We start from the raw sequence: 56,816 nt of genomic DNA on the forward strand, positions 1-56,816 counted from the left end.
GTTTCAGTTTCTTTTGCAATAGGTTGTTGTGTAGCTGGTTTTTGAGCTTTAGCCGCTTCTTGAGCCTTAGCCGCTTCACGAGCTTCAGCTGCTTCTTGAGCCTTAGCCGCTGCTTGAGCTTCAGCATCTGCTTGAGCTTTAGCTGCTTCACGAGCTTTAGCTGCCTCTTGAGCTTTAACTTCTGCTTGAGCTTCAGCATCTGCCTGAGCTTTAGCTGCTTCTTGAGCCTTAGCTGCTTCACGAGCTTTAGCCGCTTCTTGAGCTTTAACTTCTGCTTGAGCTTCAGCTGCTTCGCGAGCTTTAGTTGCTTCCACTGCTTTAGCTTTTGCTTGAGTTTCAGCTACTTCCTGAGCTTTAGCTGCTTCACGAACTTTAGCTGTATCTTGAACTGTAGTCGTTTTTTCAACTTTAGCTACTGGTTGAACTTTAACTGGTGCTTTACCTGTTAAGTAAGGAACATGAACATAAGCTGTTTTTCCGTTATATTCAAATTGAATCCAATCATTTTGTACTTGGTGTGTTGTTTCAATTACATCATCTTTTTTCAACTTACCAAGAATCTCTGAGTCTGTGTTTGCCCCAGCACGTACGTTTAATACGTTTGCTGTTACGTAGTAAGTGTCTTTTGTATAGTCAGCGCTTATGAAAGCTTCTTTACCGCTATTCAATTGAACTTTTGACCAACCATTTTCTGTATGTAAAACATTTACTTTATATCCATCTAATAATTTTCCTACAACTTTTGATTCAGTAGTTGGGTTTTCTCGTACGTTTAGTACGTCAGTCGTTACGATTGTTTCTGCTTTAGCAGATGTTGTGAAAATCCCAAGACCAAAAACCGCTGCTGTTGCTATACCCATAAATTTTTTCATAATAGCCTCCATTGCATTTGTTTTCGTTGACCTCATTATAGCAACCATTATTTTCTTATTTGCGAAAAACATAAAATTACAAAGCTTTCGTAACGGGGCATTAATATTCTGTAACAATTCCATAAATATCCTGATAGCGCTTCCTTGTTGTTTTTTGGCGTATTAGGGCATATGAAACACAAAATGAGTAGTATTTCAATTACTGTAACGTTAATAATGTTACGGTAATATTTCTTGATGATATCTATAGCGTTACAAAAATAGCTTATTTTACTGTTTGAATGGAAATTTAGTTATGAAACGATAATCTTTTTAGGCGTGAAAATATATAAATGAGGTGAAATTTAATAAAATATCGATATAATTGTTACAAAATCAGTCGAAGTATGGAAAAAATTACGCCTTGATTTTCGTCTGTTACATAGTGTTTTTGCAATAATAGAATTAGATAATAGCCTTAGTACCTATAAATAATGAAGAGTATTAGAATGGTAGTTGTAACGTGAAACATATATAATAGAAGAAACTCAATTTAGTAGATAAATAAAAAACGCAGGAGTGTAAACTCCTACGTTTTTGTTTATTCATATCGTAAACATTCAATTGGATCCAGTTTGGCAGCTTTGTTAGCTGGCAGTAAACCGAATAGTATACCGATTAACATAGATAGGGCAACGGAGATAAGTCCTAGTTTTAGTGAAACGACAAGTGGCCATCCTGCAAACATTGCGACAATCCATGCGAAGAAGATTCCAAGCATAAATCCGACAAAACCACCAAGTGCTGTTAAAATACAAGCTTCGATTAAGAATTGCATTAATACTTTACCACGTGTTGCACCTAATGCTTTACGGATACCAATTTCACGTGTACGCTCTGTTACAGATACTAGCATAATGTTCATTACACCAATACCACCTACAAGTAAGGAAATAGCAGCAATACCACCGAATACACTTTTTAATATACCTGTGAAGCTATCAATTTCTTTTAAGAATTCTTGTGGATCTGGTACTTCAAATTTACCTGAATGCTCTGGTTTTTTTGCTTCATTTAATGATTTTACAACTGCTTCTTGAACAGTTTCCTTATCTTGACCAGGAGCAATTTTTACCGTTACAGAATCGTAGTTGTTTTTCCCGAATAGTACAGGCCAGTTTTCTGCTGAAATGACACCTTCTTTAAATGTCATGCCACCCATCATTGCTTTTATTGAATATACGCCAACTACTTTGTATGGTGTACCTTTTATATCTACATATAAGTTTGGTTCCCATGAAGAATATAATTTATCAAAAGCATCTGTATTTAATACAATTGTGTGTTCAGGTCTGTCTAAATCAGCTGCTGTTAAAAATCTGCCGTGCTCAAGTTTGAATTTAGATGTATCTTCAAAATAATCACCTTTTGCACCGGTAATATCAAGATCTAATTCTTTTTTTCCTGCATATACTTTTTCTTTTCCTTTTACATCTGGATAAACTTCTTGCACACCAGAAATTTTGGATATACTTTCATACATGCTTGAGGAAATTTTGCCGTCCATATCTGAGTAATCTTCTGTCTTATAATTTACAGAAAACTGATCTTTTTTTTCATTCCCGATTTGTTCGCGGAACTTTGCGTTTGTTCCATCCCCAATCGAGATAATAGTAATGATGGCACTAACCCCAATAATAATACCTAGCATCGTTAATATAGAACGCATCTTATGAGCAAAGATAGAGGAAAGGGCCATGCGTATATTTTCACTCGTATTCAAAATTAACCTCTCCAATCTTGGACGATATTTCCGTCACGAATTACAATTTGACGTGCTGCAGCTTCCCCGATTTCACGGTCATGGGTAATCATAATGATTGTTGAGCCTTGTTTATTTAATTCGTAAAAGAGGTCCATAATTTGTGTACTTGTTTTCGTATCAAGTGCTCCCGTCGGTTCATCGGCTAAAATGAATTTCGGGTTATTTACGATTGCGCGGGCAACGGCGACACGTTGCTTTTGACCACCGGATAATTCGTTCGGTAAGTGAGTAGCGCGATCAGCTAAACCGACTTTTGTTAAAGCGGCTAATGAGCGCTCGCGTCTTTCTTTTTTATCGACTCCAGCGTAAATAAGAGGTAGTTCTACATTTTGAAGCGCTGTAAGTCTCGGTAATAACATGAAGTTTTGGAATACGAATCCGATCTCTTTATTACGTACGTGTGCAAGTTCTGTTTCAGTCATGTTTGAAATATTTTGACCGGCTAGTTCGTACGTACCTGTCGTCGGTTTATCTAAGCAACCGATAATGTTCATTAGTGTTGATTTACCAGAACCAGAAGGTCCCATAATTGAAGTGAATTCTCCTTGGTTCAGTGTTACGTCAATTCCGTGTAATATTTGAACGGACTCTGCACCATTTTGGAAGGATTTCGTGATGCCTTTTAAGTTAATCACTGGGCGACAACCTCCATACCATCTTTTAAGTCTTTTTCAGGTTTAGAGATAATTTCCTCTCCTTTTTTCACTCCAGAAACTTTTGCTTCGCTATCAGTCTCGAATTCAACAGTAACTGCTTGTTCTTTCGCCTTACCGTCTTTTACAACGAAGACAACATTTTTGTCACCTTTTTTCACGATACTGCTTTTCGGAACAATTGTACCAGTTGCTTCGCCAGATTTACTTGTTACGTAAACGTGGAAGCCGTTTTGTAATTCGTCACTATTATCTAATGTGATAGTGAATTGATAGTTAGAAACAGTTTTATTTTCATCCATGCTCTTTAATGGTGTAGAACCGATTTCTGTTACTTTTCCTGTCCAAGTCTTACCAGCGACAGTTTTTGATGAAACAGTTACTTCTTGCCCAACTTTCATACTAGCAAGCTCATATTCAGAAATTTGACCTTTTACTTTAAATTGACCAGCGTGACGAAGAGTAATTCCGCTCATACCTGTTTTTTCGTCAGCAGTTTTTACGATATCATCAATTACGCCATCAGCAGGACTTGTTACAGAAAGATTGTTTACTTTCTCTTTTGCTGCTTTAATCATTTCATCAGCTTTTTCAACTTCAAACTTTTTCATTTCAATTTGTGATTCTAATTGCCCAACTTCGGCTTCTGATGCTTTTAATGCTTCAGCAGGAAGGCCTGCATTTTTATCTTTTTGTAATTTTTGTTTCGCTACATCAATTTGTTTTTGGAGCAACGTTACTTCTTTTTGTGCGATTTTCTTTTGCATTTCTGCTTCTGTTACACCTTGTTTCGCAGTCGGATCATTGTATTTAAATAGAAGCTGACCTTTTTTCACTTCATCGCCTTTTTTCACAGCTAATTCATATGTTCCTTTTGTTGGATCGAATGAAATAGTTTCAATTCCATTTGGAATAACTTCGCCACCAAATTTTTGCGCGTTTTGGATTTGTTTTTCGGTTACTTTATATCCGCTATATGCCATTGCTACATCTGAACCGCCACCAGCAAATGCAAAGTATGATCCAGCTGCAATTCCGATTGCTACTACACTAGTAATTAACACTTTATTTTTCTTCTTCATCTATTTATCACCTTTTCGTTCGTTTTAGTATCTACATTAAGTATAGAAGAGGTAAAGAATCTGACAAATCGTTTTAGCTTACAATAACCTTACAGTTTTGTAAGGTATGAATATGTAAATGTAAGGTAGAGGTTGTCCTAGTGTAAGCAAATGAATTGACTCGTCGTTTCTTTCTTACAATAATATTGTATGGAGGAAAGGAGGAAGGAAGATGGAAGCTTATTTTAGCGCACACCCATTAAAACCATTTATTCCATACTCAAGGCAACATGCCCTTATATTATTTATTATGTTGGTGGGGATATTTTTTCTGTATCAATACCAAGATGTATTACGTCAAAGTGAGTGGAATATAACGGTTCGATATGCAATTGCATTTTTATTTATAGGTAGTGAAATTGGGCTTCATATGTGGGAGTGGAAAGCGGGGATTTTTGAGCTAGCTACTTCATTACCGTTTGAATTATGTACGATTAGTTTATTATTAGCGTCGATTATGATCGTAACGAAAAGTTACCGCATATATGAGATTGTATTTTTCACGGGAATTATTGGTGCATCACAAGCTATTTTAACGCCAAACTTGCAGTATGCTTTTCCGCATTTTCGTTTCATTGAATATTTTATCGCGCATATATTGCTCATTTGGGCACCACTATTTATGACTTGGGTGGAAGGCTATAGACCGACCTTGCAATCTATTAAGCGTACGATGATATTTTTAAACATATTGATTCCGCTTGTTTCGTTTGTGAATTATAAAACAGGCGGTAATTATATGTTTTTAGCTCATAAGCCAGAAACAGCTTCATTACTCGATATGTTAGGACCGCATCCTTACTATATTATTTCATTAGAACTCGCAGCGCTTATTGGGTGTTTTATTTTGTATATGCCGTTTGCAAAAAGAGAAAGGCATGCGCATAAAGAATCACTAGGATCATAACCTAGTGATTTTTTATGTTTGAATATTTACAATTCAGAAAATTAAGAATAAAATTAGAGAGTAAAATATAAAGAGAGAGAAGGGAAAACGTGGTCAAAAAAGTTTTTCTGAATGGGATGGAAGTGACAATTCAATTTATTATTTCGATTTTGGGGATTATTATGTTAGGGGCTCTGCCGAAATTGTTTTATGGATTTAAGCTGGATGTATCAAAGTACATACAGAGTTTAAAAGAAGTGTTTGTGAACTTAATGGATATTTCCAATTTGCAATATGTGAAAGGTAAATTTTTATTTCCGCAGCTGTTCGTCCATTATAAAGAAACGATTATTATTTTTTTAGCTGCTTTTTTTATTTCATTATTTGTAGCATTTTGTATTGTTTATGTAATTATGAGTAGTTCACCGCGTATACAACATCGAATTAAATCATTTCTTATCTTCCTAGAATCTATTCCAGATATCCTTCTTATTTTAGTATCACAAATTTTAGTTATATGGTTTTTTAAACAAACAGGTTTTTTACCTTTTCAAATTGCTTCAATTGGAGGCGAGTCAATTAGAGGATTGCCGATACTTTGTTTGAGCATCCCGACTACGATTATGTTTGTAAAAATGGTCGTGCTTCGTTTTGAAAATGAACTAGAAAAAGATTATGTACTATTTGCTAAGGCGAAAGGGCTGGGGCGCTTTCATATTTTAAATCGTCATATTTTACGAAATGTGTTGCTTAGTACATTATTCTTTGCGAAAACGAATATCTTTTTTATGTTATCTAATTTATATATTATAGAATGGATTTTTAATACGGGTGGTATTTTTATGTTTTTGAAATCTTATTTTGGTATTAGAGTTGAGGTTTTCATCGTTAGTGTGCTTCTTATATATATTCCGATTTTTATTTTATTTAAATTGTTTCATTATCTCATTCCGGCTGCGATGAAGGAGAGATTATAATATGTGGACGTATATAAAACGTGATAAAAGATTTTGGATAAGCATTGGGTTTCTTCTCCTATTAGTTCTTTTGAGCATCGGAAATACGTTATGGAATGATGGGCATATTAGACAAGTTACATTGCAATATGATGCGGATGAAAATCCACAAGTGCCACCGTTTCCACCTTCATTCCAATTTTTACTCGGGACAGACCGGAAAGGGTATGACCTGTTACATTTAGTCATTGAGGGCGCGAAGTGGACGATTGGTGTATCTATTTTAATTGCGGCACTTAGAATGGTAATAGGTGTGTTCTTTGGTGTTGTACTTGGAACATATGTAAAAAGAGGTTTTTCAAAAATTGAGGCTTTTTTTGATAGTTTTACAGTTATTCCGACAGTTATGATTGCGTACTTTTTTCTTCAATTTGCAAGTACATTTGGAAGTGGGGAGGAAACAACAACCTTTTTTGAAAGGGCTTCGTTTCAAGTTGTCTTACTTGTAATGCTTGTAATGCCAGTTATTGCACTGTATGTTGCGAAGGAAGTTCGTAAATTGCGAACGGAGGAATTTGTTGATGCCGCACGCATATTAGGTGGATCAAGAAGACATATTGTTATAAAGCATCTTTTCCCGCACCTTTATATGACGTTTATACTTGTATTTTTTCAGCAGTTTACGCAGACTCTTACTATTTTACTGCACTTAGGGTTACTAGAAATATTCTTTGGCGGAACGGTTAAGTTTTTAGGACCGATAGAAGAAATAGAATCTTACACACATGAATGGTCAGGGCTAATTGGAGTCTATTTTAGATCTTTAACAGTGCATCCATGGATTCCTCTCGTCCCAATTACATTTTTCGGGCTTACCATTTTTTCAGGAAATATGATTGTAAAAAGTCTAGAAGAGGCGATGTTGAAAGTTCGATTAGGGGGAGAGATAAAGAAGGAAGTTGTAGAAGAGGAACAATCTGCTGTACAGTCAAAGGAAGAGTTGTTTACGTTTAAACATACGATGTGAAGAGAAAAAGAAGCAAGCATGGATTTCATGCTTGCTTCTTTTCTTTATTTTGTAGAAACTTCGCCTTCAGCTTCTGTTTGCGGAATAAAGTATCCGATTATACCACCAATTATTGCTGGAACGATCCAGCCGATTCCTAAGTTATAAAAAGGAATCGTGTGTACGATATTAGCGATAAAACTTGGTATCATTCCCACATTATCAAGTGCATGAATACAGCTAATAATGAATGCTGCGATCATTGCTCCGATGTAGACAGAAGGTTTACGTTTCGTATATTTATCGATAAATGATACGAAAATTAAAATGATTGTAATTGGGTACAAAATAATTAATACAGGTAGTGTGATTTTAATTAATAAGCTTAATCCTAAGTTTGAAATAACGAAACTAAAGATACAAACGTATAGTACGAGCTTTTTGTAAGAAACATTTGTTAATACTGTTGCGAAATAGTTGGCGAATGCACTTACAACACCAATTGCTGTTGTTAAACAAGCGAAGATAATGGCGATACTTAATAAAACATTACCGCTTGTCCCAAAGAATTGGTACATAACAGTTGCTAATAGTTGACCACCGTTCTCGAATTGTCCCAAGTTTCCGTTTGAAGCTCCGATATAACCGAGTAAGAAGTAAACAATTGTTAAGAATAGAGCAGCGATACTTCCGCAAATGATTGTATATTTCGCGATAGATTTCTTCTCTTGTATACCGTTTTGACGAATTGCATTTACAACAATTGTTGATAGTACGAGAGCGCCAATTGCATCTAACGTTAAAAATCCTTCAAGAAATCCTTTGAAAAACGGGATGTCTTTATAGTCACCGATAGGCTCTGCAAACGTTCCTGGTGAAAGAATCGCTTTTGTTGCCATAATTGCAATAATTACAAGTAAAATTGGCGTTAATATTTTACCAATATGATCTACTAGCTTGGATGGATTTAATGATAAGAAGTAAACGACTGTAAAGAAAATCGCACTAAAAACTAACATAGAATACCATTGATCTGGGAAAAGTGGTGCAATCCCAATTTCATAAGATACAGATCCAGTTCGTGGAATAACAAATAGTGGGCCGATTGAAAGATAAATAATGATAGCGAATACTGCTGCAAATTTTGGATGAACACGGCTCGCTAAAGTGTTAAAACTACCACCAGCAAGGGCAACAGCAACGATAGCAAGTAAAGATAAACCGACGTCTGTAATAATAAACCCTGTAATGGAAACCCACATATTTTCTCCGGAAGAAAGGCCAAGAAGGGGCGGGAAAATCATATTACCAGCACCGAAGAAAACTGCGAAGAGTAATAAACTAATCGAAAGTATTTGCGCTGGTTTCAAAGTTGTACGCATATAAAGAAAATCCTCCTAATGAGTATTTTTGTCGAAAATTCAAATAATTTGTCGAGTAACTGTTATTATTTTAAAGGTCTGATGACTAGAAAGCAATAGGGAATTTTGAAAAAATTAAAAAATAATGCATTAAATCGAATAAATATACTATTTGTATGTTTAATAGGAAGGATTTAACTTTTAACGTAAAAAAAACACATATCGCTAGGATACGTGTATTAAAAATATATTTTTCTATCGCGTTCTTCTTTTAAAATTTCAACCGCTTCTCGGAAACGTTGTGAATGGACAATTTCTCGTTCGCGTAAAAAGCGTAAACTGTCATTTATGTCGGGATCGTCAGATTGGTTGATAAGCCATTGATATGTGGCACGCGCTTTTTCTTCAGCCGCAATATCTTCGTATAGGTCGGCAATTGGATCACCTTTAGCTTGTATATAGGTTGCAGTAAATGGAACACCAGCTGCGTTATGGTAATGAAGTGCGCTGTCATGATCGACGTAATGAGGGTCGAGACCAGCTGCCTTCATCTGTTCAGGAGTCGCATCTTTCGTCAGCTTATAAACCATTGTAGCAATCATTTCAAGATGCGCAAATTCTTCTGTACCAATATCGGTAAGGAGGCCAATGACTTTATCCGGGATTGTATAACGCTGATTTAAGTAACGTAGTGCAGCAGCTAATTCTCCATCTGCACCACCGTATTGCTCAATTAATAATTTTGCAAGTGCTGGATTACAAGTGCCTACTTTAACAGGGTATTGTAATTTTTTTTCATAAATCCACATAGTTTCTCTCCTTTATATTTGCCATGGCCAAGGACCTTTGCTCCATTCCCAAGGGGCATTAGAATAGCTATTTCCATACTGTTGAAGCGGTCCATATTTTTCTTCCATCTGTTGTTTTAATACTCTTCGTTTATAGGAAAAATCATTAAATTGGTTAATAGCTGCTGTATCGTCTGGGTGGGTGTCTAAGTAAAGGGTTAGTTCAACTAATACAAAGTCTAATTCTTGGAGATTCTCTAAAAGTCGATAATACTCTTCTGGTAGTGGCTGGTTCACGTCAGTAGTCACCGCCCTTTTTTATAAGGATTTTCGTAATAATCATAAAAGATAGGCCATAAGGTTCCTTTTTGTAGTGCTTCTTTCGGTGAGAATTGTGGTAAATTTGGCGGTTGAAAACCTAAATATAAATTAGGAGGGGTAGAGTAATATTTTTTACCAATAGGAGGACAAGGATCTTGAGGACTATGATATGGCACATATGATTTCATATATTTATCCATTAATAAACCTCCCTATATTCTTCATCACTACGTATTGTATTCAGACATAATAGGCCTTTATGACACATATAAAAAAGTAATAGGTACGGGGGGAATGAATGTGGAGAATGTGAAACAATTCATTGTATTGGAAGTGAAAAACTTAAAGGAAACTTTGTATTTTTATGAAGGGATTTTAGGAATCAAGCCTAGTTTAGAAAGACCCCAATTAGATGTAACAGGGGTTTGGTATGATGCTGATTCAATGAGAGTTAGTTTTGTAATGAATCGTAGTTTGGGTGGGCGTGAGAAGAGTGTTACGGATTCGGTTGATGTACTAATGTTTTCAATTTCTAACATAGAGAACTTAAAGAAGAGGTTAGTGTTTTATAAAATTGCATATACAGAAAACAAAAGTGAGAAGAGTATTGTAGTACAAGACCCAGATGGATATAAAATTCAAGTGATAGAGAAGGACGAATAAACGGAGGGGATTTAGTGGAGAGGAATTATGAAGAAAGTGCATTGTTTGAGCATCAATTTTGGCTAAAGGTGCTTACTGATCATTCGCAATTTTTACTTGATGCATTAGCTCCGAAGGAAAAAGAGGATATAAAAAAGGCCACTTATTTTGTTGAAACATTTACGAATCTGTTAAATAAAGTTCGTAATGTGAATCTCATTGCGTTTTCAAAAGAGGCAGAACGAGCCGCAAAGGAAATACGAACGTTTAAATTAAGTATTATACAGAAACAACTCGAGGGAAAAATCACTATTCATTTTACGCCAACTTTCATCAATCATATGGTAAACGAAGTAGAAGAGTATATAACAGTGTTAGAATTTTTAAATAAAGGAGAAGTTCCGCCTGTTTTTCATGAATTACATTATCATCTCGTTTGGTTAACGGATGCGGCTGGCCATGCAGGGTCTATTTCTGGTGGATTAGATCTTGTTGAAAAAAGATTAAAAGAGAAAAGCGAAGAATTTACGAAGCACTTTGAACAATTTTATTTAAAGGCAGTTGAAATGACGGGGTATTTACGGACAGAGCTTCATCATTTTCCTGCATTAAAGAAGTTTACAAAAGATGTTTCACTTGAGTTAAAATTATTTTCGCATTTTCTCCATGAGGTCGAAGAGCTGGAGTTATCGAATGAAATATTAAGTGCATTATCTGCTAGAATGGCGGATCATATGGCAAGAGAAGAATGTTATTACTTATTAAAATTAGCACAATCGTCTGGACTTGAGATGCCAAAATGTAATCCGCTTTAAAGAAAAAAGAGGTCAATTTTATTTGGCCTCTTTTTCTGCTTTATTTTCTCTTTTTATTTTTGCTTGTTCAATACTTGCCTGTAATGTCTCCATAATATTGATGATGTTTGGAGTTGGAGAGATTGTTTCGGTTTTTTCCTGTTGTTCAATTTTGTTTTCGATTAGTTCGGTAAGGGCTTCTTTATACTCATCTGTATACATCTCTTGTTCAAAAGGATTTGTAAGATGGTGGATTAAATTGATTGCTGCTGTGAGTTCTTGTTTTTGAATCGGATAATTTTCGTTACTTGGTAAGTTAGGTGTATTTGTTATATCGCGAATTTCATTAGGGTAGTGAATAGTTTGTAATATAAGCCCATCTTCAAAGTTACGGATAATAGCTAAATGTTGTTTTTTTCTAATGGAAATATGGATAAGACCAAGTTTATTCGTACGTTCAAGTGCTTCTTTTAATAATAAATATGATTTTTCATGTCCTGAGGTAGGGCCTATAAAATAAGAACGATCGTAGAGAACAGAATCAATTTCGTTATTTTGGATAAAAGATATAATACGAATAGATCTTGGTTCGTGAGCTTTTTGCAACTCAGCTAATTCTTTTTCATCCATAATAATGTACTTATGAGGTGCGTATTCATAGGCTTTTACAATATCTTTATCATCAATTTCTTCATCCGTACAATCAGGAGCAAATTTTTTATATTTAATAGGTGTTAAGCATTCTTTATGAAGACTTAAAAACTTTATATCGTTTTCTTCTACGGCACTGTATAGTTTGATTCCTATATTTAATAGTCCAAGTGAAAGGGCACCTTTCCATACGGTATGCAAATGAAGCCTCTCCTTTCATTCAAAAATGATTATGTATATTATGAGATAGTAAGAAATTTCCTATACGTTTTTTGTTTTTACGGAATGTTAAGCAGGAGGATGTGGGATATAAAATATATTGACAAGCCCTCCAAAATATTTTAATGTGATTGTATAAAATTGTGTATATAAAGGGGAGTAACTTATTACAGTAAAGTCGTCATTACAGGGAGAAACCCTCGGCTTTATTGGCAACGTTTCGTTGTTAGTGAGACCTTTACCAGCAATGGTAAAGGCCCCTTATTGTCTTTTTTAGGACCCTTACCATGTTTGGTAGGGGCCTTTTTGTATACAAAGAGAGGAGATATAAAAATGAAAAAACTTATTAGTAGATTAAGAGTTGTATTTCATGTTCGCCGATTTGTTCCATTCCTATTTGACTTTTTCACTTCAAAAGAGGTTTCAATAAAGAAGAAAATTTTATCTATTGCGTTTTTAGTTGGTTATGTTGCGATGCCGCTCGATTTAATTCCAGACTTCTTACCGTTTATCGGTATTTTAGATGATATTGGAATTGTATTATTTATTTTGAACCGAATTGTAAAAATGGCGCCAGTTCAATTACAAGAAAAGCATAACGTAAACGTAGGATAGGAGTTGGGGTAGAAAATATGGAGCAAATTATTTTAGATATAATCGAGTTTTTAAAGCAATTTTCTTATTTTGGAGTTGTGTTAGCATTAACGTTTGAATTTATTCCAGCAGAAGTAGTTTTGCCCATGGTTGGTTATTGGGTGTACGAGGGAGATATGAATTTTTGGCTTGCTGTATTAGCCGGAACCCTCGGCGGAACGACAGGACCTTTAACGTTATATGCACTCGGTTATTACGGTGGTCGTCCTCTATTAATAAAATACGGGAAATACTTCTTCATTAAAGAAGAACAAATTCAAAAAGCAGATGATTTCTTTGAGAAATATGGACCGGTTGTAGCATTTGTTGGACGCTTTGTGCCAGGAGTTCGAACGCTTATTTCTGTTCCATGTGGTATGGCGAAAATGAACATATGGAAATTTAGCATATATACATTTGTAGCAATGTTCCCGTTAACGACTTTGTATGTTTATTTTGGAATGAAATTAGGTCCACATTGGGAAAAAGCAGCGGATGTTGTTGGGCAATATATGTTACCGATATTAGGAGGCGTTATTCTTATCGTTGCTAGTATCTTTGTCTATAAATATATGAAAAAAAGAAACAAAACAGAATCTATCTAGTCACATGAATATTTTTTGAAAATAGATGAATAGTACAGGCAAAAGACTCTGGGGGACATACACATATAGGGAATATAAAAGAGAGAGGGGAAACAACTATGTCTTGTGAGTGCTCAGGGTCAGCATTAACTTGTTGTCCAGATAAAAATTATGTGCAAGATAAAGTGTGTAGTCCGTGGTCTGCTACTGTAGTTGCAACAGCAATTGATAATGTTCTCTATACAAATAATATTAACCAAAACGTAATTGGTACTGGTTTTGTTAAATATGATGTTGGACCAGGCCCAATTACTGTAGAGGTACTTGATTCTGCTGGGGGTACAATTGATACACAAACATTAAACCCAGGAACGAGTATTGCTTTTACGTATCGCCGCTTTGATAGTATACAAGTTGTGTTACCTGCAACACCTGCTGGAACGTATCAGGGAGAATTTTGTATTACAACACGTTATCCACTTTCATAGCAGAATAGGAGAGGATCGAAATGGGAATGAGAAGTTCCAGTTTGTCTTGTTGTTCTAATAAAACACTTGTGCAAGACCAAGTATGTACAGACTGGTCTATTACAGGTGCTGGTACTCAAATTGTATATACAAATAATATCACGCAAGAAGTATATGGTTCAGGTTACGTGAAGTATGATGTAGGTGCCAACCCGATTACAGTTGATTTTTTAGTAGGTGCAACAGTGGTTGATACAATTACTGTACAACCACAAAGTAGTGGTACTTTCACTGTCCGATATTTTACTACTGTCCGAATTACTACGACAGGAACGACTGTTAATCAAGGAGAGTTTTGTATTACAGTACGTTATCCAATCTCATAAAAAGCATACCGTGAACGGTATGCTTTTTATATTAAGGAAATAATGAAATTGGTATTCTATAAGCAACATGTAAATTCGCAACAGTACTTGCCTTCTAAATATAGTGAAGGATTACTTGTTATATTGATAATATTGATCGACTGTAGGTCTTTTCCTGTGTACGATATTGTATTACCAGGAAACACAGTGAAAATATTGGTTACTGTTCCAACGATTTGAATTGTAATTGCTTCGTTGCTGCTAGTACTATTGTAAACCGAGACAGTACCTGATATAAGTAGTATCCCATCACTTTGCCATAGTATCATTAATTGTGATGCATCTTTGGCAGAGGAGATGGTGTTATTAGTTATGAGGAAATTCCCTGCAAATTCATTTGTTACTCGCTCGCAATTTGGATTTGGAGGAGGGGGCGGTGGACAAGGGTCTGGACAAATAATAGATAAAGGAGCGAAACAGCCGATATTTTTTTTATTCTTCAATACAACCCCTCCTTTTAAGTTGTCTTTTATTACTATTAAATGTAAAAGCATGGCCGATGTGTTAAAAAAAGAAGGAAATATTAAAAATTAAGATTGTCTAATAGGCTTAAACCTTAACTTATCATTAGTGTTATAGAAAAGATTATATGTGAATAGTCATAGGAAAAGAATGATCAGACTCTTTTAGACAAAAGGTGGTTGTATACAATAGTACGAGTAATGTTGGACTTAATTTCTAATTAACTGTATATTTACAAAAATCTAATAAAGTTCATTTGTTATTTAAACGACATTAACATGTATTAGATAAAATAGCCCTTGTAATGAATCAATTATTATGAGGAGGATTCACGTGGACAGAAATGCTTTAAGAAAAGTAAAAGGCCTTATTGGATTATTAATGTTTTTTGTATTAGCATTCGTATCATTTCCATGGAGTACATCAGTCAAGGCGGAAGAGAAAAAGCAAGAAAAGGCATCAAGTGAGAAGAAGATAGTTTTTCCAGTTGTAAGTGATGTGCATATTAAAAACAGTGGAACAGATGATACGTTTCGCTGGAAAAGAGCGATTGAACAGTTTAATACACTAGCACCAAAGCAAGATGCATTTGTTATTGTAGGTGATTTCACAGATACAGGATCAGTGCAGCAATATGATCGTTTCATGCAAGTGTATAATGAAAATGCAAATAAAGATGCCGTGAGAATGAATTCTCTTGGTAACCATGATTATTGGAACGGTTTATCTGTAGAGGGCGCACAGAAGCGTTTCTTAGAAAAAACAGGTATGGAATCAATTTATTATCATAAAGTGGTAAAAGGTTATCACTTCCTTGTTATGTCTCCAGAGAATGGAACAACTCATGGCTATTATTCGGACAAGCAAATTAATTGGTTAAAAGAAGAAATGGCAAAAGCGCAAAAAGATGATCCAGAAAAACCGATTTTTGTATTTTTACATCAACACATTAAAGAGACAGTATACGGTAGTCATGAATGGGGAACACAAGATAGCGCAAAAATTAATGCAGTATTAAAAGAATACCCACAAGTTATTACGTTTTCAGGTCATTCACATTATCCATTAGATGATCCGAGATCGATACATCAAAAAGACTTTACATCAGTTGGTACATCTTCAGTAAGTTATATGGAAGTTGAAGGTGGTAAAGTACAAGGGAATATCCCGCCAGGAGCTAGTACGTTAAGCCAAGGTTTATTAGTAGAAGTAGATGATAAAGAAGTAACGATTAATCGTCGTGATTTCCATACGAATTCTTGGACAGGCGAGCCTTGGAAAATTAAATTACCAGCAAAGAAAGAAACATTTACACATGTAGAAGATCGTGATAAAGAAAAGCCATACTTTGCTAAGGATGTAAAGCTTGCTGTATCAAATGTAACAGAAAATGCGGCAACAGTAACATTCCCACAAGCGTTGGACAACCTCCTTGTTCACTCTTACCGTGTGCAGGCTAGAGATAAGCAAACGGGTGAAATGAAAAATAAATTGTTAGCATTCTCAGAGTTTTATCGTGATCCAGTGCCGAAAGATTTTACGTTTACACTGGCAGGGTTAGATGGCGGGAAAACATATACACTTGAAGTTGTTGCAATTGATTCGTTTGGTAATGAAAGTGCGCAGCCTTTAACGGCAGAAATTACTACGAAAAAAGATGATATTGATCCGAATGTAAAAGTGCCAAAGGCTGATGTTTTCGATGTGAATTTTGCAGATGGTACATTTAAAGACAATTCACCATTTGGTACAAAAGGTGATGTGAAGGGCAATGTGACTATTGAATATGATAAAGCATTGAAAAAGAATGTTATGAAGTTAAACGGACAATCTAATACATTTGGATACCTTCCATTTTCAGCAGCACAAAAAGAGAAAGTAGCAAATACATTTACGTTAGAAACGGTATTTTCAATGAATCAAATCCGTGGCCAAGGTATTTTGCAAAATACAGAGAGCGGCGGAATTGGATTTGAGTCTACAGGAAGTGGATATGTTGAATTATGGGCTCACATTGGTGGCAGCTATAAACGTGTTGGAGTTCAATTAGAAGCAAACAAAACATATCACTTAACAGGAACGTATAACGGAAGTGAAGTAGCTATTTATGTCGATGGTAAAAAAGTAAATAGCCAACCAGCTACAGGAAAAGTGTATCATCCAAATGTACCATTTGCACTTGGAGCGGATCCTGATAGCAATGGAAATGGTGGCATTCCGTTAAATGGACAAATCGCGCTTGCGAAATTATATAGTAAAGCGTTAAGTTCTTCAGAAGTATTAGCAGCGTACAATGAGTTTTCTAACCGTACGAAATTAGAGCAAGTGAACGCGTTATATGAAGAGCTTGGAAAAGGGAAAGAAGTGTTAGCTGGTACGTATGAGTTTGGTGATAAGCCAGGTCAATATTCAAAGGAAGCATTTCAAGAACTAGAGAAAAGCTATAATAATGCAAAACAAGTGTTTGAAAATATAGGGAGTACGGGAGAGCAAATCGTTCAAACATATAACGAATTAAAAACAGCTAATGTAACATTTGTACAATCTAAAGTAGTAGAACAACCGAAAACACCGAAAGAAAAATTACAAATCAATATTGAATCTGCAAAAGTAGTAGTGAAAAAAGCGCAAGATGCAAATGTAACGGACGGTTCAGTGAAAGCACTGAGTCAAAAAATTACAGTGGCCGAAGCTGTAGTGAAAGATGTAAAAGTAAAAGATGCACAGGTAGAAACGATGAATCGTACATTAGAGTATACGATTTCACTCGTTGAAAAAAGCATAAACAAGTAAGAGAGAAGAAAAGAAGCTTATCATGATAGGCTTCTTTTTTGTTATACTAAAAATAGCATAGAATGAAGGAGCGAATAATTTGGAACAGAAAAAGCTAAAAAGAATTCTTGAATATGTATGGATCGCGGTTGTGCTCCTTGTAGGATATTATTTCTTAAAAGAAAAAAGTATATGGGTTTTATTTTTAATGACGTTTTTATTAGCGGGTTTAGGCACGTTATTTATTAATTTCTTCTTTGATAGTTTAAATGCCTGGAAGAATAAAAAGAAGAGAACGAAGTAAAGGAGGGAATATATGCAAAAGTGGAAGCTCATATATCAGGTGATTATTTTCCTATTGCTTGTAGGTATTGGAATTGTGAAATACGCAACGCCAATAGGAAATTGGGCATGGTTTACAGCTTGCATCGGCATATTTTTCATTTTACAATCGTTGACGAAAAAATATAATAGTACAGAAAGATAGCTCGCCGCTAAAACGGCGAGCTATTTTGTTATGCTTTTTTCTTTTCATCATTTGTTTTTTCAATAGCTAAATGACTATGTTTCCTAGAGTAGAAGAAATAGAAGCATAAGCCGACTATAAGCCAAACTGCAAAGCTAATCCATGTTGTTTTAGACAAATTGATCATTAAATATAAGCAGCAAAGAATCGCGACAACTGGTAATACAGGTACGAAAGGTGTACGGAATCCACGTTTTAAATCAGGGTGTGTTTTTCGTAAAATAAGTACTGCGCAGCAAACGAATGTAAAGGCTGTTAACGTACCGATGTTTACTAAATTCGCTAGCAAATGTAAGTCTAAAAGGCCTGCTAATAAAGCAGCAACAACGCCAGTAATCCACGTATTTAATAAAGGGATTTTTACTTTTTTATTTACACGTGCTAACGCTTTTGGAAGTAAACCGTCACGGCTCATCGCATACGAAACGCGAACTTGTCCATACATAACGACTAAGAGAACGGTTGTCATTCCAGTCATCGCTCCAACAGCGAGTAGTCCTGCAATTGTATCCTCACCAACGAAATGCAATGCAAATGCAACTGGATCAGAAACGTCTAATTGCGTATAAGGAACCATACCTGTTAAAACGAAAGATACGATCATATATAAAACAGTACAAATAAGAAGAGAACCGATAATACCAATTGGTAAGTCACGCTGCGGTTTTTTCGTTTCTTCTGCAGCTGTTGCGATTGCATCAAATCCTAAGAAGGCGAAGAACACAGTGGCAGCCCCAGTAATAATACCGTCGTATCCGAATGGGATGAACGGTGTCCAGTTTTCAGGTTTTACATATTTTGCACCTGCTACGATAAAGGCGATAATAACGGCTAACTTGATAAGAACCATAATATTATTAATGCGTGCGCTTTCGCGTATACCAAAACTTAAAAGGCCCGTAATAAGAAGTAAAATACAGACAGCAGGTAAATCGATGAGGCCACCTTTTCCTACGCCGGGGGCCGAGGCGATTATGGCGGGCAGGTGTATATTGAACCCTTGTAGTAATGATTGCAAATAACCAGACCAACCGACAGCTACTGCTGCAACGGCAAGTAAATATTCGAGCATTAAACACCATCCGACGATGAAGGCGACGACTTCTCCGACTGTCATGTATGCGTAAGTATACACACTTCCTGAGACAGGAATAGAAGAAGCAAATTCAGCGTAACAAAAGGCTACACAAGCACAAGTAAATGCAGCAATAAGGAATGATAGCATAATACCAGGACCAGAATGTTTTGCTGCAACAATACCTGTTAATACAAAGATCCCTGTCCCAATTACGGCGCCGATTCCTAAAAATGTTAAATCGAGTGCAGTTAATGTTCTAGCTAGCTGCTTTGGTGATTCAGTACTAAGCGCTTTTTTTCGTAATAATGACTTCACTTTGGACTCTCCCCCCGTTTTTTCATTTCCATAACTGCGACTATAGTATGAGTCCATTAAAAAAGAGTAAGTAAGGAAGTGGAGGTGCAGTTATGGTATGTAGTTTTTTAAAATTGCTGGATTAATCTTAATATAATTCAGAATATTTTGTCAAATAAAAATATGACAAATAAAATGCGGATCAATAGGGGAAACTACTTGCAGAAATGGACGGGGGTTAACGACCCACTGATTAAAGTTAAAGTAGGAGCAGATGCTATGTTATTTTATTTTGAACTTGTCGTCATTTTACTTTGTACGAAATTAGCTGGTGACATTAGTGTAAGACTTGGTCAGCCTTCTGTACTTGGTAAGTTAATTGTCGGTATTATTATCGGTCCGGCTGTACTTGGTATTATTAATAGTTCTGAACTGATTGATGAATTGAGTGAGATTGGTGTTTTGTTACTTATGTTTATGGCGGGACTTGAAACAGATTTAGAAGAGTTAAATCGGAATTTGAAATCGTCGTTTGCAGTAGCGGCCGGTGGAATTATTTTTCCTTTCATCGGTGGTTATGTAACAGGATTGCTGTTTGGATTAATACAATCCCATGCCATTTTTTTAGGGTTATTACTTTGCGCAACATCGGTTAGTATTACGGTGCAGACGCTACGTGATCTAGGAAAAATGAATACGAGAGAAAGTACAACAATTTTAGGTGCTGCCGTATTTGATGATGTCATTGTCGTTATTTTATTAGCATTTGTAATGAGTTTTTTAGGAACACAAGATGTGAATATAACACTTGTCATTGTAAAGAAAATTATTTTCTTTGTAAGTATTGTTTTTATTGCTTGGAAAGTCGTTCCTTGGATTATGAAAATGCTTGTCCCGCTTCGTGTAACAGAAGCGTTAATTAGCGCGGCTCTTATTATTTGTTTCTCTTTTTCTTATTACAGTGAAATGATGGGAATTGCAGGCATTATTGGAGCATTTGCAGCAGGAATTGCTATTTCTCAAACAGAGTATAAACATGAAGTGGAACATAAAATTGAACCGATTGCTTATGCAATATTTGTTCCAGTATTCTTCGTAAGTATCGGAATGGAAATTACATTTCAAGGCATTGGAAGTCAGCTTTGGTTCATTATTATTATGACTCTCGTTGCGATTTTCACAAAGTTAATCGGATCCGGCTTAGGCGCAAGACTGACAGGATTTAATCGCGAATCTTCTATCAGTATTGGTGCGGGGATGGTATCACGTGGTGAAGTAGCGCTTATCATCGCAGCAAATGGACTTACGGCGAATTTATTAGCGAAAGAAAATTTCACAGCGATTGTTATTGTTGTTATATTGACGACGATTATTACACCGCCACTTTTGAAGAAATATTTTGTATAGACAGGAAGGGCTTATCTGATGTAGGTAAGCTCTTTTTTTATTCCCAAAAGCAATGATCATATAGCATGAAGGGTTTGTAATTATGGTAAAATCTATGTATGTGATATGACAAGGAGAGGGAAGTGTGAAGATTACGAAGGAGAAGGTTATCGGTGTAATCGTACTTATTGCAGTATGTATACCATTTACTGCATGGAAAGAATCAAAAGTGAAAGATTTTCCGGTTTCTATTTTTTCGGAAGAAGCAGATGGTGAGTACGGTCAGAAGCTGAAATATACTGCTTTTTTACCTGATGTTGCGATTTGGATGAACGGTTGGGAAAAGAAGTGGACAGAGGGGGAAAGAACTGTTTATCAAAAAGGGAATCGCATTGTAAATGTGTTTCATCCTCCTGGCGATGATGGTTATTACCTTCTTGAAGCAAGAGAAAATAAGTGAACGCAACCGTAAGAAGTGGAGGTTAAATAGTGAAAGCTTCAACATTACTATTTAAAATTGAAAGTAATATGGATCAATTTTCACCAGCTGAGAAGAAGGTTGCCATGTACATAATGGAGAATGCAGAGATTGTACCGAATTTAACGACGAAAGAAGTGTCAACGAATGCAGGAGCAAGTGAAGCGAGTGTCGTTCGCTTTTGTAAATCGATTGGAATCGGAAGTTTTAAAGCATTTAAGATAGCACTCGTTCGTGAATTAACGATTGCTGATTATAATATTAACGATTTTTCAGTGATGAATACAGAAGATGGACCGTATGATTTATTTAATAAAGTTACTTATGTGAATAAAGCTGCAATTGAGGCGAGTGTTACTGCAATAGATAAGAGGGAACTTGAGAAAGCAGCGGATCGTATTGTCAATGCGGGCAAAATTATATTTTACGGAGTAGGTGGATCAGCTACGCCAGCAATGGACGGGGCTTATAAATTTACGCGGCTTGGATTTACAGCGATGATGCTATCTGATTTTCATATGATGTTGCCACTTGTGACGAATTTAAAAGAAGGTGATATATTTGTTGCGATTTCAACATCTGGTCGAACGAAAGATGTGCTTGAAATGGCGCAGTATGCAAAGAGACAAGGTGCAACTGTTATTGGAATTACGAAATTAGATCAATCATCACCCCTATATAAAGAAGCGGATATTCGCCTTTGTATGCCAGATGTAGAACAAGATCATCGTATTGCGAGTATTGCTTCGAGAATGACACAATTGAATATGATCGATGCTTTATATGTTATTACTTTCAATCGAATTGGTAATAAAGTATTGGATCAATTTATGGAGACGCGAGAAGAAGCGTTGCGGTTACGGAAGTTAAAGTAGAAGAAAAGATGAGGAGACTCATCTTTTTTATTATCTTTGACACAAATATGTCATGTTGTGAAATTTTATTTCATAAAATAAGAAAGGGTTATTGATTTTTAGTTTCTTAAAGTTATAATAAAAGTGTGAAATATAATTTCAAAGAGGGTGGAAATATGTTAGAAAATTTATCGACAGAACATCGTAATGAGAAAACAATGAATCTGGATGAAATGAGCATAAAAGAAGTATTGCAAAGTATGAATGAAGAAGATCGAACTGTTGCGTTAGCAGTTGAAAAAGAGATAGAACAAATTGAAAAGGTTGTACAGACTGTTATTAAATCTTTTGAAGAAGAGGGACGCTTAATTTACATTGGTGCTGGTACGAGTGGTCGTTTAGGTATCCTAGATGCAGTGGAATGTCCGCCGACATTTGGCACGGATGATAAAATGGTGCAAGGATTTATAGCAGGTGGATTGAAAGCGTTTACTAAGGCGGTGGAAGGTGCCGAAGATCGCGAAGAGTTAGCAGAAGAAGATTTAAAAAGTATTGGATTAAATGAGAAAGATACAGTGATTGGAATTGCTGCCAGTGGCAGAACTCCTTACGTAATTGGCGGCTTGAAATACGCACAGAGCGTAGGAGCGAGTACAGCGAGTATTTCTTGTAATAAAAATGCTGAAATAAGTAAATATGCAAATTTAAATGTGGAAGTAGAAACAGGTGCAGAAATATTAACAGGATCAACGCGTTTAAAAGCTGGTACAGCACAAAAATTAGTGCTGAATATGATTTCAACAGCTTCGATGATTGGTGTAGGAAAAGTATATAAAAACTTAATGGTAGATGTTCAATCCACAAATGAAAAGTTAGTAGAACGGTCAAAACGAATTATTGTGGAAGCAACAGGCGCTAGTTATGAAGTAGCGGCAGAGTATTATGAAAAGGCAGAACGTAACGTAAAAGCTGCCATTGTTATGGTGTTGTTGCAGTGTGAGTATGGGGAAGCACTGGAGAAACTAAAATACGCAAAAGGGTTTGTGAAGAAAGCACTATAAAGTAATAGGGAGGGGGATTCTATTATGAAGAAAGAAGAGAGAATGGCCAAGGAAATTTCGGAGCAACTTGGTGGAATAAAAAATATTCGTAGTATTGCTCATTGTATGACGAGACTACGTTTAACGCTTCATGATGAAAGTAAAGTAAATATGGACCTTTTGAAAAAAGTTGAAGGCGTTATGGGTGTTATAGAAGATGAGACGCTTCAAGTTGTCGTTGGTCCAGGAACAGTAAATAAAGTAGCAGCTGAAATGGAAGGTTTGACAGGACTACGAATTGGTGAGGTAGCAGATCATCACCTTGAAGATATTGGGCAAGAGATGAAATCAGAGATTAAGAAGAAAAATAATACACCGGTGAAAAACTTTTTACGAAAAATAGGAAGTATTTTCATCCCATTAATTCCGGGGCTTGTTGCGTCAGGAATTATAAACGGGGTTGCTAACTTTGCGAAAAATGCTGGTGCTGATCCAAATGCAACGTGGTTACAAATGTTACTACTCATTGGCGGCGGTATCTTTACATTCTTAGGAATTTTAGTCGGCTGGAATACAGCGAAAGAATTTGGCGGGACACCGGTTCTTGGGGCAATTGCTGGTATTTTAATTTTCAACCCGGCGATGGCAAACGTAAAATTGTTTGGTGAAGCATTAGTGCCCGGACGGGGCGGATTGTTTGCAGTTATTTTTGCAGCATGGCTTATGGTTGTAGTGGAAAGACAAGTTCGAAAAGCAGTGCCAAACGCAGTTGATATTATCGTGACACCACTCATTACTGTATTAGTTGTAAGTATCGTAACGATGTTAGCCATTCAGCCATTAGCAGGTTTCTTATCAGATGGTATTACGAGCGGAATTAATGCTATTTTAAATATTGGCGGAGCATTTGCTGGCGCAGTACTTGCGGGAACATTTTTACCTCTCGTTATGGTCGGATTGCATCACGGTTTAACACCAATTCATATGGAATTTATTAATCAAACACACGTAACACCTTTATTACCAGTGCTCGCAATGGCTGGTGCTGGCCAAGTGGGCGCAGCAATTGCGATTTATGTGAAAACAAAAAACAAACGACTTCGAAATGTAATTAAAGGTGGATTGCCAGTTGGCTTTTTAGGAATTGGTGAGCCGTTATTATACGGGGTGACATTACCACTTGGGAAACCGTTTATTACTGCTTGTTTAGGAGCGGCTGTCGGTGGTGCATTCCAAGCAGTTATGCAAACAGCTTCTCTTGGAATTGGCGTATCAGGGCTATCTTTAATTCCGTTAATTGCTGACAATAAATATTTACTCTATTTCTTAGGTTTAGTAATTGCATATGCTTTCGGATTTATCTTTACGTATTTCTTCGGATTTAAAGAAGAAATGGCAGAAAACATATAGAGAAAGGGATTCTTTTCTCTTTTTCTATTAATAGAAAGGGAGATTTATATGATCGGAGTTTCCATTTATCTTTCAAAAGAACGAGTAGAGAAACAAGAAGAGTGGCTAAAAGTAGCGAAGGAAAATGGGTTTACATCTATTTTTACATCACTGCACATTCCAGAAGATGATCCAAATACGTATAAAGAGTTAATTCAAATATTAGGGAAACAAGCTCTTGCACATGAAATGGAGTTAATGGTTGATGTTTCTCCAAAATCGTTACATCATTTAGGGCTAACATATGAAAATGTGGAAGAACTATTGGACTGGGGCATTACCGGTTTAAGAATGGATTACGGCATTGCGCCAAAAGAAATTGCAAGCGTATCTCATAAGATGAAAGTAGCTTTAAATGCGAGTACGATTACAAAGCCATTTTGGAAAGAATTACTTGCAGAACATATAAGAGTAGAGAATGTAGAAGCGTGGCATAATTTTTATCCACGTCCAGAGACGGGACTAGCAAAGTCCTTCTTACAAAAACAAAATCAATATTTACAGGAGTGCGGAATAAAAACGATGGCATTTATTCCAGGAGATGCGGAAAAACGTGGTCCGTTATATGAAGGGTTACCAACGTTAGAAAAACATCGCAATATGCGCCCGCTTGAAGCGTACTTAGAACTTGTTCAAGATTGTGGTGTTGATAAAGTATTGATTGGAGATATAAGCGCAAGTTTGGAAAGTATGCAAGAAGTAGCTAGTGCGAGTAGAGGGATTATTCCATTGCGTTACAAATCATTTATAACTGATAAAGAAGTATTAAAAGTGGTGGAGCAAGTGCATAAAAATAGACTAGATCCGGCTCGTGATGTTATTCGATCTGTAGAATCAAGGGAAGGAAATAGAGTGGTTTTACAGCCGATGCATACAATTGTAAGAAAGAAAGGCAGCATTACAATTGATAATGAATTGTACGGTAGATATGCAGGGGAGATGCAAGTTGCTACACATGATTTACCTGTAGATGAGAAAGTGAATGTTGTTGGAATAGTTGTGGAAGAGGACGTTTCTTTACTGCCTTATATTGGCGCTGGAAAAATGTTTCAACTTTTTCTATGCGATAGAATAAAAGCTTGAATTAGCGCTATTTTGTAAGAAAACATTATCCGTAAAAGGGATAATGTTTTTTACTTTCTTTAAAAAAGTATTTGACGAATGAAATAAAATACCGTATTGTTTTGACTTGTAAATAAAAGTTCACCATAACAAAACAAAAAGGAGAGTTCAAAATGAATCAATATATTGGGAATTTAATTATTCGTATCGTGTTAGGAGTTACGTTCTTTGCACACGGTTTAGCAAAGTTTCAATCAGGTATCGATAATGTAGCAGGATGGTTTACAAGCATCGGTTTACCAGGTGGCCTTGCATACGGCGTAGCAACTGTAGAATTAGTTGGTGGTATATTATTAATTATCGGTTTAGGTGTACGATATGTAGGATTGTTATTCGCTCTTATTTTAGCTGGAGCTATCGTAAAGGTAAATGGAGCAGCAGGTTTATTAGGAGATGGAAAGAATCCAGGATATGAATTAGATCTTGCATTATTATCAATGGGTGCGTATTTATTCGTAGTAAAAGCAGAAGGATATGTAGATCGTTTCTTAAAAGAGAAAGTAATGAAAACGAAGTAAATTTTATTTATAAATTGTTGACTTGAAGAATTATTGTAACTATAATGATTACAACTAATGAATTACGAATGAAACAATTTAAATATTTTTTTACACAAGATGTAACTATATTGGTTACGTCTTGTGTAAAAATAAATAAACGGGAGGAAGTAATATGCCTAAATCAAATTTAGAAATTATTCAAAGCACGTATGAAGGATCAGCTTCTTCGAATGCAAAGCATTTAGCAGAAGCCCTCTCTGAAAAAGTGGAATGGACAGAGGCAGAAGGTTTCCCGTATGGCGGAACATATACAGGCGTAGAAGCTATAATGGAAAATGTATTTAGCCGTTTAGGATCAGAATGGGATGATTATAAAGCAAGGGTAAATACATATCATGAAGTAAACGGAAAAGATGTAATTATTGCTGAAGGTATGTATTCTGGAGTTTATAAAGAAACAGGAAAATCATTTGAAGCAGAATTTGTTCATGTATGGCAACTTGAGAACGGAAAAATCGTGAATTTTAAGCAATATGTAGATAGTCATATTGTTAGGGAAGCGATGAAGAGATAATGCTTTTTAAATGGATCTTAGGTATATGCATTACAATTATAGTAATTTTCTCGTCTATAGTTGGCGGAAAGAAATTGCTTGCATATGTGGAAAAAGAAAATACAAATATTCAAAACGAGCGAGCGGCAAACGAAAAAGAGAAAAAAGCTGCAGAAGAAGCTCCGCAAATTAGTGAAGGTGAAATTATTTCTACTATGCATAAAATGGTGCACCAAAAGGTAAAATCCTCTGAAAAATGGGGATTTGTAGAGATGACAAAAAAGGAAATTTCTAATGTGAAAAGGGATATTGAAAATAGTACAGGTTTTCAATATAAAATGAAGTTATTTTCTATTATAAATAGATGGGAAAAAGGAGATTTTTCTCAAACTGTTGAGGAGCATAACTTTTTATGGAGCCTTCAAGGTGGAGATACTGGTAAGGCGACGGAACGTTTATCGCCAGAAGAGGAAAAACAGTATATAAAAGAAATGAAGAGTAAATAAAAACATCGCCAACCCAGATGACGATGTTTTTTCATTAAGAATGTTTTCGCATTAAAGGTCTAACAGGCTGAACGGCAACAGTTTTAAAATGAGAAAATAAATAACACCCTGTTACAACGACAATTGTCCCTAAAATTTGTATCCACGTTAATTCTTCTCCGAGGAATATGAATGCTAAAATGGCTGTGAAAATTGGATTGAAGTTTAGAAAAATACCTGATGTAGTTGCGCCTAATTTTTGTACACCAATATTCCAAAATACCATACAAAGAACTGTCGAAATAAGCCCAGTATATAAAAGTGATGTGATGAAAGAAGTATTTATATTTGAAACAGTGAAGCTACCTATGTTAAACGGTAGTAATAAAATAACGCCGAAAATACCAGAGTACAACGTTGCCATAAGTGGTGTAGTTGTTTTTGTTGCCCATTTACTACAAACAGAATAGATTCCCCAAATACAAACTGCTGCAATCATCCATAAATCGCCGCTATTAAAATGTAGTGAAAATAAAAGCGAGAAATCACCTTTTAATAGGACGAGGATAACCCCGAAGAATGAAAGAATCATGGATAGGATTTGAAGTGTATTTACTTTTTCTTTTAGAAATAATACTGAAAATAATGCGATTGAAATTGCATTCAATGTAGAGATAAGACCTACATTCGTAGCGGATGTTTTTTCTAATGCTAAAAATTGAAAGATGTTAAAAAGAGCGACCCCTGAAATTCCCATCAATATTAAAGGAAGTATTGCGGTACGTGGTGGAAGGATTTTCTTTTCTTTAAACCATACCATCGGTAATAAACAAACAATCGCAATCATCCATCTTAAATTTGTCAATGTCATCGGCGATGCATGATCGACGAGTGATTTTCCAACGACAAAATTTCCTCCCCATAATAAGCTCGTTAGTAATAGTAAAAAGACGTAAAAATAAGGCATGCTAAAATCCCCTTTTTTGTAATCAATACGAATTGTAAATAATTTTAGCATTTTTCTTTATTATGTAATATATTCTTTTGTATAATGGTGAAAACTCGATAAAATATTTAGTTGCGAATGATATTTACGGAATGATATTCAGTTTTTTGTAAGATATAAGGTGTTTTTTCGAATAATCATCGGTAAGAAAAAAGGGAGAATTGTAATGGAGTCGTCTGTTATTAAAGTGTTGGATGATTTGGATGTACAAATTTTAGATATATTGCAGAAGGAGTCACAAGTAAGTAATGCAGAGCTGGCACGTCGCGTTAATTTATCACCGGCTGCGATGCATGCAAGAATAAAAAGATTGGATGGGGAAGGTTTCATCGATAAGCAAGTTGCGATTTTAAATCAAGAAAAGCTTGGGTTTGATTTATTATGTTTTATTTTTATGAGTACGAATATTCATCAATTTGACAAGTTGGAAGTGTTGGAGAAAGAATTAGAATCGATGCCGGAAGTGTTAGAATGTCACTGTTTAACAGGAGAGTACGATTATTTATTAAAGGTTGCAAATCGTGATCGTAAAGAACTAGAGCAGTTTATTAGAAAGTTGAATAAGCTTGGTATTACAAGGATACAGACAAGTTTAGCACTTCGTGAAATTAAATATTCGACGGTATTGCCGATACGAAATGAGGAACCGAGCATCGATTAGATTGCTTGGTTTTTGTTTGTATAAATTGATTGACGAGGAGAAAAGAGAGATGTATTATTATATAAAATTATGAATTAAAATTCATTTTAAGTTATAAATATTAATATTGAGGGGCAAGGGGATGTAATATGAAAATCTGTAATGCAGTGACGAGTGATGTGAAAGAAATTTATAGTCTTATTGAGGTTTATGCAAAAGAGGGAGTTGTTTTACCACGTTCTCTTTTGTCTCTTTATCAATATTTGCAATGTTTATATGTTATGAAAGAAGATGAGAGAATTGTTGGAGTTGCTGGATTGCATGTATTAGGAGAAGATCTTGCAGAAATACGATCGTTAGTAGTTTCGCATACATATGCAGGGAAAGGGATAGGGCGTATGCTTGTAAATCATGTAATGGAGGAAGCTACGAAAATAAATGTAAGAAGAGTAATTTCCTTAACATATGAAACAGTATTTTTTCAAAAGTGTGGATTTGATTTTATAAATAAAGAAGCGTTGCCAGAGAAAGTATGGATTGATTGTAGACATTGTCCAAAGGTGGATTATTGTGATGAAGTGGCGATGGTGCGGTATGTTGGATGAAAATTTTATAGAGAAAAAGTTCCCACTATTATTTACATATATAGTGGGAACATATATTTCCATAAGAAATGGACAGGTTATTAAGAATTTGAATTCTTTTGTCTCACGGCAAAATTATAAAGTGGATCTTTAAGTTCATAGTTATACGTTAAACCGTCGACAATTCCTACAACTTTATCATTATCATAAAGGTCGAGCATAAATTGTGCCATTTGTTTTGCAGTGTGGAATTTTGGTACAACATTATCATATTGGAATTCATCAATATCAAATGAACGCTTCGCAAATTCTGTTTCAGTTGCAGCAGGAGCTAAAACTTTTGCTTGCAGTTTTGCGCCTTGTTCTTTCAGTTCGTGAGACAGCCCTTCTGTAAATGCACTTACATAGAATTTCGTAGCGCAATACGTAACAGCATCAGCAACAATTGTGTATCCGCCGCCCGATGAAACGTTAATAAGCTGTGTTCCATCAATCATTGAATAATCTCGAACGAAAAGAGAAGAGAGTATTGTTAGTGCTTCTATATTGACATGCAACATCGTCTCTATTTTATTTAAATTTTGTTCAGCAATTGAGGCGAAATTACCAAAACCTGCGTTGTTAATCCACGTTTCAATTTGAAAAGCTTGTAGGCTTTCATAAAGTTTATAAACATCTTCAGTCACAGATAAATCAGTTTTTCGAATGACAACATCCAACTCAGGATGCATTTCGTTAATTTTCAATTTTAATCCGTTTAATTCTTCTTGTCTTCGAGCTACAAGTACTAAATTTTTTCCGCGAGATGCAAATGCTAAAGCTGCTGCATAACCAATTCCGGAACTTGCGCCAGTAATAACCGTGTATTTCATATAAAATCCCCCTAAATTCAAATTCATTTATGGTTAGATTGTATTTGTTAGAGTATACTCTAAGTCAAACGTTTTTTATAAATTTGATACGGTTATAAAATATATGAGGGTAAGCATGTGAAGGGAGTTTTAGTATGTACACAATTAGCGAGGTAGCAAAATTATTAGGCGTGAGCACACATACACTACGTTATTATGAAAAGGAAAATATATTAATTGCAAATCGTGATACAAATGGAAATCGACTTTACGAAGAGTCACATATAAAGTGGTTGCAGTTTGTAATGAAATTAAAACAAACGTAAATGCCAATAGCGAAAATAAGAGAATACGCTAGATTATATACAGAAGGGGAGCATACAACAGAAGCTCGTTTACAGCTCCTAGAAGATCATAGGAAATCTATTCAGATTCAAAGAGAAAACTTAGAGGTTACAGAGAAGATGCTTGAGAATAAAATTAGTGCATACAAAAACTTATTGGAAAATAAATAGATGGTTGTTATGTGATGAAAAATGGATTTGATCTATGAGGATTTCATCATAAGTGTGCGGACAAATAAAAAAGAGCAGCTAGCAAAAGCTAACTGCTCCATTCAAGGGATCTCTCCAAGGGGGAGTGGAGAAAATATTATGTTACTAGCAGTATTGACAGATTATTAAGAAATATACAAATCAGATGAAAGAAATTTTAAATAAACTTTCGGCATTGACAGTTTTTAAAATGTTCATGTACAATATATATATGAATGACATTCAGTCATTTTTATGTGACAGGATGCAGTTAGCTTAGAAATGGAACAAATACAATGGTAAATGAGGATGATAGTTGTTTTTATATAGTATTGATGAAAGAGTATATTTTTTTAAAATAAAAATGACTGATAGTCAGTCATAAGAGGTGAGAGGTATGAAAAATAGAGCATGGTTATATGTCATATTAACATGTATCTTTGAAATTTTTTGGGTGTTTGGTTTTAATACGGCTAATACTTGGTGGCATTGGATTATTATTTTAGGAGTTATCGCTGTTGATTTTCACTTCCTTTCTAAAGCGTGTGAACATCTTGCAACAGGGACTGTATATGCTGTTTTCGCCGGAGCTGGTACGGTAGGTACTTTCTTAATGGATGTATTTCTTTTCGGCGGAAGTTTCAGTGTAGGGAAGTTATTTTTTATCGTGATGGTTGTAGCTGGCGTTATCGGTTTAAAGCTAGCTGATAATAAAGAAGAAACTGTGGAAGGAGCTGCTTAAAAATGGGTTGGTTTTTCGTATTTTGTGCTGCAATTAGTGAAATAGTCGGTGTGATAGGACTTAAAATGTATAGTAAAGATAAGACATTAGCCAATGGTGCGATTTATATCGGTGGGTTTGCTACATCCTTCGCATTTTTGTATACTTCCTTCTTATTTTTACAAGTAAGTGTCGCATATGCGGTTTGGATTGGTATCGGAACAGCAGGTGCAGTTTTGTTAAACATGTTCTTGTTTGGTGAGTCGAAAAGTAAAGCGCGTATCATTAGTGTGTTTCTTATTGTATGTGGAGTGACAGGATTAAAGGCACTTTCTTAAAGATATATTGCATTTTTATCTCCTAATTGTTTATTAGGAGATTTTATTATAAAAAAATGAGTTCCTCTTAGAGTTCACTATCATTGACAGTACAATCGATTATCTTATAAAATGAGTGACAGTCATTCAATATGCGTGTGAAAGGGTTTAGATGATGAATAAAAAAGAGAAAATTGTCTATGCAGCTATTGAAGTGTTTCAGGAAAAGGGCGTCGAAAAAACGAAGATTTCTGATATCGTGAAATTAGCTGGCATTGCGCAAGGAACTTTCTATTTATATTTTCCTTCTAAGCTATCTGTTATGCCTGCAATAGCAGAAGTGATGGTTGAAAAGATGATACTTGCAGTGAAAGAAAAAGTACAAAAAGATGTACCTTTTTCAAATAAAGTGGCACAAGTAATCGATGCGGTGTTTCACTTTATAGAGGAATACCGTGAAATACAAGCTTTAATGTATGCGGGTCTTGCATCTACAGAACATATAAAAGAGTGGGAAGCTGTGTATGAGCCTCTTTATATGTGGTTAAGCGAATTTTTAAGTGAGGCGAAAGAAGCTGGTGAAATTCGTGATTCGGTTCACGCAGAGCGAACAGCGAAGTTATTTATCGCTCTTGTTGAATCAGCAGCGGAACAAGTTTATTTATATGATCATAAAGATGATGAGCAAGTGGATTTGCAAAAGGCAGAAGTACTAGATTTTTTAACACATGCACTACATATAAAGAAGTAGTAAGATGAACCTGTCTGAAAAGGTAGGTTCATTTTTGAGGAAAACTGAATGATAGTCATTCACCTAATGCTTATGTATGTGTGGAAGGATAGAGTGAAATTCTAATGAGTGGAGGCATCTTCACTTATTACTAGCCCGCAAAGAGCAGGATAAAGAAAAAGCTTCTTGGGCATTATTTTTTGAGAGGAACTTACGGGAAGAGGTGTTAAAAAGTGAAGAAACCGATAAAAGAACAAAAGATGGTATTGGTCATTCTTTTGAGTAATATATTTATCGCTTTTCTAGGGATTGGATTAATCATTCCGGTTATGCCGTCCTTTATGAATGATATGCATTTAACAGGGAAGACGATGGGATATCTCGTTGCAGTATTTGCAATGGCACAGCTCATTACTTCACCTATTACAGGCCGATGGGTTGATCTTTACGGTAGGAAGAAAATGATAATCATTGGATTATTTATTTTTGGTGTTTCAGAGCTTCTTTTTGGATTGGGAAAAGATGTATGGATGCTTTATGTAGCAAGGGTATTAGGCGGAATTAGTGCTGCTTTTATTATGCCTGGTGTTACGGCATATGTTGCGGATATTACATCTATTCAGGAACGTCCAAAGGCGATGGGATACTTATCTGCGGCTATTAGTACTGGATTCATTATAGGGCCTGGAATCGGCGGATTTATTGCAGAATACGGTATACGTGTGCCGTTTTTCGTTGCAGCAGCAATTGCTTTTATAGCATGTGTGATTTCAATCTTTATTTTAAAAGAACCGTTAACGAAAGAAGAACTTGCAGAGATTTCTTCTAATACGAAGGAATCAAGTTTTATTGGTGATTTAAAGAAATCATTACATCCAATGTATGCAATTGCATTTATTATCGTATTTGTACTCGCATTCGGATTATCAGCGTATGAAACAGTGTTTAGCTTATTCTCGGATCATAAATTTGGTTTCTCGCCGAAAGATATTGCAGCAATTATTACAATTAGTTCAATCTTTGGGGTAGTTGTGCAAGTATTTATGTTTGGCAAATTGGTAGACATGTTCGGTGAGAAAGTATTAATCCAAATATGTTTAATTGTAGGGGCAGTATTAGCATTCGTCTCAACTGTAGTCTTTAATTATTGGATTGTACTTCTCGTTACTTGCTTCATTTTCTTAGCATTTGATTTACTTCGTCCAGCTTTAACGACGTTTTTATCAAAAGCAGCTGGAAAAGAGCAAGGATTCGTTGCTGGAATGAACTCGACTTATACGAGTTTAGGAAATATCGCAGGACCAGCGATGGGCGGAATATTATTTGATATGAATATTCATTATCCATATGCATTTTCAGGAGTTGTTTTAATAGTTGGTCTCGCTATTACATTCATGTGGAGAGAGAAACAGTTGGCTGAAAGTTTTGCGAAGTAATCAAACCCCTTACGACGGTAAGGGGTTTTTGTTTTATAAACTTAACCCAAACCGTTTTAATTCAATAAAAATCCCCTCTAATTGCTTTCCTTTATCCGTTAATGTGTACTCTACACGAGGCGGAACTTCTGGATATACTTTTCTCGTTATAATGCCTTGAGATTCTAATTCCTTTAGTCGAAGCGATAATGTTTTTGGACTAATCCCATCCATTGATTTTTGTAAATCACTAAAGCGTAATGTTCCTTCGATAAGAAGATCACGAATGATTAAAAATGTCCATTTTGTACGAATTACATCAAGCGTTTTAGCGATAGGACAAGGTATGCCAGGTAAACCTTTCGTTAATTCAACTGGATCTATATTGCTCATGGAACTAGCCTCCATAAAATTTTTTTAGATGAATTTGCTTTATAGTATCACAAAACTATACTTTTGGTAACTATATGAAAAAAATATCACTACTTCCATAAAGGAAGTTAGTGCATATACAATAGCAATACGAAACAAAAGGATTTATATAAGGAGGTGGTGATTTCCATGGGGATAAAAAAGTTACTTGGATTTCTTAGTTTGTTTGTTATTTGTATTGTGCTTGTAGCATGCGGCGCGGAACAAAAAGGTGAAGTTCAGTTATTAAAAGAAATGCCAAGGCCAAAAGCAATGACAATTGATCCCTCACTAAGTAAAAAAGAAGCGACAGAAATGGTTCATGCGGCGCAGCGTTTTTATGCATTTTGGGATACAGGTAAGGAGGAACTTATTCCGCAGACTGTTACTGAAAAATTTTTCGATAATACATTGCCGAAAGGGCGACCACAAGGCATTGAAGGATTAAAGTTTGCAGCGCAAAATTTTCGTAAAGTTGTGCCTGATATACATTGTGAGATTGAAGACTTATTAGTTGTTGGTGATAAAGTAACAGCCCGTCTTTCTTTTACAGGAACGCATAATGGTAAGAAAATTAATTTTTTTGCAATTGATATTTTACATGTGAAAGACGGAAAGATAACGGAAGATTGGCATTTAGAAGATAATCTTACACTACAGCAGCAACTCGGCTTAATAGCCGAAGAGTAGATCATATAGGGGAGAGAAAAACGATGAAAAATATATTTATTATAAATGGACATGAAAAATACGGTACAAAGGAAGGACGATTAAATAGAACGTTAGTAGATTATATGGTTACTGTATTAGGCGAGAATCATCATGTGAAAACAACAACGATTCAAGATGGTTACAATATTAAAGAAGAACAAGATAAGTTTTTATGGGCCGATGTTGTTATTTATCAAACACCGATTTATTGGTTTAGTGTACCGGGCTTATTTAAAACGTATATGGATGAAGTATATGAATACGGTTTGTTCTTTAAAGGTGCAGATGAATATGGAACAGGTGGTTTATTAAAAGAGAAAGAGTATATGTTCTCTACAACTTGGAATGCACCTGAAAAAGCATTTGGAGATAAGACGAAGTTCTTTGAAGGAGAAAGTTTAGAATCAGCGCTTAGTCATTTACACCGCGTGCAAAAGTTTCTCGGTATGAGTCCGTTAAAGAGTTTTGCTTGTTATGATGTGGTGAAGAATCCAGATATTGAGCAATATTTATTGAACTTGAAAGATCACTTAGATGAAGTAATTAAATAATAGTTTATATTTGTATGTGAAGAAGGTACTACTAAGGATGTAGTACCTTCTCGTTTATGAAATACGTTGAAAATCTTTACTTATACAGGACTGTTTTAGTTTTTTTGATTTGATTAAATGTTTTATATCAGAGATGTTATCGTATGAAAGCTGAGTATGATAATAGTTAATGTACTCAAGTAATGCAAAAATATAAATAAATAGAGTGAATGATAGCCCACCTAAAGGTAAGTGAGGATACCAAATTATAAAATCAATAGTAAACGTAATAAATCCCGTAATAATGAATGCTATATTTATCTTTTTAAGTATTTTTAAATATTGAATCATCCTAATGGGCGTAACAGATGTTTTCTCTTTTTTTAGTCGTTTCCACTTTACGTACCAGTAAATTACTCCTTGTAATAAGATAAACTCTAAAAGAAGAAATGAGACCCAAAAAGAATATAGGGAATATAAATGTAACGTAGGATAAGCATAATTAAGTAAGTAACTTGTGAAAATAAAAGTAATGACTGAAAATAACTCACCTGTGTATAGATAAGAAAGTCTTTTTTCTAGGGTGCGTTTCATGGTTTTTCTCCTTTTATAAAAACTTGCATGTTAATACGTGGATGGCTGTATCCATAACTTCGCAAAATTTGCCCAACCAAATGAATCAATTGTTACGTTTTTTAAAGAAGAAGGGTATGTTTTTCTTTTTAAAACGTGATAGTTAAATAAAATGATGTGTTCTGCTTGTAAAAACTCTTCAATCTCATACATGAGTTCATAACGCTTTTCTTTATTTTCTTCTAGTAAAAATGTATCTAGTAAACAGTTAATTTGTTTTTCGTAGTGCGGGTCCATGAACCGATTTACGAAGCAACTTTTATTTTTAAATACATTTAAGAATGCAATTTCATGATTGGCAGCAAAGACTTCTCCCATGAAAATAATATCAGCATGTTTATCTATAGAGCGATCCATATAATCTGAAACGGGAAATGGGTGAAGCGCTACTTGTATACCTAAACTTTCACATCGTTCTTTTAAGAAATATGCATCATTTGCACTATCTTTAAATGCGAAGAAGTAAATATGTATCGTTTCTCCATTATATGTACTCTTTTTCAAATACTCTTTTGCCTTTTCTAAAGAGTAGGATCTTCTTGTTGCAAGGCGGCTTCTATCAGGGAAGAAGCTTGATGCAGCAATTGTCCGTCTACCCTCTATGTTACGAAGTATCATTTCAACATCATATAGTTCTCTCCAAGCTTTTCGAAAGTAAATGTCGTGATGAGGACCAGGTTTTTTAAAGTTGAAGCTAGCATAAATACAACCTATTTCTTCTATTTGTATATCATGCCTTTCATTTTCCTCTTCGTTTGGTAGTTCATAATCAGCATCTATTTGCACATGGTCAGGAATACCCCAAAATTCAATACGGTCTAATAACGCGCGCTCTTTAAAATAATGGGTGAACGCTTCGAGTACGATATTATCTTCAGAGTAATGAGCAAGTTTGAAAGGTCCAGTACCTATATAATGATGATTTTGAATACTCGTATCACGCGGTAAAATTGCGAGCTGCATGGAACTTACATAGTGTAAGAAAAATAAATTTGGTTTTGCTAAATGGAATCGAATTTGCAGTGGTGATGGCGTTTCAATTTGAATAATTTCTTCTGTTAACCATTCGAAAGGGGATTGAACTTGTTTTAGTCTTTCAAATGAAAATTGTACATCTTTAGAAGTTAAAATTGTTTCGTTATGAAAATATATATCTTTTCGTAAATAAAAGGTCCACGTAAGTCCATCTTCACTTAATTCCCACGTATGCGCAATGTGAGGCTCCATTTTTTCAGTAACATCGTTATAGACGACTAACGTATCAAAAATTTGACTCGTAAGATGGCTCTCTGTAGTTACAGCCACAAAAGCCGGATCTAAAGGGAATATCTTTCTCGATATAGGAATCTTTAATACGTCGTACATATCATTTGAAGGTTCGTATCCAAAATGATGATGTAGTTTATTTTCTATCTTTTTTTGAAGTGCAAGGGGTAGAGGTTCTTTTAAAAGAAGAAAAACATCCTTTAATTTTTCTTGCGCTAACAGTTCATCTGTATAGGATTCAATCGCTTCTACGAAATTATGTATAAATAGAATTTCCGTTTTATTTCCGCGGCCTCGCCCTGGAGTCCAGCTAATTAATTGTTCCTCGCTCATTTTCTTTAATAAAATCTTTACGTTTTTCGTACTGCAATATAAAACATCCGCTAATTCTTGTAAGCTATTTTGTATATGTTTTTGATCTTGTGCATGTAGTCTTAGTCTAATGTAATAGTCCATAATTTTCATATATACACTTCCTTCTATCTATAAAAGGGGAAACTCTTTAGAATATTCTAACCTTTTTCTTCCTTTTTTTCAAAGTAAAATAAGTAAGCATAAGGAGGAGGAAACAATGGGATTTTGGAGTATGCATCGAAATATAAAAATTAGAATTATAACTTCGTTTTTAACACGTACTGTGTCCACGATGATTTTTCCATTTATGGCGATTTATTTTTCAATAAAGTTAGGTAGTGCGATTGCTGGTGCTTTACTACTCATTAATGTCATAGCTTCATTAGTAATTGGTTTATACGGTGGATATGTTGGGGATCGGCTTGGGCGTAAAAAGGTTATGATTATCGGTCAAAGTATACAAGTCATTTCCATTGCTTGTATGGGAGTTGCGAATTCGGATTATGTAGATTCACCGTGGTTAACATTTATCTTTATGCTAGTGAATAGTTTAGGATCTGGACTTATGAATCCTGCGACAGAGGCTATGTTAATTGATGTGAGTACACCTGAAAATCGAAAAGTAATGTATAGCATTAATTATTGGGCTATTAATTTATCCATTGCGATTGGAGCAATATTTGGTGGGTTACTATTTGAAAACTATAGATTGCAATTGTTTATCGTATTAACGCTTGTTGCAATTATTACTTTATATGTGATGACTGTATATATGGAAGAAGTGTATGTAGTGAGAAAAACAGTAGAGAAGAAAAATGTATTAAAAGATATGGCAGATAGTTATAAAGTTGTAATGAAAGATAGAGCGTTTTTAATTTTTTGTGCAGCAAGTATATGTACATTGTCTTTAGAGTTTCAAATTAATAATTATTTAGGTGTTCGCTTGCAGAAGGAATTTGAAACGGTGCACTTTTTATTCGGGAATGGTTTTACGTTTGATTTAACAGGTATTCGCATGCTGAGCTGGATTTCTGCAGAGAATACAATTTTAGTTGTGTTATGTTCAGCACTTCTTATTAAAATGCTGAAAAGCTTCAACGATTTGAAAATCTTATATGTAGGTTTATTCATTTATACAATTGGATTTACAATACTCGGAACGAGCAATAGCTTATGGATTTTATTAATTGCAGGGCTTTTCCAAACGGTAGGTGAGATGATGTATGTGCCAGTGCGTCAATCTATTATGGCAGATATGGTGCCAAATGAGGCAAGAGGTTCTTATATGGCGATTAACGGAATGGTCTTTCAAGTGGCAAAAATGAACGGGGCATTAGGTGTTATGCTAGGTTCATTTATCGCCTCTTGGGGCATGAGTGCTCTGTACTTTATCGTTGGTATGAGCAGTATTTTACTATTTATGAAAGCGATAGGGAAAGAGAAGTATGAGGATGAGAGAAATGTTTCTCAAATTGGATGAAACTATATAAAAAGCGAACCAGTTATACTGGGATTCGCTTTTTATATAATTTTTAGAACGGATCAACTTCAGCTAAATTTGGAGTAGTACTAGGCTGTAGCAAAAGATTTTTTAATGTGCCTACTTCAGAAAGCGTTACTAATATGTAGCCACTAATCAGTACAATTAGCCCAATAACGCGTAACGTTTGTAAGCTCACTTCATTATTATTCGTTTCCGTTGGATTTGGGGGCGTTGAAGGTGGATTGTTATTCATAAATAAGGCTCCCATCTTTTGTATTTATATATGTGCGAAATCATTATTTAACTTATGAATAGGAATTATATAGTCATTTTCACTATATGAGAACTGCCTATGAAAAGTGATAAGGAATTTTTGGGCGAGAAAAAGGGGGAATCTAAAAGATTATTAAAACTGAACTTTTGGATTCCCCTCTTTTTATTTATCTTGCTATTTGTGGTGGTCGGATTGCCTGTAAACGACCAGTTGGTGGGGGCTAATTAATCAGTGGGGGATGAATAAAACCTCACTGATTAACTATTTTCATGTAAATAAAAGGAGGTTAGTTATCCTAATATACGCAACGATTCTTCAATAAACGCTGGGATGTCCTCTGGCTGTCTACTTGTTACTAGCTGATTTTGACATACGACAACCTCTTTGTCATGAAAGTTCCCGCCGGCATTTTTTAAATCGACTTCAATAGATTTATATCCAGTTACATCACGTCCTTCAAGTGTTTGTGCAGTGATGAGTAATTGAGGTCCGTGACAAATAGCGAAAACGGGTTTGTCCGCATCCATAAATGCTTTACTAAAGCGAACAAAACGTTCATCTGCACGAAGTATATCTGGGGAGAACCCGCCTGGTATGAAGAGGGCATCAAAGTTTTCTGGAGAAACATCGTCAATACTTTTATCAATTACGACTTCACTTTTTCCTTGTTTACCGTGTACCGTTTTCCCTTTTTCCATTTCAATAGTTGTTAATTCATATCCCTTTTGTTTAAAAGCTCCTACTGGCTCTGTGTATTCTGTGTCCTCGAAATAATCCGTTATTAAAATAGCAATTTTTTTACTCATTCTAATCCGCTCCTTATATTATATTATCGGTTCCAGAATCTTCCTTGGGCAATACCTTCTATAAATGATTCAATTGAAGTGTTTGTTAAGTTATAAACTCCTGCTCCATCTAATTTAATTTTACTATTGTCCAAAGCATGAGGATTACTAAGGACATGAGCTATCGGTTTAAAATGTTTAAAAGTAGTTTCTGTAAATTCTAAAACAGGGGGGTGAATGACAGACTCACTACTAAACACTAATACTGCATCAAAAAGCGAAGAGTCTGTTGTTGTATAAGTATCAGTTACTTTAATGGAATCATTGAAATGATAAATTTTATTATCTATGATGCTATAGTTCATTCGGTGCTGTGCAAAAGCTTGAATCCATTCGGACAGAAGGGAGACGCTTGGGTCACCATTTAATAGAATTGCGACATTTTTAGAATCAGATTTAAAAATAGTATTGGACATACTTAGTGCAGGTGATTTTGCATCTGAATTTACTTCGTGATTTTCTTTAGGTAAAGGAGCTCCAACAATGTTAGCGACTTCTTGTGCTAATTGACGATCGACGTGGTTTAGGAGAGCAATTACATTTGCCTTCACCATGTCTGATTTACACTTCCCAACTTCAAAGCAAAAAGCTTCTTTTATGTGCTGCTTTTCAATAGGGCTCATACTATTGTAGAAAAGTTTAGCCTGAGAATAAAAGTTAAGAAAGCTTTTACTACGACCTCTAATTTTATGCCCATCAATCTTTTCTTGATAATGTTCATATCCTCCTTGTTCGGCTTGGACGGTTGCAGGTTGATTGTTATTTAATCCGTTAGGATGATAGCTTGTTTGACCGCGATGAATCTGCATTTGATGCATACCATCACGTTGATTATTATGAAAAGGACATACGGGTTGATTGATAGGGATTTGATGGAAATTAGGGCCCCCTAAACGAGATAATTGTGTATCTGTATAGGAGAATAATCTTCCTTGCAGAAGAGGGTCATTTGAAAAATCAATACCTGGTACGACATGACCAGGGTGAAAAGCTACCTGCTCTGTTTCAGCAAAGAAGTTATCAACATTTTTGTTCAATGTCATTTTACCAACTAATTTTACGGGAACTTCTTCTTCTGGCCATAATTTCGTTGGATCTAAAATATCAAAATCAAATTTATGTTCATCTTCTTCTGGAATTAACTGTAATCCAAGCTCCCATTCAGGATAATCCCCTTTTTCAATTGCTTCGTATAAATCTTGACGATGAAAATCAGGATTTTTCCCAGCAATCCTTTGAGCTTCATCCCATACTAATGAATGAACCCCAAGGGTAGGTTTCCAGTGAAACTTTACGAAATGGGCTTTTCCTGCTGTGTTAATGAGTCGAAATGTGTGAACTCCAAAACCTTCCATCATTCGTAAACTACGCGGAATAGCTCGGTCGCTCATTTGCCACATGACCATATGAGTGGACTCAGGATTATGCGCAACAAAGTCCCAAAAGGTATCATGAGCGCTAGCTCCTTGAGGAATATCATTATGTGGTTCTGGTTTAACTGCATGGACAAAATCAGGAAATTTAATAGCATCTTGGATAAAGAATACGGGCATATTATTACCCACTAAATCATAGTTTCCTTCATCTGTATAAAATTTTGTGGCGAATCCGCGTACATCTCTTACTGTGTCGTTGGATCCTTTAGAACCTTGAACGGTTGAGAACCGTACAAATACAGGTGTTTTCTTTGAAGGATTAGTAAGAAAATCTGCTTTCGTATATGCTTCTAACGATTCATAAAGCTGAAAATAACCATGAGCGCCAACTCCGCGTGCATGAACAATCCTTTCAGGAATTCGTTCATGATCAAAGTGGGTCATTTTCTCGCGAAAGTGGAAATCCTCCATTAAGGTTGGGCCTCTTAAGCCCATCTTTAAAGAAAATTCATCCTCGGCTATTTTTACTCCTTGGTTTGTTGTTAAAGCATGTTTGCGTTGATTATCCGTAACATGGTGCTTCAATTGCTCCATTTTTTTATTCACAATATAGGCCCCTCCTTTACTTTGTTAATTTAATAGATACCCTTTTTATTAGGACGTAAACATGTATTATGATTTTTGTATGTAAAAATCATAATTAAAACCTAAAACATGAAGGGGAAGAAAGGGAGTTTGTATAGCACTCTAAGCTTAAGAAAAACAGGAGTAACATACCTAAAGTTTTTAATTAAGTATGAACGATAGGTTTAACATTAAAAAATAAAAAGGCCAAGGAGATCATTTATTTTCTCCTTGGCTTTTAAGATAATTCTTTTCGTTAAAACGAAGAAATGCGTTGCTTCGTTTTTGGTACAATAATAAATTTGATCCAAAGTAACCCGATAATCATAATGATAAGGCTATGTAAAAATTGACCTGTAGCAATGAGTATAACAATTGAAAATACAACAAGTTGAATGCTTAGCAATATAAAGATTAAGTGAAGAAATTGCTTCATCCTTTCTTCAGTATGGATTGGATATAATGCTACAATAATATTTCCTGAAAAATATTTCCATAGTGAACGGAGCTGCATAGAGATCATATATAGAACGATGTAAGTGATAGAGCCTTTTACGTATATATTTGGTATGAAATATAAGGCGAAAGCACCGATCAATCCTAAGCGAATATATATACCGAAATAATCATTTCCACGTAAAAATGCTAATGTATGTAAATAGAAGAAAGTTGCTCGTTTTTTATGTAATAAAGGTTCAATCCAATTTGTAAGCCATTTTCTTTTATTTACTTGTTTATTCAGTTGCGGAACATCTGTGAAAATGCTAGCAAATTGATAAAAACGAACGTTCATTTTTTCTTCTTGCTCGATTATGTAATCCCACGGTATTCGTTTTGTAGGCTGTTTTTTCGTATATAGAAGTAGGAAAGCAAGTAGTAAGAGTAGTCCGCCCAATATGAGAACATTTGCGGAATAAAACAGCATGTAAATGATTAGGGCGTTACAAGTAATACGAATGATTAGCCATATATTTTTTTCGTGACTATCACGCCACATCCAATGTATGTACATGTTCCAGGCTTTCGTAATCATTAACACGATAAAGATTGTACATAAAAAAGGTACAGTTAATTGCAATGATTGCATAGCAAGTGGAACGAGAATAAGGAACGTAAATAATAATGGGAAAAGCTGCATGATGTAATTGTATAGAAGAGATTTTTTAAAATAAGATGTTAATTTCTCTTCTAGTGCTAGTAAATAGACAGCATCAGGTTTTTGAATAAATGTACGGATAGGGCATCTCGTTATAATGAATGTAAGTACAATCGTTATAATTATTAAAGATATTCCTTTAGAAGGAGATGCTTTTAGAAACTGAGCATAATAATATGCACCAACGCATGAAATAAAGATAAAGCTATATAGTAAACCGTTAATCATACGTGCAAAGTATGTAATGATATTTTGAATATGTTGTTGGAAGCGACTGCTCCATAGCGATTCGATTGACATGTTTTTCACCTCTTTGTTCTATTATATATGTTTTACAAAAGAAAAAACGAGCAAATTGCGTTATGCAACTTGCCCGTTTTTCTTTTCGTTATTTTTTTTCTGATCACGATTCATTAATGGATAGAAAGCAAATCCGATTACGAATAAACCAATTCCGAGAAGGAACGTTTTTATATCGGATGCGCCCGTTTTAATAACCCATAGTGCGTAGCAAAGTGCGATAACTGCGACTATGCCATCTGTAATTCTTGCCCGCATTTCATTTTTATATGTTTCACCAGTTGCGACTAGTTTTAACTGGAAGATTGGTGAAACGAGATATGGAATGAGGTAGGCCAGTGTCGATACGGTAATAACGAATGTATAAGCTTCCGCAATGGTTCCTGATAATGTTGAGAATAGGAATACTTGCGACATAATGTTTGTTAATCGTAATGAGTAAATTGGACTTCCTTTTTTATTTGTTTTTGTGAAGAAGGAAGGGAAGAAACCTTCTTTTGCTGCTTGATAAGGTACTTCTGAGCTTAATAAAATCCAGCCTAAGATAGAACCGAACAGGGAAGTAAGAGCAAGTAATGCCATCAGTTTCCCGCCGCCGTGACCCATTGCAGCGTTTAGTGCATCTGCTAATGGACGTTCAGAAGCTTGTAATTTATCAACGTGAAGTACACCCATTGTTAAAATTGTGATTCCTAAGTAGATGGCAACTGTAATAAGTAATCCCGCAACTGTTGCGCGTTTTACCGTTTTTGGAGAAACAGCACGGTTTGATAAAAGAACAGCTGATTCAATTCCGATAAACGCCCAAAGTGTTGTAAGAGCAGCTAAATTCACTTGTGAAAGAAGACCGTGTGATGCCCCTGATTTATCAATCATCGGTGTATACCATTGTCCAAATTTAGAAGCTTCGAATGCAAATAACGTAACGACGATGAATAAAAGGAATCCAGTTACTTTCGTTGTTGTTGCTAAGAAGTTTAGTTTTCCAGCTCCGCTTACACCGTTTGTTAATATAATATGAGTTCCCCAAAGTAAGATGGAACAAATCGTAAATGTAATTAGTTTTCCGACTTCTACGTTAAACGAGCCGATTGAAAATAGTAGTCGCGTATCTTTCATAATTGGGAAGAAGAGTGATAAATATCCCGCAAATGATGTAATGATGGCAACGTTACTTGCCCAGTTTGCAACCCAATATCCCCATACCATACTGAAGCCAGCCATTTTTTTCTTTTTTGGTGTTGAGAATAAAGCATATGCATGACTTTGTGGCCCTGTCGTTAAATCAGGACGACGAATTGCTAAATTACCGAAAACAAGAGCTAGCATTAAAACACCAAACCCTGTAGTTAACCAAGCTAAAGTGACACCGAGTGGGCTTGCTGTTTGTGCCAACGTACTTGGCACCATGAAAATACCAGCGCCAACCATGTTACCGACAACGAAAGCTGTTAGTACCCAAAAGCCCCATTTTTTTTGTTGCATAGAAAATACCTCCAAAGTTAGTATAACCAAGTCAAGCGAGGAGATATGTATGTCTTCCTGAGTCAGGAAGAGAAGTCCCAAACAAAACAAAAAAAGCACGTAATTTGCCGCTACATGCTTTCTATCTTATAAGAAACCCACGACATACCTCTCGATAGCTCTCCACAAACGAAACGTTTGTGACAGTTCTGCACTTATTAAATGCAGACCCAGCAAGCGTGCATGGTGGACACGACTTACTTCGGCAACCATTCCTTTCTCATTCCTTCATCAATGCCACTACATCTCCTGAAATGATACTCTTAATGATTGCAACCTCTACCTCACCGAGATACGAATGAGGATTTAAATATTAAATTAACGTCTTTAAGAGTAACAAATGTATTTTTATACGTCAATGGATATAGTAATAATCAGATTATAGAGAAGAGTTTGTGATTAAAAGTAAGAGGGATTGTTATGTGATATTTGAATTTTCGTAATATAATACATGTTATTAGCGCTAGATGATTGAAAAGGGGATGAAGTAAATGTCTGTATGTCATAAACATTCAGTAATAGGTGTGCTAGATTCGGGAGTTGGGGGATTAACAGTTGCGAGCGAAATTATAAGACAATTGCCTAAAGAAAGCATTTATTATATTGGTGATAATAAGCGTTGCCCGTATGGGCCAAGAAGTGTAGAGGAGGTGCAATCTTTCGTATTTGAAATGGTTGAGTTCCTCAAACAGTTTCCATTAAAAGCGCTAGTCGTAGCATGTAATACTGCTGCAGCTGCTGCATTGACTGAGCTGCAAGAAGCACTTTCCATTCCAGTTATTGGCGTTATACATCCAGGAGCAAGAGCGGCAATTAAAGTAACAAAGAAAGAGAAAATCGGAGTAATTGGAACTGTAGGTACGATAAAATCTAATATGTACGAAAAAGCATTACACGAGCTTGATACATATTTGGAAGTGCATAGTCATGCGTGTCCGAATTTAGCTACAGTTGTAGAAAATCGATTAGAAGATATAGCATATGTCACGCAGCAAGTGAAACAAGCTTTACTTCCATTAACGAAAGAAGATATAGATACGTTAATTCTTGGATGTACGCATTATCCACTTTTAGAGTCCTATATAAAAAAGGAACTAGGAGAAGATGTAACGATTATTAGTTCTGCAGAAGAAACAGCGATAGAGTTAAGTACCATTTTACAGCACAAAGGAATTTTGTCGGACAATCTGAATCCGAAGCATCGTTTTTTTACAACGGGATCTGTTTTATCATTTGAACATATTGCTGAGCGATGGCTAGGGTATCAAATTTCTGTAGAATGTGTACATTTGCCTATGAAAAATGCGTGTATGCATAATTAAGATTTAGTAAATTACGTTTTTAAATAAATCAGGTTCGTTTCATAAGAAGGAAAGAATAAGCTTTTAATTGAAATGATTAAGGTCATTTTAATTAAAGGAGAGGTTTGATTATGGAATTATCAAGATCTCAATTATTTGCTTTGGAGTATATTTCAAAATATGCAGAGAACGAAAAACGTGAGGCTAAAGCAACGATTAATCATATACTTAAAATGTCTAATATTACAGATGAAATATTTGAAGAGGCTGTCGCTAATTTAAAATCTCACGCAAGGATTGCTTTACACTTTCATCCAGACAGACTAGATTCGAGTAAGAAAAGTGTTGCTGAAGCACTATTTGAGCAAGGAGTATATAAAAGTCAGTTTGAAACATTGCTATCTAATGGAAGCGTATCTGCTTATCCTGGTGGTGAACGTGACCTTTGGGAAAAGAGAATATTTGGAGGGGCATATCAATTAGAAGGCGTAACGAATGATCAACGTCCAAAATACGGAGCGCTAAATTTAATGTTACATCCAGATGGGCCGGCTCCGCGTTTTGGTTCCTGTTATTTTCTCTTATCTCCAAAAGTTTCTTCGCGTTCTACATATACATATTTAGATTCGCATCAAGATCCGAAAGAAAAGGGGACTTATGAGGAGTTTGATATGATTTTAGCTGCTCTTTTGGAAGAGACATTCGTAAGAGATTTTGCAATTGGTGAAGGAAATTTGACTCCAACAATATTAATTAATCATTTACTGGCTAACCTGAAAAGGCCGTTTATAGATGTAGTAAGCAAAGAGCCAGCCCGTAATCTTAATCATTATATTGAAGCGCAGATTCATGGAGAGATTTCTCTAAAAGAAGACGTGGAAGCGCTTGTTGCAGATCCTTCATTTAAGGGTACGGATGTAGGAAGAGTTTTAGAAGAAATTTGCCTGAAGTATGCTATTGATTTGTATTGGCACATCGGTTTTGTACTTGCGGTAGACGAAGTTCCGATGGATTTTAGAGGTTCAAAAATGCCATCTTTAGCAAGACGTATTGCACGACATAATTGTATCAATGCCAATATAATTGGCTCTGCTGTAGCGGATTTGAAACGCAATCCATTATCTTGGAGTGATCGTGGAACTTATGAAGAAGTGCTTCAGGAATTAAAATTATTATGGCATGTTTTAGTTCGATTTGGAAAACCAAATCGGAAGTAGAATGAAATACTCCGTTTTTGGAAGTATTTATATAGAAAAGAAGCTAATCTATTTATAGATTAGCTTCTTTTTATAAGATTAAACTAAGTTTAATACAGTTACTTTTTCACGTGTCATAGACTCAAGGCTCTTACGAATACCTTGTGCGCCCATACCTGAACCTTTTACACCGATGAATGGGAAGTGGTCAGGGCCGCGCTCTGTGCGTCCGTTAATTTGAACAGAACCAGTTTCGATTTTGTTAGCAATTGCAAATGCTTTGTTAATGTCTTTAGTGAAGACACTTGCTTGCAGACCAAATTCTGATTTGTTAGCAATTTCAATTGCTTGTTCATCTGAAGAAACACGGATGATTGGAAGGATTGGGCCGAATGGCTCTTCCCAAGCAACTTTCATCTCTTCTGTTACGTGATCGATTAATGTTGGGTAAATTAAGTTACGCTCACGTTTGTTACCGATAACGATTGTAGCACCTTTTTCTACAGCGTCGTCAACTAAACCTTGAACGAAGTCAGCAGACTTGTCGTCGATTAATGGAACGATTGTGCTATCTTGTTCTGGAGATCCAACTGATAGTTCAGCTACTTGTGCTTTTAATAAGCTAACAAGCTCGTCCGCTACGTTTTCGTGTACAAGTACACGTTTAATAGCTGTACAACGTTGACCAGAGTAAGAGAATGCACCGCTTACGATATGGTTTGCAGCATCTTGTAAGTCAGCATCTTCACGAACGATACCAGGATCTTTACCACCAAGTTCTAATACAAGTGGAATCATTGAAGCTTTTTTCGCTAAATGTTTACCTGTGTTTGTACCACCTGTGAACGATACCATATTGATGCCTTCGTGCTCTACTAAGTAGTCACCAATTACAGAACCGCGTCCTGTAGCTACGTTTACAAGACCTTTTGGAAGGTCAGCTTTGTGGAGTGCTTCAACCATTTTAATACCACTAATTGCACCTTGAGTTGCTGGTTTGAAAATAACAGCGTTACCCATAATTAATGCTGGTGCAAGTTTTGCAGCAGATAAGTTTACTGGGTAGTTAAATGGTGCGATTGCTAATACAACACCAAGTGGTGCGCGTTGGATAATCGCAAGCTTAGATTTTGTACCGCCCGGGAAGCTATCGCCCATCATGCTTTCTCCGTGCATATGTAAAGCTTCTTCGATCGTGTAACGAATGAAGTCAGCTGTACGAACAACTTCTTTCTTCGCATCTTTATATCCTTTACCGACTTCTTTCATAATGATATCGGCAATTTCATCCTGCATATTTACGAGCTCATCAGCCCATTTATATAAGTATTTTGCGCGATCTTGTAGGGAAGCTTCAGCCCATGATTTTTGAGCTTCTTTTGCAGATGCAATTGCTTCATCTACTTCTCCGCGAGTAATTGCTTGTACTTGTCCAATTACTTCGTGTAAGTATGGAGATGGAATTTCGATTGTTTCTCCTGAAGAGCTTTCTCTCCATTCTCCGTTTAAATAAAATTTGTACGTATTGCTAGTTGTCATGATTAGTCCTCCTAAAATAGCAACTTGTAAGAGTGAGTATAAGGTGATTGTAGGGGGTTTGATAACATTTTTCAAATGAAATGTTTGTGAAAACGATTTCTTATTCTTTTTTTATTTTGTATGCCCTTTCTTACAGAACATTCCCTTATTTCAAAATGGTGTATCATATATTTTTATTTAAAGTGTGAAAAAATAATTGACAGAATACTCAATAAAGTTGTAAGATTATAAATGGAAAATAAATGAAAGGGGTGTGCGTAATGATTGTAATCGTAAATGTAATGGGCTTAGCTCTGTTAAATGGCAGAAAACATTCATATCATTACGCAACCCGTACGGATATATAGGGCATCTTTGTCTTATAAGAAGCGTACGTTGCGTATATCGTAACGTACGCTTTTTATGCATTCCTGTGCATATCGTCAAGCGGCGGTATGCTTTTTTTTGTTTATTTTCCCTTGTTTAGTTCCGATAAAAAACTTTGGAAGGTGGAAAAATGTGATGAGATTGTATGGGTTACGAAATGTAAATGTGATAGGTCTGGATAGTGGATAAAGAAATGAGAGGTAAACGAGAACGAGAACGAGAAGGGAGAGGTTAAATTGTTATCAGTATTACTAAAGCTAAAATGGTTTTTTAGGGAGCACTGGAAGAGATATAGTATTGCCATTGGAGCTCTTTTAATTGTGAATATAGTTGAAGTGATTCCCCCGAAAGTGTTAGGGGTTACGATAGATAACATAAAAACAGGAACGTTATCGAACGAAGCTATTATACAGTCTATTCTTATTTTAATAGGGGTTACGATCGTTGGATATGGCCTCACTTTCGTATGGCAACATCAATTGTTTGGCGGTGCATTCGTACTTGAGAAAACGATGCGCTCTAAATTTATGGGGCATTTACTTAAGATGACGCCGACTTTTTATCAAAAAAATCGTACTGGTGATTTAATGGCGAGAGCGACAAATGATTTGAAAGCAATCGCTATGACAGCTGGTTTTGGTATATTAACGCTTGTGGATTCTAGTTTATATATGCTTACGATTGTCTTTATGATGGGGTTTACAATTAGTTGGGAGCTTACATTTGCAGCGCTTATTCCGCTTCCAATTATGGCGTATGCGATGAATATATATGGAAAGAAATTGCATGAAAGATTTACAGTTGCGCAAGATGCGTTTGGTGATATGAACGATAAAGTGCTTGAATCAATCGCTGGTGTGCGCGTTATTCGTGCATACGTACAAGAGAATGCAGACGAGGAAAGATTTCATCATTTAGGAGATGACGTCTACGAAAAAAATATGAAGGTAGCAAAGATTGATGCATTATTCCAACCAACTGTGAAAATGCTTGTCGGTCTTAGTTATTTAATCGGCTTAGTGTACGGTGCATACCTTGTGTTCCAGTCAAAGGTGACCCTTGGTGAACTCGTTTCTTTTAACGTGTATTTAGGGATGATGATTTGGCCGATGTTTGCAATTGGGGAATTAATTAATGTTATGCAAAGAGGAAATGCTTCGCTTGACCGTGTGAATGAAACGTTAGCGTATGAGCCAGATGTAAAGAATCCGAAACATCCAAAGCTTGTGCAAGAGCCGGATTATATTCAGTTTGATGATGTGTCTTTCTCATATCCTTCATCAACTGAAGAAAATTTAAAAAAGGTTTCTTTCACATTAAAGCAAGGAGAAACGCTAGGGGTTGTCGGAAAAACAGGAAGCGGGAAAACGACGCTTGTACGTCAGCTTCTTCGCCAATATCCGCTTGGAGATGGAGATATTGCAGTTTCTGATGTGACTTTAGATAAAATGACGAATGAAAATGTACTTGGCTGGATTGGTTATGTACCGCAGGAGCATATTTTGTTCTCAAAAACAGCGCGAGAAAATATTTTATTCGGAAATAGGGAAGCGACTGAAGAAGAACTAGAGAAAGCAATTGAAATTGCTGCGTTTAAAAAGGATTTAGAGTTTTTACCAGAAGGGTTAGAAACGCTCGTTGGAGAGAAAGGTGTTTCTTTATCAGGAGGGCAAAAACAAAGGATCTCGATTGCACGAGCTGTTATTCAAAATCCAGAAATTTTAATTTTGGATGATTCTTTATCAGCTGTAGATGCTCGTACGGAAGCAGCGATCATTGAAAATATAAGAACGGAAAGAAGCGGAAAGACGACGATTATTACGACGCATCGTTTATCTGCAGTGCAACATGCGGATTGGATTCTCGTTATGGATGAAGGTGCAGTTATAGAAGAAGGTACGCATGATCAGCTTATCCAAAAGGGAGGCTGGTATGCTGAGCAGTTTGAAAGACAACAAGGTGAAAGTGAAAGTGCGGATAGTGGGGTGAAAATATGAGCGTTTCAAAACGGTTGTTTCAATACGCGATGAAAGTGAAGGGGACGATTTTTGCTGCGATGTTAATGTTATTTATTTTCGTCATCGCAGAGCTTGCTGGTCCTTTCGTCGCTAAAACGATGATTGACGATCATATCGTCGGGATAGAGAAACCTTGGTATGAAACAGAACAGAGTGAAGATGCTGTTTCGTATAATGGGGCTTTTTATAAGCGAAGTGATCGCTTTGAACAAGGCGAGAAAAAAGGAAAAGAAGTACGCGTAATGCAAGTCGGTTTTCAATATTATTTTGTACCGAATAAAGTAAATGCGGAAGGGTCACGGACTGTAAAAGGGGATATGATTACCGTTCAAAATGGTAAGGCGGTGCAAGTGTATAAAGCGAAAGCATTAACGAAAGAAGAAGTGTTTGCGTTTTATAAACCAGAAATAAACCGTCTATTATTACTTGGTGGTGGCTATTTCGCTTTATTAGTAGTCGTGTCATTATTTGCATACGGAAAGCAGTTCTTCTTGCAGAAGGCAGCGAACAAAATTATTCAAATTATGAGGGAAGATGTTTTTTCTCATATTCAAACGTTGCCAATTCGGTACTTTGATCATTTACCGGCGGGGAAAATTGTTTCGCGTGTGACGAATGATACAGAGGCCATTCGTGATTTATATGTAACGGTGCTGGCAACATTCGTTTCTAGTATCATCTATATTATTGGGATATTCGCTGCGTTATTTTTATTAGATGTGAAGCTCGCTTCATTATGTTTATTAATTATCCCAATTTTAATTGTTTGGGCGATTCTTTATAGAAAATACGCGTCTGTATACAATCATAAAATGCGCTCTCGCTTATCTGATATTAACGGAACAGTGAATGAATCCATTCAAGGGATGCCAATTATTCAAGCGTTCCGTCAAGAGCGTGAAACGAAAAAAGAATTTGAAGAATTAAATGGCGATTATTTTAAGTATCAAAATAAAATTTTAAATTTAAATGCAGCAACTTCGCATAACTTAGTAGCCGTATTAAGAAATATCGCTTTCACAGGAGTAATTTGGTATTTCGGCGGTGCGTCATTAAGTGCTACAGGTATTATTTCACTTGGGGTACTGTATGCGTTCGTCGATTATTTAACACGATTATTCTCGCCAATTACGAATATGGTGAACCAGCTTGCAAACTTAGAGCAAGCGCGCGTTGCATCAGAACGTGTCTTTGAATTGTTAGAGGAAAAAGGGGAACCGGTAGAAGAAGAACGTATGCCTCGTTTAAAAGGAAATGTAAAATTTGATAATGTATCATTTTCTTATAATGGAAAAGATGAAGTGTTAAAAAATATTTCTTTTGAAGCGAAACAAGGCGAGACAGTGGCACTTGTCGGTCATACTGGATCAGGAAAAAGTTCTATCATGAATGTACTCTTTCAATTTTATGAGTTTGAAAAAGGAAAGCTTACGATTGATGGTCACGATGTAAAAGAGATGCCGAAACAAGCAACCCGTGAACATATGGGAATCGTACTGCAAGACCCGTTTCTTTTTAGCGGGACGGTCGCTTCCAATGTAAGCTTAGAAAATGAAAAAATTTCAAAAGAGCGTATCATAAAAGCATTGCATGATGTTGGTGCTGAAAGATTTGCGAATAATATAAATGAAGAAATTACAGAAAAGGGAAGTACGCTTTCCACTGGAGAACGTCAGCTTATTTCATTTGCTAGGGCGCTTGCTTTTGATCCAGCTATCTTAATTTTAGATGAAGCAACGTCTAGTATTGATACAGAAACAGAGGCGATGATTCAACAAGCACTAGAAGTTGTAAAAAAAGGAAGAACGACATTTATTATCGCTCACCGCCTTTCAACGATTAAAAGCGCAGATCAAATTATTGTGCTCGATAGAGGAACCATTTTAGAAAAAGGCTCTCATGATGAACTCATGAAAAAGCGGGGGCGTTATTACGATATGTATAAAACGCAAATGGAAGGAAACCAGAGCGCTTAATGCGGGGAAGAACTTGCGATTGTCGCAAGTTCTTTTTTGTTGGCAAAATGTCGGCGATAAAGGTACATAATAAGAAGTATTATTTTACCTTTCCTACAATTAATGCTATATTAAAAAATGTTACTTATTTTTTGTATGTAGCGTTATTTTTCCCTTTTGTTTGATTATGAAGAAAAAGGATAAACTAAATAAGAACATTTTCATTGAAAAATTGTTCAAGATTGCATACAATCAATATAGTTTTTAAATTCCTATCAGAATACTTGGAGGATTACTATCATGAAGAAATTATTTTCAGTGCTTGCAGTAACTACATTAGCGATCGGGATTGTAGCCGGCTGCGGTAAAGAAGAGAAAAAAGATACAGCTAGTCAAGACGCGTTACAAAAGATTAAACAAAGCGGTGAACTTGTAATTGGTACAGAAGGTACATATCCACCATTTACGTTCCACGATTCAAGCAATAAATTAACTGGATTTGATGTTGAATTAGCAGAAGAAGTTGCAAAACGTTTAGGTGTAAAACCTGTATTTAAAGAAACACAATGGGATAGCTTACTTGCTGGCCTAGATGCAAAACGTTTCGATATGGTTGCAAACGAAGTTGGTATTCGTGAAGATCGTCAAAAGAAATACGATTTCTCTAAACCATACATTTCATCTTCAGCGGCATTAGTTATCGCAAAAGATAAAGATAAGCCTGCTACATTTGCTGATGTAAAAGGGTTAAAAGGAGCACAATCTTTAACGAGTAACTATGCAGATATTGCTAAGAAAAACGGTGCAGAAATCGAAGGTGTAGAAGGATTTAGCCAAGCGGCAGAATTATTAGCTTCAGGACGCGTTGATTTTACAGTTAATGATAAGTTATCAGTATTAAATTATTTAGAAACGAAAAAAGATGCAAAAATTAAAATTGTAGATACAGAAAAAGAAGCTTCACAAAGTGGATTCTTATTCCGTAAAGGTAGCGATAAGCTTGTACAAGAAGTAGATAAAGCGTTAGAAGATATGAAAAAAGACGGTACGTATGACAAAATAACGAAAAAATGGTTCGGTGAAAATGTATCTAAGTAGTGCATTAGTTTCAGATCGATTGTCTACTTGGATAGATATTATGCAGACTTCCTTCATGCCTATGCTGAAGGAAGCTGTTTTTACAACAATTCCATTAACGTTTATTACATTTATTATCGGTCTTATACTTGCGACGTTAACAGCGCTCGCACGTATTTCAGGTAGTCGTATTTTACAATGGATTGCTCGTATCTATGTATCTATCATTCGCGGAACACCACTTCTTGTACAGTTATTTATTATTTTCTATGGTCTTCCAACTCTTAATATTGAAGTTGAGCCATATACAGCAGCAGTTGTTGGATTTTCATTAAATGTCGGTGCATATGCATCTGAAATTATTCGTGCTTCTATCCTTTCCATTCCGAAAGGGCAGTGGGAAGCAGCTTATACAATTGGGATGACATATCCACAAGCATTAAAACGTGTTATTTTACCACAAGCAACGCGCGTATCAATCCCGCCGCTTTCAAATACATTTATTAGCTTAGTGAAGGATACTTCATTAGCATCGTTAATTTTAGTAACAGAAATGTTCCGAAAAGCGCAGGAAATTGCGGCGATGAACTACGAGTTTTTAATTGTTTATTTTGAAGCAGGTCTTATTTACTGGGTTATTTGTTTCTTATTATCAATCGTACAACAGATGTTAGAAAAGCGTTCAGAACGCTATACATTAAAATAATCCTTTTACAAAAGGAGTTTTTGTTTTTATGATTTCAATTCAGCACTTACAAAAAAGTTTCGGAGATAATACCGTACTAAAGCATATAGATTTAACAGTTGAGAAGGGCGAGGTTGTTGTTATTATTGGGCCGTCTGGATCTGGTAAAACGACATTCTTACGTTGTCTCAATGTATTAGAAACGCCAAACGCTGGTAATATTCGTATCGGTAATAAAGAGCTTAACTTCTCTCAAAAAGTAACGAAGAAAGATATTGTTAATCTTCGTACGCAAACAGGTATGGTATTCCAGCACCATAATTTATTCCCGCATTTAACAGCACTTCAAAATGTAATGGAAGGGCTCGTTACAGTGAAAAAGATGGGGAAAGAAGAAGCGAAGAAAAAAGCAAACTATTTCCTTGAAAAAGTTGGTTTAGCAGATAAAGTGGATTTATATCCGTTCCAATTATCAGGCGGACAACAACAGCGCGTTGGAATTGCGCGCGCACTTGCGATGGAGCCGGAAGTGTTACTATTTGATGAGCCGACGTCAGCGCTTGATCCTGAACTCGTTCAAGAAGTTCTGAAAGTAATGAAAGAACTTGCTAAAGAGGGCATGACGATGGTTATTGTAACGCACGAAATGCGTTTTGCACATCAAATTGCGAACCGTGTTATTTTCATGGATGGTGGTGTCGTTGTCGAACAAGGTACACCAGAAGAAGTATTTACAAATCCAAAAGAAGAACGCACGAAGAAGTTTTTACAAATGTTGCAATAAATTAAGGAAGGTCTCAAGGCATATGCCTTGAGACCTTTTTGCCATATATATTTATTTGTGGAATCCGCCAAGGCTTTGTTCAGCCATTGCAACTAGACGTTTTGTGATTTCTCCACCAACTGAACCGTTAGCGCGAGCCGTAGAATCTGCTCCTAATTGTACACCAAATTCTTGAGCGATTTCGTACTTCATTTGATCGATTGCAGCTGTTGCACCTGGTACTACTAATTGATTTGAAGAATTTTGGTTTGCCATAGGAATATATCCTCCTTAGAGTTATAAAAGTTTTTTTGGTTGGACTAGCTGGAGTTGAACCAGATTATCGCCCCGGTTGGCGCTAATCCATCGGTAATTAAGTTTGTACTCATAGTATGGATGTTACCTAGAAAGATATACAAAATAATAATTTGTAAATTTTGTAAAAAAAAC

The 56,816-nt window shown here is 35.8% G+C and carries 62 protein-coding genes, 1 pseudogene and 1 riboswitch; of the genes and pseudogenes, 40 read left to right on the forward strand and 23 right to left on the reverse strand.

Annotated features, from left to right (window positions below):
• The 4 genes from ACTFR3_RS25430 to ACTFR3_RS25445 form a co-directional block, all read right to left on the reverse strand.
• Positions 1–995 (reverse strand): SH3 domain-containing protein (locus tag ACTFR3_RS25430; protein ID WP_440044948.1); only part of this gene is annotated, 995 nt, incomplete at its 3' end.
• A 457-nt stretch (positions 996–1,452) separates the two neighbouring features.
• A complete protein-coding gene (locus tag ACTFR3_RS25435; protein ID WP_002197439.1) occupies positions 1,453–2,610 on the reverse strand; it encodes an ABC transporter permease in 1,158 nt (385 codons plus the stop codon).
• 26 nt (positions 2,611–2,636) lie between these two features.
• Positions 2,637–3,311 carry an ABC transporter ATP-binding protein gene (locus tag ACTFR3_RS25440; RefSeq protein ID WP_000609104.1) on the reverse strand — a complete coding sequence of 225 codons (675 nt, stop codon included), beginning with the start codon at positions 3,309–3,311 and terminating at the stop codon, positions 2,637–2,639.
• Positions 3,308–4,411, reverse strand: coding sequence for an efflux RND transporter periplasmic adaptor subunit (locus ACTFR3_RS25445; RefSeq protein ID WP_059304123.1), 1,104 nt, complete (start codon positions 4,409–4,411; stop codon positions 3,308–3,310). Before ACTFR3_RS25445 ends, ACTFR3_RS25440 begins: the two co-directional genes overlap by 4 nt.
• A 211-nt stretch (positions 4,412–4,622) precedes the next feature.
• On the opposite strand from ACTFR3_RS25445, the gene ACTFR3_RS25450 reads away from it, so the two are divergent.
• The 3 genes from ACTFR3_RS25450 to ACTFR3_RS25460 all read left to right on the forward strand — a co-directional run bounded on the left by ACTFR3_RS25450 (position 4,623) and on the right by ACTFR3_RS25460 (position 7,319).
• Entirely contained in the window at positions 4,623–5,357 is a 735-nt protein-coding gene (locus ACTFR3_RS25450; RefSeq protein WP_000388698.1) for a YwaF family protein, read from the forward strand.
• A gap of 89 nt (positions 5,358–5,446) precedes the next feature.
• Positions 5,447–6,313, forward strand: a complete 867-nt coding sequence (locus ACTFR3_RS25455; protein ID WP_000239670.1) for an ABC transporter permease subunit — start codon at positions 5,447–5,449, stop codon at positions 6,311–6,313.
• A gap of 1 nt (position 6,314) precedes the next feature.
• Positions 6,315–7,319, forward strand: coding sequence for an ABC transporter permease (locus ACTFR3_RS25460; RefSeq protein WP_059304121.1), 1,005 nt, complete (start codon positions 6,315–6,317; stop codon positions 7,317–7,319).
• A 44-nt stretch (positions 7,320–7,363) separates the two neighbouring features.
• Here ACTFR3_RS25460 and brnQ2 read toward each other — a convergent pair whose 3' ends face one another.
• From brnQ2 to ACTFR3_RS25480, 4 genes are all read right to left on the reverse strand, one after another.
• Positions 7,364–8,680, reverse strand: coding sequence for a branched-chain amino acid transport system II carrier protein BrnQ2 (gene brnQ2, locus ACTFR3_RS25465; protein ID WP_059304120.1), 1,317 nt, complete (start codon positions 8,678–8,680; stop codon positions 7,364–7,366).
• Between the two features lie 218 nt (positions 8,681–8,898).
• Complete coding sequence (cotJC, locus tag ACTFR3_RS25470; RefSeq protein ID WP_000265278.1) at positions 8,899–9,468, reverse strand: spore coat protein CotJC; 570 nt, start codon at positions 9,466–9,468, stop codon at positions 8,899–8,901.
• Between the two features lie 12 nt (positions 9,469–9,480).
• A complete protein-coding gene (cotJB, locus tag ACTFR3_RS25475) occupies positions 9,481–9,744 on the reverse strand; it encodes a spore coat protein CotJB (protein WP_001075543.1) in 264 nt (87 codons plus the stop codon).
• Between the two features lie 8 nt (positions 9,745–9,752).
• Positions 9,753–9,968: a spore coat associated protein CotJA gene (locus ACTFR3_RS25480; RefSeq protein ID WP_000362187.1), complete on the reverse strand. Its 216-nt coding sequence runs from the start codon at positions 9,966–9,968 to the stop codon at positions 9,753–9,755.
• Between the two features lie 34 nt (positions 9,969–10,002).
• On the opposite strand from ACTFR3_RS25480, the gene ACTFR3_RS25485 reads away from it, so the two are divergent.
• Together ACTFR3_RS25485 and ACTFR3_RS25490 are read left to right on the forward strand one after the other, a co-directional pair.
• Positions 10,003–10,431: a VOC family protein gene (locus tag ACTFR3_RS25485; protein WP_162837398.1), complete on the forward strand. Its 429-nt coding sequence runs from the start codon at positions 10,003–10,005 to the stop codon at positions 10,429–10,431.
• A 14-nt stretch (positions 10,432–10,445) separates the two neighbouring features.
• A complete protein-coding gene (locus ACTFR3_RS25490) occupies positions 10,446–11,225 on the forward strand; it encodes a DUF2935 domain-containing protein (RefSeq protein WP_000440988.1) in 780 nt (259 codons plus the stop codon).
• An 18-nt stretch (positions 11,226–11,243) separates the two neighbouring features.
• Here the strand turns inward: ACTFR3_RS25490 and ku are convergent, their stop codons facing one another.
• A complete protein-coding gene (gene ku / locus ACTFR3_RS25495; RefSeq protein ID WP_000557737.1) occupies positions 11,244–12,056 on the reverse strand; it encodes a non-homologous end joining protein Ku in 813 nt (270 codons plus the stop codon).
• A 351-nt stretch (positions 12,057–12,407) separates the two neighbouring features.
• On the opposite strand from ku, the gene ACTFR3_RS25500 reads away from it, so the two are divergent.
• The 4 genes from ACTFR3_RS25500 (at position 12,408) to ACTFR3_RS25515 (ending at position 14,144) form a co-directional block, all read left to right on the forward strand.
• Entirely contained in the window at positions 12,408–12,689 is a 282-nt protein-coding gene (locus ACTFR3_RS25500; RefSeq protein ID WP_000733844.1) for a YkvA family protein, read from the forward strand.
• A 17-nt stretch (positions 12,690–12,706) separates the two neighbouring features.
• Positions 12,707–13,312: a DedA family protein gene (locus tag ACTFR3_RS25505; protein ID WP_000435017.1), complete on the forward strand. Its 606-nt coding sequence runs from the start codon at positions 12,707–12,709 to the stop codon at positions 13,310–13,312.
• A gap of 98 nt (positions 13,313–13,410) precedes the next feature.
• A complete protein-coding gene (locus tag ACTFR3_RS25510) occupies positions 13,411–13,779 on the forward strand; it encodes a DUF3992 domain-containing protein (protein ID WP_001277537.1) in 369 nt (122 codons plus the stop codon).
• A gap of 20 nt (positions 13,780–13,799) precedes the next feature.
• Positions 13,800–14,144 carry a DUF3992 domain-containing protein gene (locus tag ACTFR3_RS25515; RefSeq protein WP_000525819.1) on the forward strand — a complete coding sequence of 115 codons (345 nt, stop codon included), beginning with the start codon at positions 13,800–13,802 and terminating at the stop codon, positions 14,142–14,144.
• Positions 14,145–14,200: 56 nt separating this feature from the next.
• On the opposite strand, the gene ACTFR3_RS25520 is transcribed toward ACTFR3_RS25515, so the two are convergent.
• Complete coding sequence (locus tag ACTFR3_RS25520; RefSeq protein ID WP_225989749.1) at positions 14,201–14,584, reverse strand: S-Ena type endospore appendage; 384 nt, start codon at positions 14,582–14,584, stop codon at positions 14,201–14,203.
• Here ACTFR3_RS25520 and ACTFR3_RS25525 point away from each other — a divergent pair.
• The 4 genes from ACTFR3_RS25525 (at position 14,469) to ACTFR3_RS25540 (ending at position 17,904) form a co-directional block, all read left to right on the forward strand.
• The gene (locus tag ACTFR3_RS25525; protein WP_002025365.1) at positions 14,469–14,717 is read left to right on the forward strand and encodes a hypothetical protein; all 249 of its coding nucleotides are present in this window, start codon (positions 14,469–14,471) and stop codon (positions 14,715–14,717) included. The genes ACTFR3_RS25520 and ACTFR3_RS25525 overlap by 116 nt on opposite strands.
• Before the next feature lie 261 nt (positions 14,718–14,978).
• Entirely contained in the window at positions 14,979–17,438 is a 2,460-nt protein-coding gene (locus ACTFR3_RS25530) for a LamG-like jellyroll fold domain-containing protein (RefSeq protein WP_440044949.1), read from the forward strand.
• A 79-nt stretch (positions 17,439–17,517) separates the two neighbouring features.
• Entirely contained in the window at positions 17,518–17,721 is a 204-nt protein-coding gene (locus tag ACTFR3_RS25535; protein WP_327946146.1) for a hypothetical protein, read from the forward strand.
• A 12-nt stretch (positions 17,722–17,733) separates the two neighbouring features.
• On the forward strand, positions 17,734–17,904 hold the full coding sequence (locus ACTFR3_RS25540; RefSeq protein WP_001174839.1) for a hypothetical protein: 171 nt from the start codon (positions 17,734–17,736) through the stop codon (positions 17,902–17,904).
• 28 nt (positions 17,905–17,932) lie between these two features.
• On the opposite strand, the gene ACTFR3_RS25545 is transcribed toward ACTFR3_RS25540, so the two are convergent.
• Positions 17,933–19,393 (reverse strand): amino acid permease, encoded by a 1,461-nt coding sequence (locus tag ACTFR3_RS25545; RefSeq protein ID WP_002040681.1) that lies wholly within the window; start codon positions 19,391–19,393, stop codon positions 17,933–17,935.
• A gap of 105 nt (positions 19,394–19,498) precedes the next feature.
• Here ACTFR3_RS25545 and ACTFR3_RS25550 point away from each other — a divergent pair, with 105 nt between their 5' ends.
• From ACTFR3_RS25550 to ACTFR3_RS25590, 9 genes are all read left to right on the forward strand, one after another.
• The gene (locus ACTFR3_RS25550; protein ID WP_063245573.1) at positions 19,499–20,722 is read left to right on the forward strand and encodes a cation:proton antiporter; all 1,224 of its coding nucleotides are present in this window, start codon (positions 19,499–19,501) and stop codon (positions 20,720–20,722) included.
• A 124-nt stretch (positions 20,723–20,846) separates the two neighbouring features.
• The gene (locus ACTFR3_RS25555) at positions 20,847–21,161 is read left to right on the forward strand and encodes a hypothetical protein (protein WP_000704958.1); all 315 of its coding nucleotides are present in this window, start codon (positions 20,847–20,849) and stop codon (positions 21,159–21,161) included.
• 29 nt (positions 21,162–21,190) lie between these two features.
• Positions 21,191–22,054, forward strand: a complete 864-nt coding sequence (locus ACTFR3_RS25560; protein ID WP_000648173.1) for a MurR/RpiR family transcriptional regulator — start codon at positions 21,191–21,193, stop codon at positions 22,052–22,054.
• Positions 22,055–22,209: 155 nt separating this feature from the next.
• Positions 22,210–23,094, forward strand: coding sequence for an N-acetylmuramic acid 6-phosphate etherase (murQ, locus tag ACTFR3_RS25565; protein ID WP_000892350.1), 885 nt, complete (start codon positions 22,210–22,212; stop codon positions 23,092–23,094).
• Positions 23,095–23,118: 24 nt separating this feature from the next.
• Entirely contained in the window at positions 23,119–24,483 is a 1,365-nt protein-coding gene (locus ACTFR3_RS25570; protein ID WP_000711293.1) for a PTS transporter subunit EIIC, read from the forward strand.
• 48 nt (positions 24,484–24,531) lie between these two features.
• Positions 24,532–25,605: a DUF871 domain-containing protein gene (locus tag ACTFR3_RS25575; RefSeq protein ID WP_000580626.1), complete on the forward strand. Its 1,074-nt coding sequence runs from the start codon at positions 24,532–24,534 to the stop codon at positions 25,603–25,605.
• Between the two features lie 152 nt (positions 25,606–25,757).
• Positions 25,758–26,162: a DoxX family protein gene (locus tag ACTFR3_RS25580; protein WP_001077751.1), complete on the forward strand. Its 405-nt coding sequence runs from the start codon at positions 25,758–25,760 to the stop codon at positions 26,160–26,162.
• 154 nt (positions 26,163–26,316) lie between these two features.
• Entirely contained in the window at positions 26,317–26,718 is a 402-nt protein-coding gene (locus ACTFR3_RS25585) for a nuclear transport factor 2 family protein (protein WP_440044951.1), read from the forward strand.
• The gene (locus ACTFR3_RS25590; RefSeq protein ID WP_071731176.1) at positions 26,718–27,203 is read left to right on the forward strand and encodes a PRK06770 family protein; all 486 of its coding nucleotides are present in this window, start codon (positions 26,718–26,720) and stop codon (positions 27,201–27,203) included. The genes ACTFR3_RS25585 and ACTFR3_RS25590 overlap by 1 nt, the downstream gene beginning before the upstream one ends.
• 34 nt (positions 27,204–27,237) lie before the next feature.
• Here ACTFR3_RS25590 and ACTFR3_RS25595 read toward each other — a convergent pair whose 3' ends face one another.
• Positions 27,238–28,149 carry a DMT family transporter gene (locus ACTFR3_RS25595; protein WP_001146242.1) on the reverse strand — a complete coding sequence of 304 codons (912 nt, stop codon included), beginning with the start codon at positions 28,147–28,149 and terminating at the stop codon, positions 27,238–27,240.
• 205 nt (positions 28,150–28,354) lie between these two features.
• Here ACTFR3_RS25595 and ACTFR3_RS25600 point away from each other — a divergent pair, with 205 nt between their 5' ends.
• Positions 28,355–28,849 (forward strand): Lrp/AsnC family transcriptional regulator, encoded by a 495-nt coding sequence (locus ACTFR3_RS25600; protein WP_000446097.1) that lies wholly within the window; start codon positions 28,355–28,357, stop codon positions 28,847–28,849.
• Positions 28,850–28,977: 128 nt separating this feature from the next.
• Positions 28,978–29,433 carry an N-acetyltransferase gene (locus ACTFR3_RS25605; protein WP_000686663.1) on the forward strand — a complete coding sequence of 152 codons (456 nt, stop codon included), beginning with the start codon at positions 28,978–28,980 and terminating at the stop codon, positions 29,431–29,433.
• Positions 29,434–29,513: 80 nt separating this feature from the next.
• On the opposite strand, the gene ACTFR3_RS25610 is transcribed toward ACTFR3_RS25605, so the two are convergent.
• Positions 29,514–30,284: an SDR family NAD(P)-dependent oxidoreductase gene (locus ACTFR3_RS25610; protein ID WP_000878068.1), complete on the reverse strand. Its 771-nt coding sequence runs from the start codon at positions 30,282–30,284 to the stop codon at positions 29,514–29,516.
• A 134-nt stretch (positions 30,285–30,418) separates the two neighbouring features.
• Between ACTFR3_RS25610 and ACTFR3_RS25615 the strand changes: the two are divergent.
• The 5 genes and pseudogenes from ACTFR3_RS25615 (at position 30,419) to ACTFR3_RS25635 (ending at position 34,000) form a co-directional block, all read left to right on the forward strand.
• A pseudogene (locus ACTFR3_RS25615) lies at positions 30,419–30,778 on the forward strand (MerR family transcriptional regulator).
• A gap of 415 nt (positions 30,779–31,193) precedes the next feature.
• Positions 31,194–31,538: a DMT family transporter gene (locus tag ACTFR3_RS25620; RefSeq protein ID WP_000796022.1), complete on the forward strand. Its 345-nt coding sequence runs from the start codon at positions 31,194–31,196 to the stop codon at positions 31,536–31,538.
• A gap of 2 nt (positions 31,539–31,540) precedes the next feature.
• A complete protein-coding gene (locus tag ACTFR3_RS25625; protein ID WP_000539671.1) occupies positions 31,541–31,855 on the forward strand; it encodes a DMT family transporter in 315 nt (104 codons plus the stop codon).
• 151 nt (positions 31,856–32,006) lie between these two features.
• The gene (locus tag ACTFR3_RS25630; RefSeq protein ID WP_002025356.1) at positions 32,007–32,585 is read left to right on the forward strand and encodes a TetR family transcriptional regulator; all 579 of its coding nucleotides are present in this window, start codon (positions 32,007–32,009) and stop codon (positions 32,583–32,585) included.
• A 212-nt stretch (positions 32,586–32,797) separates the two neighbouring features.
• On the forward strand, positions 32,798–34,000 hold the full coding sequence (locus ACTFR3_RS25635) for an MFS transporter (protein WP_000742952.1): 1,203 nt from the start codon (positions 32,798–32,800) through the stop codon (positions 33,998–34,000).
• A gap of 33 nt (positions 34,001–34,033) precedes the next feature.
• On the opposite strand, the gene ACTFR3_RS25640 is transcribed toward ACTFR3_RS25635, so the two are convergent.
• The gene (locus ACTFR3_RS25640; protein WP_000065114.1) at positions 34,034–34,372 is read right to left on the reverse strand and encodes a winged helix-turn-helix transcriptional regulator; all 339 of its coding nucleotides are present in this window, start codon (positions 34,370–34,372) and stop codon (positions 34,034–34,036) included.
• 168 nt (positions 34,373–34,540) lie between these two features.
• Here ACTFR3_RS25640 and ACTFR3_RS25645 point away from each other — a divergent pair, with 168 nt between their 5' ends.
• Both ACTFR3_RS25645 and ACTFR3_RS25650 read left to right on the forward strand, forming a co-directional pair.
• Positions 34,541–35,080 (forward strand): ester cyclase, encoded by a 540-nt coding sequence (locus tag ACTFR3_RS25645; RefSeq protein WP_000511569.1) that lies wholly within the window; start codon positions 34,541–34,543, stop codon positions 35,078–35,080.
• A gap of 23 nt (positions 35,081–35,103) precedes the next feature.
• On the forward strand, positions 35,104–35,652 hold the full coding sequence (locus ACTFR3_RS25650) for an NAD(P)H-dependent oxidoreductase (protein WP_000789191.1): 549 nt from the start codon (positions 35,104–35,106) through the stop codon (positions 35,650–35,652).
• A gap of 54 nt (positions 35,653–35,706) precedes the next feature.
• Here ACTFR3_RS25650 and ACTFR3_RS25655 read toward each other — a convergent pair whose 3' ends face one another.
• Positions 35,707–36,225, reverse strand: a complete 519-nt coding sequence (locus ACTFR3_RS25655; RefSeq protein WP_000831576.1) for a hypothetical protein — start codon at positions 36,223–36,225, stop codon at positions 35,707–35,709.
• Between the two features lie 30 nt (positions 36,226–36,255).
• Entirely contained in the window at positions 36,256–37,995 is a 1,740-nt protein-coding gene (locus ACTFR3_RS25660) for an SgrR family transcriptional regulator (RefSeq protein ID WP_033696640.1), read from the reverse strand.
• A 106-nt stretch (positions 37,996–38,101) separates the two neighbouring features.
• Here ACTFR3_RS25660 and ACTFR3_RS25665 point away from each other — a divergent pair, with 106 nt between their 5' ends.
• A complete protein-coding gene (locus ACTFR3_RS25665; RefSeq protein ID WP_063220058.1) occupies positions 38,102–39,364 on the forward strand; it encodes an MDR family MFS transporter in 1,263 nt (420 codons plus the stop codon).
• Positions 39,365–39,416: 52 nt separating this feature from the next.
• Here ACTFR3_RS25665 and ACTFR3_RS25670 read toward each other — a convergent pair whose 3' ends face one another.
• The gene (locus tag ACTFR3_RS25670; RefSeq protein WP_001063866.1) at positions 39,417–39,620 is read right to left on the reverse strand and encodes a hypothetical protein; all 204 of its coding nucleotides are present in this window, start codon (positions 39,618–39,620) and stop codon (positions 39,417–39,419) included.
• 99 nt (positions 39,621–39,719) lie between these two features.
• Between ACTFR3_RS25670 and ACTFR3_RS25675 the strand changes: the two genes are divergently transcribed.
• Entirely contained in the window at positions 39,720–39,869 is a 150-nt protein-coding gene (locus tag ACTFR3_RS25675) for a hypothetical protein (RefSeq protein WP_162900581.1), read from the forward strand.
• A gap of 62 nt (positions 39,870–39,931) precedes the next feature.
• On the opposite strand, the gene ACTFR3_RS25680 is transcribed toward ACTFR3_RS25675, so the two are convergent.
• The 4 genes from ACTFR3_RS25680 to ACTFR3_RS25695 form a co-directional block, all read right to left on the reverse strand.
• Positions 39,932–40,447 carry a type 1 glutamine amidotransferase domain-containing protein gene (locus tag ACTFR3_RS25680; RefSeq protein ID WP_000037548.1) on the reverse strand — a complete coding sequence of 172 codons (516 nt, stop codon included), beginning with the start codon at positions 40,445–40,447 and terminating at the stop codon, positions 39,932–39,934.
• Positions 40,448–40,470: 23 nt separating this feature from the next.
• Complete coding sequence (locus tag ACTFR3_RS25685) at positions 40,471–42,468, reverse strand: catalase (protein ID WP_001035774.1); 1,998 nt, start codon at positions 42,466–42,468, stop codon at positions 40,471–40,473.
• 274 nt (positions 42,469–42,742) lie between these two features.
• On the reverse strand, positions 42,743–43,942 hold the full coding sequence (locus tag ACTFR3_RS25690) for an ABC transporter permease (protein ID WP_440044952.1): 1,200 nt from the start codon (positions 43,940–43,942) through the stop codon (positions 42,743–42,745).
• Positions 43,943–44,002: 60 nt separating this feature from the next.
• Positions 44,003–45,427: an amino acid permease gene (locus ACTFR3_RS25695; RefSeq protein WP_001186301.1), complete on the reverse strand. Its 1,425-nt coding sequence runs from the start codon at positions 45,425–45,427 to the stop codon at positions 44,003–44,005.
• 147 nt (positions 45,428–45,574) lie between these two features.
• Positions 45,575–45,756, reverse strand: a riboswitch (Lysine riboswitch).
• A 201-nt stretch (positions 45,757–45,957) separates the two neighbouring features.
• Here ACTFR3_RS25695 and racE point away from each other — a divergent pair.
• Both racE and ACTFR3_RS25705 read left to right on the forward strand, forming a co-directional pair.
• Positions 45,958–46,788, forward strand: coding sequence for a glutamate racemase (gene racE / locus ACTFR3_RS25700; RefSeq protein WP_000109672.1), 831 nt, complete (start codon positions 45,958–45,960; stop codon positions 46,786–46,788).
• Between the two features lie 110 nt (positions 46,789–46,898).
• Positions 46,899–47,984, forward strand: coding sequence for a DUF3626 domain-containing protein (locus ACTFR3_RS25705; RefSeq protein ID WP_326263069.1), 1,086 nt, complete (start codon positions 46,899–46,901; stop codon positions 47,982–47,984).
• A gap of 78 nt (positions 47,985–48,062) precedes the next feature.
• On the opposite strand, the gene gapN is transcribed toward ACTFR3_RS25705, so the two are convergent.
• Positions 48,063–49,502, reverse strand: a complete 1,440-nt coding sequence (gapN, locus tag ACTFR3_RS25710) for an NADP-dependent glyceraldehyde-3-phosphate dehydrogenase (protein ID WP_440044954.1) — start codon at positions 49,500–49,502, stop codon at positions 48,063–48,065.
• A gap of 602 nt (positions 49,503–50,104) precedes the next feature.
• On the opposite strand from gapN, the gene ACTFR3_RS25715 reads away from it, so the two are divergent.
• The 5 genes from ACTFR3_RS25715 to ACTFR3_RS25735 all read left to right on the forward strand — a co-directional run bounded on the left by ACTFR3_RS25715 (position 50,105) and on the right by ACTFR3_RS25735 (position 56,387).
• The gene (locus ACTFR3_RS25715) at positions 50,105–51,865 is read left to right on the forward strand and encodes an ABC transporter ATP-binding protein (protein ID WP_000953783.1); all 1,761 of its coding nucleotides are present in this window, start codon (positions 50,105–50,107) and stop codon (positions 51,863–51,865) included.
• Positions 51,862–53,862 (forward strand): ABC transporter ATP-binding protein, encoded by a 2,001-nt coding sequence (locus tag ACTFR3_RS25720; RefSeq protein WP_000116641.1) that lies wholly within the window; start codon positions 51,862–51,864, stop codon positions 53,860–53,862. Before ACTFR3_RS25715 ends, ACTFR3_RS25720 begins: the two co-directional genes overlap by 4 nt.
• 279 nt (positions 53,863–54,141) lie before the next feature.
• Entirely contained in the window at positions 54,142–54,939 is a 798-nt protein-coding gene (locus ACTFR3_RS25725; protein WP_440044955.1) for an amino acid ABC transporter substrate-binding protein, read from the forward strand.
• Positions 54,926–55,624, forward strand: coding sequence for an amino acid ABC transporter permease (locus tag ACTFR3_RS25730; RefSeq protein ID WP_440044956.1), 699 nt, complete (start codon positions 54,926–54,928; stop codon positions 55,622–55,624). Before ACTFR3_RS25725 ends, ACTFR3_RS25730 begins: the two co-directional genes overlap by 14 nt.
• Before the next feature lie 28 nt (positions 55,625–55,652).
• The gene (locus ACTFR3_RS25735; RefSeq protein WP_000623610.1) at positions 55,653–56,387 is read left to right on the forward strand and encodes an amino acid ABC transporter ATP-binding protein; all 735 of its coding nucleotides are present in this window, start codon (positions 55,653–55,655) and stop codon (positions 56,385–56,387) included.
• Positions 56,388–56,438: 51 nt separating this feature from the next.
• Here ACTFR3_RS25735 and sasP read toward each other — a convergent pair whose 3' ends face one another.
• Positions 56,439–56,642, reverse strand: coding sequence for a small acid-soluble spore protein, SasP family (sasP, locus tag ACTFR3_RS25740; protein WP_000013338.1), 204 nt, complete (start codon positions 56,640–56,642; stop codon positions 56,439–56,441).
• Positions 56,643–56,816 lie beyond the last annotated feature (174 nt).

Source organism: Bacillus cereus group sp. MYBK14-1 (assembly GCF_051916885.1).
GTDB classification, from domain to species: domain Bacteria; phylum Bacillota; class Bacilli; order Bacillales; family Bacillaceae_G; genus Bacillus_A; species Bacillus_A cereus.

What these genes read in the sequence shown, in the direction of transcription:
- ACTFR3_RS25435 (WP_002197439.1), bottom strand. Translation starts at nt 2,610, where the DNA reads ATGGCCCTTTCCTCTATCTTTGCTCATAAGATGCGTTCTATATTAACG.
- ACTFR3_RS25445 (WP_059304123.1), bottom strand. Translation starts at nt 4,411, where the DNA reads ATGAAGAAGAAAAATAAAGTGTTAATTACTAGTGTAGTAGCAATCGGA.
- ACTFR3_RS25450 (WP_000388698.1), top strand. Translation starts at nt 4,623, where the DNA reads ATGGAAGCTTATTTTAGCGCACACCCATTAAAACCATTTATTCCATAC.
- ACTFR3_RS25460 (WP_059304121.1), top strand. Translation starts at nt 6,315, where the DNA reads ATGTGGACGTATATAAAACGTGATAAAAGATTTTGGATAAGCATTGGG.
- brnQ2 (WP_059304120.1), bottom strand. Translation starts at nt 8,680, where the DNA reads ATGCGTACAACTTTGAAACCAGCGCAAATACTTTCGATTAGTTTATTA.
- cotJC (WP_000265278.1), bottom strand. Translation starts at nt 9,468, where the DNA reads ATGTGGATTTATGAAAAAAAATTACAATACCCTGTTAAAGTAGGCACT.
- ACTFR3_RS25480 (WP_000362187.1), bottom strand. Translation starts at nt 9,968, where the DNA reads ATGGATAAATATATGAAATCATATGTGCCATATCATAGTCCTCAAGAT.
- ACTFR3_RS25500 (WP_000733844.1), top strand. Translation starts at nt 12,408, where the DNA reads ATGAAAAAACTTATTAGTAGATTAAGAGTTGTATTTCATGTTCGCCGA.
- ACTFR3_RS25505 (WP_000435017.1), top strand. Translation starts at nt 12,707, where the DNA reads ATGGAGCAAATTATTTTAGATATAATCGAGTTTTTAAAGCAATTTTCT.
- ACTFR3_RS25510 (WP_001277537.1), top strand. Translation starts at nt 13,411, where the DNA reads ATGTCTTGTGAGTGCTCAGGGTCAGCATTAACTTGTTGTCCAGATAAA.
- ACTFR3_RS25515 (WP_000525819.1), top strand. Translation starts at nt 13,800, where the DNA reads ATGGGAATGAGAAGTTCCAGTTTGTCTTGTTGTTCTAATAAAACACTT.
- ACTFR3_RS25540 (WP_001174839.1), top strand. Translation starts at nt 17,734, where the DNA reads ATGCAAAAGTGGAAGCTCATATATCAGGTGATTATTTTCCTATTGCTT.
- ACTFR3_RS25545 (WP_002040681.1), bottom strand. Translation starts at nt 19,393, where the DNA reads ATGGACTCATACTATAGTCGCAGTTATGGAAATGAAAAAACGGGGGGA.
- ACTFR3_RS25550 (WP_063245573.1), top strand. Translation starts at nt 19,499, where the DNA reads ATGACAAATAAAATGCGGATCAATAGGGGAAACTACTTGCAGAAATGG.
- murQ (WP_000892350.1), top strand. Translation starts at nt 22,210, where the DNA reads ATGTTAGAAAATTTATCGACAGAACATCGTAATGAGAAAACAATGAAT.
- ACTFR3_RS25570 (WP_000711293.1), top strand. Translation starts at nt 23,119, where the DNA reads ATGAAGAAAGAAGAGAGAATGGCCAAGGAAATTTCGGAGCAACTTGGT.
- ACTFR3_RS25575 (WP_000580626.1), top strand. Translation starts at nt 24,532, where the DNA reads ATGATCGGAGTTTCCATTTATCTTTCAAAAGAACGAGTAGAGAAACAA.
- ACTFR3_RS25580 (WP_001077751.1), top strand. Translation starts at nt 25,758, where the DNA reads ATGAATCAATATATTGGGAATTTAATTATTCGTATCGTGTTAGGAGTT.
- ACTFR3_RS25585 (WP_440044951.1), top strand. Translation starts at nt 26,317, where the DNA reads ATGCCTAAATCAAATTTAGAAATTATTCAAAGCACGTATGAAGGATCA.
- ACTFR3_RS25590 (WP_071731176.1), top strand. Translation starts at nt 26,718, where the DNA reads ATGCTTTTTAAATGGATCTTAGGTATATGCATTACAATTATAGTAATT.
- ACTFR3_RS25595 (WP_001146242.1), bottom strand. Translation starts at nt 28,149, where the DNA reads ATGCCTTATTTTTACGTCTTTTTACTATTACTAACGAGCTTATTATGG.
- ACTFR3_RS25600 (WP_000446097.1), top strand. Translation starts at nt 28,355, where the DNA reads ATGGAGTCGTCTGTTATTAAAGTGTTGGATGATTTGGATGTACAAATT.
- ACTFR3_RS25605 (WP_000686663.1), top strand. Translation starts at nt 28,978, where the DNA reads ATGAAAATCTGTAATGCAGTGACGAGTGATGTGAAAGAAATTTATAGT.
- ACTFR3_RS25610 (WP_000878068.1), bottom strand. Translation starts at nt 30,284, where the DNA reads ATGAAATACACGGTTATTACTGGCGCAAGTTCCGGAATTGGTTATGCA.
- ACTFR3_RS25620 (WP_000796022.1), top strand. Translation starts at nt 31,194, where the DNA reads ATGAAAAATAGAGCATGGTTATATGTCATATTAACATGTATCTTTGAA.
- ACTFR3_RS25625 (WP_000539671.1), top strand. Translation starts at nt 31,541, where the DNA reads ATGGGTTGGTTTTTCGTATTTTGTGCTGCAATTAGTGAAATAGTCGGT.
- ACTFR3_RS25630 (WP_002025356.1), top strand. Translation starts at nt 32,007, where the DNA reads ATGATGAATAAAAAAGAGAAAATTGTCTATGCAGCTATTGAAGTGTTT.
- ACTFR3_RS25640 (WP_000065114.1), bottom strand. Translation starts at nt 34,372, where the DNA reads ATGAGCAATATAGATCCAGTTGAATTAACGAAAGGTTTACCTGGCATA.
- ACTFR3_RS25645 (WP_000511569.1), top strand. Translation starts at nt 34,541, where the DNA reads ATGGGGATAAAAAAGTTACTTGGATTTCTTAGTTTGTTTGTTATTTGT.
- ACTFR3_RS25650 (WP_000789191.1), top strand. Translation starts at nt 35,104, where the DNA reads ATGAAAAATATATTTATTATAAATGGACATGAAAAATACGGTACAAAG.
- ACTFR3_RS25655 (WP_000831576.1), bottom strand. Translation starts at nt 36,225, where the DNA reads ATGAAACGCACCCTAGAAAAAAGACTTTCTTATCTATACACAGGTGAG.
- ACTFR3_RS25660 (WP_033696640.1), bottom strand. Translation starts at nt 37,995, where the DNA reads ATGAAAATTATGGACTATTACATTAGACTAAGACTACATGCACAAGAT.
- ACTFR3_RS25665 (WP_063220058.1), top strand. Translation starts at nt 38,102, where the DNA reads ATGGGATTTTGGAGTATGCATCGAAATATAAAAATTAGAATTATAACT.
- ACTFR3_RS25670 (WP_001063866.1), bottom strand. Translation starts at nt 39,620, where the DNA reads ATGAATAACAATCCACCTTCAACGCCCCCAAATCCAACGGAAACGAAT.
- ACTFR3_RS25675 (WP_162900581.1), top strand. Translation starts at nt 39,720, where the DNA reads ATGAAAAGTGATAAGGAATTTTTGGGCGAGAAAAAGGGGGAATCTAAA.
- ACTFR3_RS25680 (WP_000037548.1), bottom strand. Translation starts at nt 40,447, where the DNA reads ATGAGTAAAAAAATTGCTATTTTAATAACGGATTATTTCGAGGACACA.
- ACTFR3_RS25690 (WP_440044952.1), bottom strand. Translation starts at nt 43,942, where the DNA reads ATGTCAATCGAATCGCTATGGAGCAGTCGCTTCCAACAACATATTCAA.
- ACTFR3_RS25695 (WP_001186301.1), bottom strand. Translation starts at nt 45,427, where the DNA reads ATGCAACAAAAAAAATGGGGCTTTTGGGTACTAACAGCTTTCGTTGTC.
- racE (WP_000109672.1), top strand. Translation starts at nt 45,958, where the DNA reads ATGTCTGTATGTCATAAACATTCAGTAATAGGTGTGCTAGATTCGGGA.
- ACTFR3_RS25705 (WP_326263069.1), top strand. Translation starts at nt 46,899, where the DNA reads ATGGAATTATCAAGATCTCAATTATTTGCTTTGGAGTATATTTCAAAA.
- gapN (WP_440044954.1), bottom strand. Translation starts at nt 49,502, where the DNA reads ATGACAACTAGCAATACGTACAAATTTTATTTAAACGGAGAATGGAGA.
- ACTFR3_RS25720 (WP_000116641.1), top strand. Translation starts at nt 51,862, where the DNA reads ATGAGCGTTTCAAAACGGTTGTTTCAATACGCGATGAAAGTGAAGGGG.
- ACTFR3_RS25725 (WP_440044955.1), top strand. Translation starts at nt 54,142, where the DNA reads ATGAAGAAATTATTTTCAGTGCTTGCAGTAACTACATTAGCGATCGGG.
- ACTFR3_RS25730 (WP_440044956.1), top strand. Translation starts at nt 54,926, where the DNA reads ATGTATCTAAGTAGTGCATTAGTTTCAGATCGATTGTCTACTTGGATA.
- ACTFR3_RS25735 (WP_000623610.1), top strand. Translation starts at nt 55,653, where the DNA reads ATGATTTCAATTCAGCACTTACAAAAAAGTTTCGGAGATAATACCGTA.
- sasP (WP_000013338.1), bottom strand. Translation starts at nt 56,642, where the DNA reads ATGGCAAACCAAAATTCTTCAAATCAATTAGTAGTACCAGGTGCAACA.